33 protein-coding genes, 1 tRNA gene and 1 pseudogene (1 of these 35 running past the window's edge) are annotated in these 43,419 nt (G+C 64.0%); 11 read left to right on the forward strand and 24 right to left on the reverse strand.

All coding sequences use genetic code 11. From position 1 onward, the window contains the following. Positions 1–713, reverse strand: partial view of a lysophospholipid acyltransferase family protein gene (locus JS541_RS06870; protein ID WP_214373716.1) — the 5' portion only. It extends 181 nt beyond the left edge of the window; 713 of the gene's 894 nt are visible here — the first part of the coding sequence; the start codon lies at positions 711–713; the stop codon falls past the left edge of the window. Positions 714–887: 174 nt separating this feature from the next. Between JS541_RS06870 and JS541_RS06875 the strand changes: the two genes are divergently transcribed. Together JS541_RS06875 and JS541_RS06880 are read left to right on the forward strand one after the other, a co-directional pair. Further along, a complete protein-coding gene (locus JS541_RS06875) occupies positions 888–1,532 on the forward strand; it encodes a TetR/AcrR family transcriptional regulator (protein ID WP_214373717.1) in 645 nt (214 codons plus the stop codon). Positions 1,533–1,810: 278 nt separating this feature from the next. After that, positions 1,811–3,097 carry an MFS transporter gene (locus tag JS541_RS06880; protein WP_214373718.1) on the forward strand — a complete coding sequence of 429 codons (1,287 nt, stop codon included), beginning with the start codon at positions 1,811–1,813 and terminating at the stop codon, positions 3,095–3,097. 144 nt (positions 3,098–3,241) lie between these two features. On the opposite strand, the gene murA is transcribed toward JS541_RS06880, so the two are convergent. Then, on the reverse strand, positions 3,242–4,570 hold the full coding sequence (gene murA / locus JS541_RS06885; protein ID WP_214373719.1) for a UDP-N-acetylglucosamine 1-carboxyvinyltransferase: 1,329 nt from the start codon (positions 4,568–4,570) through the stop codon (positions 3,242–3,244). Positions 4,571–4,861: 291 nt separating this feature from the next. Between murA and JS541_RS06890 the strand changes: the two genes are divergently transcribed. After that, complete coding sequence (locus JS541_RS06890; RefSeq protein WP_236036887.1) at positions 4,862–5,422, forward strand: manganese efflux pump MntP family protein; 561 nt, start codon at positions 4,862–4,864, stop codon at positions 5,420–5,422. A gap of 293 nt (positions 5,423–5,715) precedes the next feature. On the opposite strand, the gene JS541_RS06895 is transcribed toward JS541_RS06890, so the two are convergent. Continuing rightward, positions 5,716–6,438, reverse strand: coding sequence for a hypothetical protein (locus JS541_RS06895; protein WP_214373721.1), 723 nt, complete (start codon positions 6,436–6,438; stop codon positions 5,716–5,718). A gap of 244 nt (positions 6,439–6,682) precedes the next feature. On the opposite strand from JS541_RS06895, the gene JS541_RS06900 reads away from it, so the two are divergent. The 5 genes from JS541_RS06900 to JS541_RS06920 all read left to right on the forward strand — a co-directional run bounded on the left by JS541_RS06900 (position 6,683) and on the right by JS541_RS06920 (position 13,191). Then, positions 6,683–7,441, forward strand: a complete 759-nt coding sequence (locus tag JS541_RS06900) for a response regulator transcription factor (protein ID WP_214373722.1) — start codon at positions 6,683–6,685, stop codon at positions 7,439–7,441. Between the two features lie 6 nt (positions 7,442–7,447). Then, complete coding sequence (nth, locus tag JS541_RS06905) at positions 7,448–8,104, forward strand: endonuclease III (RefSeq protein ID WP_214373723.1); 657 nt, start codon at positions 7,448–7,450, stop codon at positions 8,102–8,104. 41 nt (positions 8,105–8,145) lie between these two features. After that, entirely contained in the window at positions 8,146–9,687 is a 1,542-nt protein-coding gene (locus JS541_RS06910) for an ABC transporter substrate-binding protein (protein WP_214373724.1), read from the forward strand. 54 nt (positions 9,688–9,741) lie between these two features. Further along, positions 9,742–12,510: a valine--tRNA ligase gene (gene valS / locus JS541_RS06915; RefSeq protein ID WP_214373725.1), complete on the forward strand. Its 2,769-nt coding sequence runs from the start codon at positions 9,742–9,744 to the stop codon at positions 12,508–12,510. 213 nt (positions 12,511–12,723) lie between these two features. Then, positions 12,724–13,191 carry a hypothetical protein gene (locus JS541_RS06920; protein ID WP_214373726.1) on the forward strand — a complete coding sequence of 156 codons (468 nt, stop codon included), beginning with the start codon at positions 12,724–12,726 and terminating at the stop codon, positions 13,189–13,191. A gap of 166 nt (positions 13,192–13,357) precedes the next feature. Here JS541_RS06920 and JS541_RS06925 read toward each other — a convergent pair whose 3' ends face one another. From JS541_RS06925 to JS541_RS06985, 13 genes are all read right to left on the reverse strand, one after another. Beyond that, positions 13,358–15,496: a hypothetical protein gene (locus tag JS541_RS06925; protein ID WP_214373727.1), complete on the reverse strand. Its 2,139-nt coding sequence runs from the start codon at positions 15,494–15,496 to the stop codon at positions 13,358–13,360. A 103-nt stretch (positions 15,497–15,599) separates the two neighbouring features. After that, positions 15,600–16,040, reverse strand: a complete 441-nt coding sequence (locus JS541_RS06930; protein ID WP_214373728.1) for a chorismate mutase — start codon at positions 16,038–16,040, stop codon at positions 15,600–15,602. Positions 16,041–16,168: 128 nt separating this feature from the next. Beyond that, positions 16,169–18,310: a transcription termination factor Rho gene (gene rho, locus JS541_RS06935; RefSeq protein WP_214373729.1), complete on the reverse strand. Its 2,142-nt coding sequence runs from the start codon at positions 18,308–18,310 to the stop codon at positions 16,169–16,171. Positions 18,311–18,507: 197 nt separating this feature from the next. Continuing rightward, positions 18,508–20,097 (reverse strand): FAD-dependent oxidoreductase, encoded by a 1,590-nt coding sequence (locus JS541_RS06940; protein WP_214373730.1) that lies wholly within the window; start codon positions 20,095–20,097, stop codon positions 18,508–18,510. A 93-nt stretch (positions 20,098–20,190) separates the two neighbouring features. Beyond that, positions 20,191–20,505, reverse strand: a complete 315-nt coding sequence (locus JS541_RS06945) for a DUF2469 domain-containing protein (protein ID WP_033494454.1) — start codon at positions 20,503–20,505, stop codon at positions 20,191–20,193. Next, positions 20,502–21,584 carry a GNAT family N-acetyltransferase gene (locus JS541_RS06950; protein ID WP_214373731.1) on the reverse strand — a complete coding sequence of 361 codons (1,083 nt, stop codon included), beginning with the start codon at positions 21,582–21,584 and terminating at the stop codon, positions 20,502–20,504. Before JS541_RS06950 ends, JS541_RS06945 begins: the two co-directional genes overlap by 4 nt. 171 nt (positions 21,585–21,755) lie before the next feature. Further along, the gene (gatB, locus tag JS541_RS06955; RefSeq protein ID WP_214373732.1) at positions 21,756–23,252 is read right to left on the reverse strand and encodes an Asp-tRNA(Asn)/Glu-tRNA(Gln) amidotransferase subunit GatB; all 1,497 of its coding nucleotides are present in this window, start codon (positions 23,250–23,252) and stop codon (positions 21,756–21,758) included. Positions 23,253–23,279: 27 nt separating this feature from the next. Then, on the reverse strand, positions 23,280–24,815 hold the full coding sequence (gatA, locus tag JS541_RS06960; RefSeq protein WP_214373733.1) for an Asp-tRNA(Asn)/Glu-tRNA(Gln) amidotransferase subunit GatA: 1,536 nt from the start codon (positions 24,813–24,815) through the stop codon (positions 23,280–23,282). Between the two features lie 8 nt (positions 24,816–24,823). Next, entirely contained in the window at positions 24,824–25,123 is a 300-nt protein-coding gene (gatC, locus tag JS541_RS06965) for an Asp-tRNA(Asn)/Glu-tRNA(Gln) amidotransferase subunit GatC (RefSeq protein WP_152357771.1), read from the reverse strand. A gap of 178 nt (positions 25,124–25,301) precedes the next feature. Beyond that, a complete protein-coding gene (locus JS541_RS06970; protein ID WP_214373734.1) occupies positions 25,302–26,183 on the reverse strand; it encodes a TrmH family RNA methyltransferase in 882 nt (293 codons plus the stop codon). A gap of 1 nt (position 26,184) precedes the next feature. Continuing rightward, positions 26,185–26,841, reverse strand: a complete 657-nt coding sequence (locus JS541_RS06975; RefSeq protein WP_214373735.1) for an orotate phosphoribosyltransferase — start codon at positions 26,839–26,841, stop codon at positions 26,185–26,187. Between the two features lie 26 nt (positions 26,842–26,867). Continuing rightward, entirely contained in the window at positions 26,868–28,223 is a 1,356-nt protein-coding gene (gene rmuC, locus JS541_RS06980) for a DNA recombination protein RmuC (protein WP_214373736.1), read from the reverse strand. A 71-nt stretch (positions 28,224–28,294) separates the two neighbouring features. Next, positions 28,295–28,576: a metal-sensitive transcriptional regulator gene (locus JS541_RS06985; protein WP_214373737.1), complete on the reverse strand. Its 282-nt coding sequence runs from the start codon at positions 28,574–28,576 to the stop codon at positions 28,295–28,297. Positions 28,577–28,705: 129 nt separating this feature from the next. Here JS541_RS06985 and JS541_RS06990 point away from each other — a divergent pair, with 129 nt between their 5' ends. Continuing rightward, positions 28,706–31,522 carry an HAD-IC family P-type ATPase gene (locus tag JS541_RS06990; RefSeq protein ID WP_214373738.1) on the forward strand — a complete coding sequence of 939 codons (2,817 nt, stop codon included), beginning with the start codon at positions 28,706–28,708 and terminating at the stop codon, positions 31,520–31,522. A 94-nt stretch (positions 31,523–31,616) separates the two neighbouring features. Here the strand turns inward: JS541_RS06990 and clpB are convergent, their stop codons facing one another. Then, positions 31,617–34,271: an ATP-dependent chaperone ClpB gene (clpB, locus tag JS541_RS06995; protein ID WP_214373739.1), complete on the reverse strand. Its 2,655-nt coding sequence runs from the start codon at positions 34,269–34,271 to the stop codon at positions 31,617–31,619. 295 nt (positions 34,272–34,566) lie between these two features. On the opposite strand from clpB, the gene JS541_RS07000 reads away from it, so the two are divergent. Next, entirely contained in the window at positions 34,567–35,496 is a 930-nt protein-coding gene (locus JS541_RS07000; protein ID WP_214373740.1) for a transporter, read from the forward strand. Positions 35,497–35,888: 392 nt separating this feature from the next. Here JS541_RS07000 and JS541_RS07005 read toward each other — a convergent pair whose 3' ends face one another. The 7 genes from JS541_RS07005 to JS541_RS07035 all read right to left on the reverse strand — a co-directional run bounded on the left by JS541_RS07005 (position 35,889) and on the right by JS541_RS07035 (position 42,738). Next, positions 35,889–36,710: a fumarylacetoacetate hydrolase family protein gene (locus JS541_RS07005; protein ID WP_214373741.1), complete on the reverse strand. Its 822-nt coding sequence runs from the start codon at positions 36,708–36,710 to the stop codon at positions 35,889–35,891. Between the two features lie 116 nt (positions 36,711–36,826). Further along, entirely contained in the window at positions 36,827–37,771 is a 945-nt protein-coding gene (locus tag JS541_RS07010; protein WP_346428298.1) for a class C sortase, read from the reverse strand. 138 nt (positions 37,772–37,909) lie between these two features. Next, positions 37,910–38,800 (reverse strand): YggS family pyridoxal phosphate-dependent enzyme, encoded by an 891-nt coding sequence (locus JS541_RS07015; RefSeq protein ID WP_214373743.1) that lies wholly within the window; start codon positions 38,798–38,800, stop codon positions 37,910–37,912. Between the two features lie 287 nt (positions 38,801–39,087). Then, a complete protein-coding gene (locus JS541_RS07020; RefSeq protein ID WP_346428299.1) occupies positions 39,088–40,200 on the reverse strand; it encodes a glutamyl-Q tRNA(Asp) synthetase in 1,113 nt (370 codons plus the stop codon). Positions 40,201–40,253: 53 nt separating this feature from the next. After that, a complete protein-coding gene (locus tag JS541_RS07025) occupies positions 40,254–41,171 on the reverse strand; it encodes a DUF3152 domain-containing protein (RefSeq protein WP_214373745.1) in 918 nt (305 codons plus the stop codon). 253 nt (positions 41,172–41,424) lie between these two features. Then, positions 41,425–42,156 (reverse strand): MIP/aquaporin family protein, encoded by a 732-nt coding sequence (locus JS541_RS07030; RefSeq protein ID WP_214373746.1) that lies wholly within the window; start codon positions 42,154–42,156, stop codon positions 41,425–41,427. A gap of 508 nt (positions 42,157–42,664) precedes the next feature. Further along, positions 42,665–42,738: transfer RNA gene (locus JS541_RS07035), tRNA-Lys, on the reverse strand. 298 nt (positions 42,739–43,036) lie between these two features. Between JS541_RS07035 and JS541_RS07040 the strand changes: the two are divergent. Further along, a pseudogene (locus JS541_RS07040) lies at positions 43,037–43,419 on the forward strand (hypothetical protein); the annotation flags it as partial.

Genomic DNA, 43,419 nt, shown 5'->3' on the forward strand with positions numbered 1-43,419 from the left:
GTGTAATCGAGCCGCGTGTCGTAGCACATGACCACGTTCTTGCGTGGCCACGGCCACCAGTGGTTGATGCTCGCCGCACCCCACGTCACCGCGCAGAACAGCGGCACCTGGATTCCGAGCCGGCGCGACGTCTCGAGCGCGATCACGCCGACGCCATTCTTCATGCTCATCGGCCATTTCTTCGGGTCGCGCGTTACCGTGCCCTCCGGCCAGACGGTAAGCGGACGGCCGGAGGTGAGGATCTCGATCGACGTCTCCTCGATTGCCTTGGCCTTGCCGGAGCGGCGCTGGACGGGCTGCATGCCGACGATCTGGAACCATTTGCCGATCAGCGGCCAATGTGCCATCTCGGCCTTGGCCATGTAGCGAGGCCGGCGGCCCATGTGGAAGAGGCTCGCCATCGGCACGAACACGTCGAACATGGTCACGTGCGTGGCGGCGGTGATGAACGGGCCGGTTTCGGGGATGTTGTCGAGTCCCCATGCGAGCGTCTTGCAGCTGGCGTTGAAGACCACGTCGACGCCCTTGAGCAGGCGTTTGGTGCCTTTCGGATGCTGCGCGTCGATTTCCGGCTGGTTGATGCGCCGGTTCGGCCCGGTCGGCAGGTCACGCATCGGGTCGACCAGATGATGCCGCTTGGCGAGCCGGGCGACCTGCTCGTTGGAGAGCGGCTTGACCGCGGATCGCGGCGACGGTTTTCCTTTGGATGCCATGTGCCCTATTGTGCCGCAACCCACGAACGACGGCCCGTGCGGCAATCATCGTTCACGCCACGCCATATAAATGTTTGATTGATACATACCGACCGACGGTATGTATAATGATGGCGGCACGGCACACGACTGCTTCGTCGGCAGATCGGATCACCGGGCAGAAATGAGACGACCATGGCACGCAACGCACATCCCGAAGTGACTGAACAGCGCATCCTCGACGCCGCCCGCGAACTGTTCATGGAACAGGGCTACGAAAAGACCTCCGTCCAAGACATCGTCGACCGGCTCGGCGACCTGTCGAAGGGCGCGATCTACCACCATTTCAAGTCGAAGCAGACGATCCTCGACCGGCTCGGCGACGACGATGCGCGACGCATCGGCGAACAGAGCAAGGCCGTCTTCGAGCGCGAGGATCTCGACGGGCTGCATAAAATCCGTGAACTGTTCAAGCTGTCCGCATCCGACGAGAGCCATCGCGACATCAACCGCGTGGCGATGCCACTGCTGGACGATCCGACGTACTTCACCGACAACATGCGGTTCTGGTCGGCCGAACTGCCCAAGCATTTCCGCCCGCTCATCGACGAGGGTGTGCAGGACGGGTCGATTCCGACCGAATACCCGCAGGAGGCGGCGGAGATGCTCGCCTTGCTCACCAACTACTGGCTGCTGCCGCACTTCTACCCCGCCACCGCATCCCAGCTCGAGCACCGCATCCGATGTCTCGCCGCGATGCTCGACGCGATCGGCGTGCCGGTCTTCGACGACGAGCTCATCGCCATGACCGCACGGCTCTACACCGACTTCGGCGGATAAATCGCCCTCTTCCAAAGTCCATTTGTCACTAGAAGAAAGAGCCTTCTGGCGGCAACCGGCCTCTGGAACGCCCCTCGGAGACCGGTTGCCGATATCTTCGAGAGTTGCTGGCAGGAAACGGTCTCATCGACACGTGTAAGCGACCGGTTGCCGCCAACTTCACAGTCTTCTAGCGTAAAACACCCGCTACCGCGGCTTCCATCACCATCATGCCGTAATCGCCATCATTTTTCATACCGTCGGTCGGTATGAAAAACCGACCCAACCAAGGAGCCCTCATGACCATCAGCAACGATTCGGACATCGCACAGCCGAAACTGGACCATCCCCATTCCCCACTCGTCTCCCGCGACTTCATCCTGCTCGTCGCCGGCCAAGGCATCTCGCTGTTCGGCAACATGATGCTGCGCTTCGCCATGTCGATGTGGGTGCTCGACGAAACCGGCTCGGCCGCCATCTTCGCGTCCATCCTCGCCGTCTCCATCGTTCCGACGATCCTGCTCTCCCCGTTCGGCGGCGTGCTCGCCGACCGGATAAACCGCCGCACGATCATGGTCGCACTCGACGCCGCGTCCGCCATACTCGTACTCGCCAGTGCACTCGCGTTCGCCGCGATCGGATTCGACATCGCCGCGATCGCCGTCATGCAAGTGGCGCTCGCCGTGCTCGGCGCGTTCGAGACGCCGACCGTCCAGGCCGCGCTTCCCCAAATGTTCCGCACGCACGGATCGGCGACCTTGCGCCGCGCGATGGCCGTCATCAACCAAGTGCAGCAGTTGAGCTCCCTGTTGCCGAGCTTCCTCGGCGGCGTGCTGTACGCGATGGTCGGCATCCACGTGATGATGGCGATTACGATCGCGAGTTTCGCCGCGGCGGCCGTGCTCGAATGGTTCATCCGCCTCGCTGCCCCCGATCGCACGGCCGACGGCGACCGGCTGCCCACGCCGATCGAGGATCTCAAAGCCGGGCTGCGGTTCCTCACGCATGATCGGCCGGCCGTGTTCCATCTGGCACTGTATGCGGCGGCGATCAACTTCGTCACAATCGGCTATTCCGCGGTCGGATTCCCGTATACGATCCGTACCGTGCTCGGATTCGACGCGACCGTGTACGGCATATCTGACGGATTGGTCGGCGTGGCGGGCGTAGCCGGCGCGTTTCTTGCGGGTCTGTTCGCCGCGCGTCTCGCCGTGCGTCATCTGCCGGCCGCGACCGCCATGTTCGCGCTGACCACGCTGCCGCAGGGCGGCGTATTTCTGCTGCCGATCGGTCCGAAAACACAGCTCGCGGTGCTGGTGACCGGCATGTGCGCATCAGTGATCGCGGCCTGCTTCACGAATCTCATCGCCATACCGGCGATCCAGCTGAGCACGCCGGAGGCAATGACCGGCAAGGTGATGGCGATGTTCTCCGCATTATGCATGTGCGCCCAGCCACTCGGTCAGATGCTGTACGGCTGGGCCTACGATCGCTTCCCCGTCGCGGCGGTGCTGCTGGTCTCGGCCGCCGCACTGGCCATAGGAGCGTTGGCCGTCATCCCCATCGCCAAACGGCTCGATTCCTAAATCGAACACACTCCCCCGCGGGTAACCTCCGGATGCCGTCACCAAGCCGCCCCGCATCAGCCAAGCAGCGACAAACAAGCGGCCGGCACCCGGAACAGCAATCCGGTTGCCGGCCGCTACGATCTCACCGCGTGTCAGCCACGATCAGTCGAAGTCCGCGCCGAGCGCCTCGAGCTTGCCGCGGAAGTCCGCATAGCCGCGGTCGATCAGCGAGATGCCCTGCACGTTCGACGGGCCGGACGCCGCGAGTGCCGCGATCAGGTGCGAGAAGCCGCCGCGCAGATCCGGTACGTCGATGTCGCGGCCGGTCAGCGGGGTCGGCCCGAAGATCACGGCCGAATGCTTGTAGTTGCGCTGCTGGAAGCGGCACGGCAGCGATCCGAGGCATTCGCGGTACAGCTGGATCGTCGCGCCCATCTGCACGAGCGGCTTGGTGAAGCCGAACCGGTTCTCGTACACGGTCTCGTGCACGATCGACAGGCCGTTCGCCTGGGTGAGCGCCACGACCAGCGGCTGCTGCCAGTCGGTCATGAATCCGGGGTGCACGTCCGTTTCGATCGCGACCGGCTTGAGGTCGCCGCCCGGATGCCAGAAGCGGATGCCTTTGTCGGTCACGTCGAATTCGCCGCCGACCTTGCGGAACACGTTGAGGAAGGTCATCATCTCCGGCTGCGTGGCGCCCTTGACGAAGATGTCGCCTCGCGTGGCAAGCGCCGCCGACGCCCAGCTCGCGGCCTCGATGCGGTCGGTCAGCGCGGTGTGCGTGAAGCCCTTGAGCTCCTTGACACCTTCGATGCGGAACGTGCGGTCCACGTCCACGGAGATGATCGCGCCCATCTTCTGCAAGACGGCGACCAGGTCCATGATCTCCGGTTCGATGGCCGCGCCGGACAGTTCGGTCTTGCCTTCGGCGAGCACAGCCGCCAGCAGTGTCTGCTCGGTGGCGCCCACGGACGGGTACGGCAGGTGGATTTTCGCGCCGTGCAGACCGTCGGGAGCGGAGATGTGGATGCCGTCCTTATGCTCCTTGTCGACGGTCGCGCCGAGTTTGCGCAGCGTTTCCAGATGGAAGTCGATCGGACGTCCGCCGATCGCGCAGCCGCCGAGCGCCGGGATGAACGCCTCTCCGAGGCGGTGCACAAGCGGGCCGGAGAACAGGATCGGGATGCGCGAGGAGCCGGAAAGCGTGTCCACGTCGGCCACATCGGCCAGCTGGACATGCGTGGCGTCGATCGTGACGACGCCGTTCTTGCCGTCCACGTCCACGTCCACGCCGTGCAGACGCAGCAGGTCGGACACGACGTGCACGTCGCGGATCTCGGGCACGTTCTTCAAGACCGACTTGCCGGGCGCAAGCAGGGCCGCGACCATCGCCTTGCTGACGAAGTTCTTCGCGCCGCGCACCTTGATGGTGCCGTTGAGGGGCTTGCCGCCCTCGACATGCAGGATATCGTCCTTCGGATCCTTGACCACGCTGACCTCTTTCGACTCTCGCGCCACTAACGGCGGACGTGCGCCCGCCTGACTATCCAACAGTTTGCCACAAGGTATGTGCGCGCCCCGTGAAAGACGCTGGGAGCGAAGTTGGTGTATACTGGCTCCTCGTAATTGACGACATGCGAACAGCATTCGCTTCGGATTCAAAGCCCGGCTGGCTGCCCGGCAGTTCTCAGTGTCGGTACCCCTAGGCGTAGGCGGATACACGTATCCCGTCGAGGCCCATCCCGTGGGGAGACCGGCGGGATGAACCTTGGTAAACCAGCTATGTTGCAGACATTTCTCATTGCCTTGTCCGTATCGATGGACGCGTTCGCCGTGTCGATCGGCAAAAGTCTGACCGTGCGTAAGCTGCGCGGGTTCGACGCCCTCAAGACGGCGCTGTGGTTCGGCGGTTTCCAGGCCCTGTTCCCGCTGCTCGGATTCTTCTTCGCCAAGACGTTCGCGCACTATGTGACTGCGGTCGATCATTGGATCATCTTCGCGCTGCTCGCGTTCATCGGCGGCAACATGATCCACGAGGCGTTCGAGGAGGACGAGGAGAACGCGAAGGAGACCGCCGAGTTCGACTGGAAGCATATGCTGCCGTTGGCGGTGGCGTGCAGCATCGACGCGTTCGCGGTGGGCGTGAGCTTCGCGTTCATGAAGGTGGACGTGTGGTCGTCGGTGGTCACGATCGGAATCACGACCGGCGCGTTCTCCGCGGCCGGACTGTATATCGGCCGCATGTTCGGTTCACGCTGGCAGAAGCCGGCGCAGATCGCCGGTGGCGTGGTGCTGATCCTGATCGGACTGAAAGTGCTGCTCGAGCATCTTGGCGTGCTCTGACCCGGAGCCGTCCCTGCCGAGCCCCGTAGGCCCGTAAGAGGCCCGTAAGTGGGTGGATCCGGACCGGTACGCCGCCGTGTCACCCCATAAGTGGGTAAATCCGGATCGAATTGGCTCCCATATTCAGTAAGTGGGTGGATCGGTACCAGTAACGACCGAAATAACGGTCTAACTGGTACCGATCCACCCACTTACGATATCGACGGTCCGATTTCACCCACTTATCAGGGATGGAACCGGACCGTTCAGCGGCGGAAACCGGATCGTCGGCACGGACGATCAACGGATCATCGTCAGATCATGGATGCGATCATCGTGGCGGCCGGGATCAGTGCGCCGGACAGCAACGTCGGCAGCACGACGATGCCGAGCCACGGGGCACGCGCATGTTCGTCCGGATCGGCCTCGGCCATCCACCAGTTCGCAGCGACGGCAAGTCCGATAAACAGCAGGATCACGACGGCAGACAACACGATCACGGACGTACCGTCGGATCCCATATCGGGCGAAGCCATGAGATCGGGCAGGAACAGCCAACTCGGCGCCCCGATGAGCGCCACGCCCTCGATCACGGTGTGCGACAGCCCGCGAATCAGATGCGAACGTTCGGCGCGGGCCATCTGGCGCGCGAACGACACGACGATCAGCACGACCAGCAAACCGCCGACGCCGACGAACCACGTGATCTCGTTGCCCACCGAGGTCGGCACGTCATCGGCCAGTTCGTCGATCCAATCAAAGGTCAGCCAGCCCGTGAACGCCGCGACGAACGAGAGGATGCCGGCGACCGCCGCGATCACATGCCCGGCCACACCGTCGCGCAGCGGCGAGCAGACCATGAACGCGATCATCAGCACGGCCGTCCACACCGCCAGCCCGGTCGCGCCGGCACCGCCGAAAGTCAATACCAGCAACGGTGCCGCGGCCACCACCGCAAAACCGGCCGTATACACGCTCGGGAACGGGGCCCCCGCACCAACCGTCACGTTCGCCCCAGCGTCACGCCGCTCACTCATAGATACGCTCCTCGCCGCCCGTGCACCATCGCCCAGGCCCGTACGCAGGCCAGCCGCTGCCGCCGCGAGCTGATCTTACAAAACAACTCCTGCACCTTATCCTACGTCCCCGGCCGCCAAACCTCTCCCGGGCGTCAAACCGCGCCGCCGTGTCCACATCGTGCGCGTACAATGAGGCGAAATCGTGAAACCCATTACGATACGGGTTAACGTCATGTGAACGTTATCTATAAGGGGGCGAACAGTGACGGATCTTACGCTGATGACGTTCGCGGCCGATCCCGCGACCGTGCTGCCGTCCCTCGCCCTGCTGTCGCACCGCGTCCGCGTGCTGCCGATGGACGCCGCAAGCCTGGTCAAAATGCCGGAGAACACGATCCTGTTCCTCGACGCGCGCGACGATCTGGCCACGGCGAAAACCCTGTGCCGGCTCATCCACGCGTCCGGCCTGTCCACGCCGATCGTGCTCGTGCTCACCGAAGGCGGCTTCACGGTGGTCAACTCCACGTGGGGCATCGCCGACGTGGTCGTCTCCTCCGCGTCGCCGGCCGAAGTGGAAGGCCGCTTGAGGCTTGTCTCCGAGCGCGGCAACTCGCCGCTGGGCTCCGGCACGAACGGGTCCGCCGGCGCCAGCGAACCGGGCACGGTAAACGCGGACGGCCAGATCCGCTCGGGCGATCTCGTGGTCGACACGAACGGTTACACCGCCTCCCTGCACGGCCATCCGATCGACCTCGCGTACAAGGAATTCGAACTGCTCAAGTACCTCGTGCAGCATCCGGGCCGCGTGTTCACCCGCGCCCAGCTCCTGCAGGAGGTGTGGGGCTACGACTACTACGGCGGCACCCGTACCGTCGATGTGCACATCCGTCGTCTGCGTGCCAAGCTCGGCGGCGAATACGAGCATCTCATCGGCACCGTGCGCAACGTCGGCTACCGTTTCGATCCGCCCGAGGACGAGGCGGACGGCCTGGCTGCCGAGCCGGCGCCGGCCAAGAACTGATCCACGATGCGCGAATCGAAGCAGGCGCGGCTCAAACGCATGCACGCCGAATACGCATTGCTGTGCAAGGAGATTCCCGCTCCCAAGTGCGCCTTGAACTTCGCCAATCCCTTCGAACTGCTCGTGGCCACGGTCTTAAGCGCCCAGACCACCGACAAACGAGTCAATTCGGTCACACCCGCCCTGTTCGCCGCATACCCGGATGCGGCGTCGCTGGCCGCGGCGAATCCGGAAACCATAGAGGACATCATCCGCCCGCTCGGCTTCTTCCGTTCGAAAACCCAGCATCTGCTGGGACTGGCCAGCGCGCTCGACCGTGATTTCGGCGGTGTAGTGCCGCGCACGATGGACGAACTGACAAGTCTGCCCGGAGTCGGCCGCAAGACCGCGAACGTGGTGCTCGGCAACGCGTTCTCCATCCCCGGATTCCCGGTGGATACGCATGTGATGCGCGTGACCGGCCGGCTGCACTGGCGCAGCGACTGGCGGATCGCGAAATCCGACCCGGTCAAGGTCGAACGCGAGATCTGCGCATGTTTCCCGCCCGAGGAATGGACCGATCTGTCTCACCGGCTGATCCTGCACGGCCGCGCCGTCTGCCACGCGCGCAAACCCGACTGTGCCGCCTGCCCGCTCAACGCCACCTGCCCCTCCGCTCAGTAGCCGGCACCCCCTAGGGAGCGCCCCTCGCTAGACTGGGGCGCATGCACCATAAGAGAGTCGGCAGCACCGCGCTGCGTTCATGGCTGGTTTTCATCGCGATGACGGTCGCGCTGTCGCTGATCGCATGGCTGGTCTGGTCCCTCGCCACACACCGCGACATCCTGCCCCGCATGAACGCCGTGCAATCCTCCACCTCGATCACGGTCGGACTCACCGACGCCCCCGACTCGCTCGACATCCGCACCGACTCCAGCCCGTCCGTGGAACGCGCGCTGCTCGGCAACGTGTACGAGACGCTCGTCACACGCGACGACGACAACGCGCTGCAGCCGGGGCTCGCATCGGACTGGACGGTTTCGGACGACGCCCTGACCTACACGTTCCGGCTGCGCTCAGGACTGCGGTTCTCGAACGGCGACGCGTTGGACTCGTCCGACGTCGTTTGGTCGCTGCAGCAGATCGTGCAGCACAAATACCAAGGCGTCGACGATCTGGGCGCGCTCAAGTCGGTCGACAATCCGAACTCCGGCAAGGTCGTGATCACACTGAGCAAGCCAGATCCTACGCTGCTGCGCTCGCTGTCGGGCCGGGCCGGCATCGTCTACGACCAGCAGGCGGCCACGGACTACGCGACGGCCGCGCTCGGCTCCGGCCCATTCACCGTCGCCAAGTTCGACAAGGGCAGCTCGATCACACTGGCAAGCAACGGCGGCTACTGGGGCGACCCGTCGTCCGCGGGCACCGTCACGCTCAAGTACTACACCGACGAAAACACGATGGTCACCGATCTCAAGAACGGCACACTGAACATGGCGCTGCCGACCAGCACGTCAGAGACCGGCGCGCTCGCCGACGACAAGAACTTCACGGTGACGACCGGACTGTCGAGCGCGAAGGTGATGATCGCGTTCAATAACGACGGCAACTCGATCTTCTCGGACCAGCAGGCGCGTCAAATGGTGCGTTATGCGGTGGATGCGAAGTCGATCGCGGCATCGCAGGCCGATTCGGCGGGCGAACTGGGTGGCCCGATCAGCCAATTGGAGCCCGGTTACGAGGACTTGACCGGCCTGTTCCCGTTCGACCAATCCAAAGCCGCCGGCATGATCGCGTACTTCGCGGGCGGCACGGCGTATTTCGGCACGATCGATTTCGTGGTGCCGCAAACGTATGCCGATCTCGGCAACACGATCGCCGACCAGCTCCGCTCCCTCGGACTGGACGTGAACGTGGAGACCGTGGACGACGCGACCGCTACTGAACGCATCAACGACGGCCAGTACGAGATGGCGCTCGCCGTGGCGAACGGCGAGCATGACGCCGCCGCGTTCGGCACGGACAGCAACGTGTACCGGTACACGAACGGTTCGGCGCAGGACGCGTACGCCAACGCGATGGCCGCCACGAACGACAAGGACTATCAGGACCGGCTGCGCACGTTCGCGAACATCGTGAGCCAGGACGCGGCCGGCGACTGGCTGTACACGCGGAAGACCGTGGTTGCGGCCGCCTCATCGGTCAGCGGGTATCCGAAGAACCTCACCGACCGGTATCTGCCGCTCGCCGGGCTCTCGATGAAGTAAGCGGCCGCCGGCGGCGGGCACCCCTTGTCACCTAAGCCGCATAAAATCGCGCGTATGAGCGAAATCATCAACGCAAACCTGACCCCGCTGCCCGACAAGGTCGGCGTCGACGGTCTGGAAGACAAGTGGCGTGCCGTCTGGGACGAGCAGGGCACGTACAAGTTCAATAACACGCGCGACCGCAAGGCCGTCTACTCCATCGACACCCCGCCGCCCACGGTGTCCGGCCACCTGCACGTCGGCCACGTGTTCTCCTACACGCACACCGACGTGATCGCGCGCTACAAGCGCATGCGCGGCTATGACGTGTTCTACCCGATGGGCTGGGACGACAACGGCCTGCCGACCGAACGCCGCGTGCAGAACTACTACGGCGTGCGCGTGGACACCTCCATGCCGTACGATCCGGATTTCAAGCCGCCGTTCGAGGGCACCGACGGCAAGAAGATCGACGCGAAGGACCAGGTGCCGATCTCGCGCCGCAACTTCATCGAGCTGTGCGAGAAGCTGACCGCGCAGGACGAGAAGCAGTTCGAGGCGCTGTGGCGCTCGCTCGGCCTGTCGATCGACTGGTCGCAGACCTACCACACCATCGGCGAGCATCCGCAGCGCGTGGCGCAGAAGGCGTTCCTGCGCAACCTCGCCCGCGGCGAGGCGTACCAGAAGGACGCGCCGGGCCTGTGGGACGTGACGTTCCAGACCGCCGTGGCCCAGGCCGAGCTTGAGTCGCGCGAATACCCGGGCTTCTACCACAAGGTCGCGTTCCGTTTCGAGGACGGCACGCCGATCTACATCGAAACGACCCGTCCGGAGCTGCTCGCGGCCTGCACCTCGCTGATCGCGAACCCTGACGACGAGCGCTATAAGCAGTACTTCGGCCAGTACGTGTACTCGCCGCTGTTCAAGGTTCGCGTTCCGATTCTGGCCCACCCGGCCGCCGAGATGGACAAGGGCGCCGGCATCGCGATGTGCTGCACCTTCGGTGATGTGACCGACGTGCAGTGGTGGCGCGATCTGAACCTGCCGACCCGTTCGATCATCCAACGCAACGGCCGTATCGTCATGGACACGCCGGACTGGATCGAGGACGAGAACGGCCGCGCGATCTTCGCCGAAACCGCCGGCAAGACCACGTTCTCCGCCCGCAAGATCATCGTCGACCATCTGCGTGAGTCCGGCGATCTGGACGGCGAGCCGACGCCGACCAAGCGTATGACGAACTTCTACGAGAAGGGCGACAAGCCGCTCGAGATCGTCACCTCCCGCCAGTGGTACCTCAAGAACGGCGGCACCGACCCGAAGCTGAACGCCGAACTGATCGAACGCGGCAAGGAGCTCAACTTCCACCCGGACTTCATGCGCGTGCGCTACGAGAACTGGGTGCATGGCTTGAACGGCGACTGGCTGATCTCCCGCCAGCGCTTCTTCGGTGTGCCGTTCCCGCTGTGGTACCCGGTCAAGGCCGACGGATCCGCGGATTATGATCACCCGATCACGCCGAGCGAGGACATCCTGCCGATCGACCCGACCATCGACGTGCCGGCCGGTTACACGGCGGAACAGCGCGACGTGCCGGGCGGCTTCACCGCCGAGCAGGACATCATGGACACGTGGGCGACCTCGTCGCTCACCCCGCAGATCGTGACCCGCTGGGCCGAGCCGGGCGAGGAGAACGAGGCCATCTTCAAGGCCACGTTCCCGATGGATCTGCGCCCGCAGGGCCAGGACATCATCCGCACCTGGCTGTTCTCGACCGTCGACCGCGCGCACTTGGAGAACAAGTGCCTGCCGTGGGCGCATGCGACTCTCTCGGGCTGGATTCTCGACCCGGACCACAAGAAGATGTCGAAGTCCAAGGGCAACGTCGTCGTGCCGAACAAGCCGATCGAACAGTTTGGCGCGGACGCGGTGCGCTACTGGGCCGCTTCCGCCCGCCTCGGTCTTGACGCGACGTATGACGAGGGCCAGATGAAGATCGGCCGTCGTCTCGCGATCAAGCTGCTCAACGCGACCAAGTTCGCGCTGGCGATCGGCCGCGAGGACGAGAACCACCACGTGGGCGAGGCCGCGACCGCCGCGTGGAACCCGGCCGACGTGACCGAACCGCTCGACCGCGCCGCGATGGCGAAGATGGCGCTCGTGGTGCGTCAGGCCACCGAGGCGATGGAGGCGTACGAGCACTCCAAGGCGCTTGAGGTCATCGAAAGCTACTTCTGGCAGTTCTGCGACGACTACATCGAGCTGGTCAAGAACCGTGCGTACGGCACGGCCGACGCGACCGGCCACGTGCCGAGCGAGGCGGCAACCAAGTCGGCTCGCACGACGCTGGGCTTGGGCCTGGACGCGTTCGCGCGTCTGCTCGCGCCGTACCTGCCGTACGCGACCGAAGAGGTGTGGAGCTGGATGCATGCGGGCGCCGGTTCGGTGCACCGCGCCGCATGGCCGACCCCGGATGTGTACGAGGCCGCCGCGTTCAAGGTCGCGCCGGAGCTGCTCGCCCACGCCGGCGAGGCGCTGGCCGCGCTGCGTGGCATCAAGTCGAAGGCCAAGGTCTCGATGAAGACGCCGATCCTGTCCGTGAAGCTCGGTGTGGCCGATGACGTGCGCGAATCGCTGGAAAGCGCCGTGAACGACATCGCCGAGGCCGGCCGCGTGGTGGGCCGCATCTCCTTCGTGAGCGCCGCCGCCGCGATCAAGGCCGCGCACGAGACCGCCGAAGCGGCCGTCGACGCCGCCGCCAAGGCGAAGGCCGAAGCCGAGGCCGCCATCGACGTCATCGTCGAAGACAGCGAACTCGGCGAGCCGCCTGTTAAGAAGAAGTAAGGCTTCTTCTTAACAGGCGGCCTTCGCGGCTGCCTGTAGTGCAGCCGCTCACTGAGCCTACGGACAGTCCACAGGACTGTCCGCTTCACGGCTCAGCCTGTTAAGAAGAAGTAAGGCTTCTTCTGGTGATACTCCGCTCCCCCTTGTCTTAAGGGGGAGCTTTTTATTTCGTATGCCATAACTCTGCGATACAATCTCACATGGGTGATGACTATGAGCAATGCACAGGCTGCGGATATCAACAATCAGATCGACGATCTGCCCGAGGATGAGCTGATCAACGACAAACCGCTCAAACGCATCGTGCTGGCCGGACTGGCGTTGCTCGCCATCTCCGTGTTCCTGCCCGGATCTCGCTACACGCTGCATCTACCCGTACGCGAAGTCATCACCGCAATCGGCGCATGGATGATGATCCTGCCGTTGCTGTTCGTCGCATGGCATCAGTTCCGCACCAAACGACACTTCCCGATCGTCACGCATTTCGCGCTGCCGATCGTCGGACTCGTCATGGTGGCCGCACGCGTCGTGCTCGTGCCGATGGGCGCGTCCACGATCTTTCTGAACCTATGGTCGATCGGTGGCACGTTCCTGATCGTCCCGCTCGTCCAACAGCTTATCGAGCTGCTTTCCGGCAGCGTCGACATGGAGACCGGCGGCAACCAGATCCGCTATCAGTGACCCGTCCCGCCGTTATCCGACCCATAAGTGGGTAATATCGGATCCTCATATCCATAAGTGGGCAATACGGTATCATTACCAACCCATATCGGCCGCCAAACCATCCGGTTTTACCCACCTACGGCTTAGGAAGTCCGATATCACCCACTTATGGAGATCATACGGTTCACGACAGTGTCTCTACGACGAGGAGGAACCTCGTTCCGGAGGACTGGTCGGAGGTGTGGTCGGCCAGATCGTTCAGCGAACCGGCATCGGCAAGCGCCGATACGGCGGACGGCAGGATACCGGCCGCATCTCCGATGGCAACCGTCTCGTCGATGGTCGGGGAATTGTTCGGCGTGAGCAGACTACCCGGGTTCATGCCGCGGATGCCGAACGCCACCGAAGGTGCCTCGTTCAGTCCTAGCGACTCCTGTTCTTTGGATGAAGTTGTGGCCGAAGCGTCAGTCGTTCCGTTGCCCGACGACGCATCGTCCGCGGTCCCGGAGCCAGCGTCCTTCGTTCCTCCGCCAAGAGAGGTCACCGACCCGGCGAAGCTCATCACATCGCTCTTGCTCATTGATACCTGATCATCGACCAGACTTGCCGCCTGACCGTCGGTCTGCTGCGATTGCGCCTGTGCGGCCGCGGCCGCCCGCTCCCGCTCGGCGTGCAGTCGCTTCAGCCGCGCGGCCTCGACCACCGCGGCGATGCCGTTGCCGCCCACGCCAAGTTTCGGCGAATCGGTTGCGGACAAGGATTCGAGGCTCTGTTCACCGCTCTTCGTTGCGGTCGCGGCGGCAGCGGAATCAGACGATCCAGCCTCGCCATCTCCCGACTCGAACCGATCCTCGAACCGTAGCAGCAGTTGACGGATCGCCTGTGCCCGGCCCGTATGTTCGCTGGCCGTGGCAAGTGCGGCCATTGCCGCGTCGACCTTCGCCTGGTCGGCCTTGAGATCAGTTTCAGTCTTGAACGATTCGTTCGTTTCCGTGATCGCCTGCTGCTGGTATGCCGCGGCTCCACTGGACGTGCCGCCGGTCAGTTCGCTCAGATGCTCGGTGTAGGTGTCGGTATACGCCATCGAATACGGGATCATCGCCTGCGACAGTTGCGATTGCCCGGCACTGTAGCCGGACGAGCCGAGCTGTGATTCGCGACCGGCGTTTTGTGTCAGTTCATCGGCCAGCCCGCTGACCCCTTGCTGACGGATACGGCGGATGATCGCGTCGACCTCGTCCGCGGCACCCGTATGCCGATGCGCGGCGCTCACGGCGTTCACCGCGTTGGCCAGATCGACCACGGCCTGTGCCAGCGGCGTATCCCCGCTTAGTTCGCCGGCGGTGCCGATCAGCGCAGCCATCTGCGTCTTGTTGCTGATCGAACCGCTCAGATGCGTGGTGTACGAACCCACGTAGGAGGCCATGTATGCGTCGAACGCCTGCCGGTGCGCGGCGGTGCGCTCGGCGATCGTGGACGAGGCGAGCGCTCGTTCCTGATCACGCAATGCGGTCAGTTGGGCAATCAGATCGTCGTTGCTTTGGCTGGCCGCACCGGTCAGCGTGTCCGCGAGCGAAGTCGCGGATTGCGCAAGGTCCGCGGCCTGTGCGGTGATATCGTTCGCATCGGATGCTGGTAGCGCGGCCAGTACGATCGGACTCATGGAGAACTGCTTGGCGTTCAGATAGACGCTGAGATCGAGTATGGTGTCCCCGCTAGAACCAGCCGGCTGAGCGGCATGCAGCATGTCGTCGAGCCAATCGGAATCATCCGGTCCGAGCAGCGACACATCGTCGCCGATCGCGGTGATTACGTTGTCGGAACCTTGCTGTGTGATGACCGCACCGTCACTGGATGACAGATCGTCCCCGACTTCGGTCGGTATCGTGAATGCCACGACCGGTACCAGTCCGGTTGCGGCCTGCACGATGTCATGCGAGGCGAGTTCGTTGCGGGTGACGGTGACGCGTACACCAACCAGCCCGCTGGCCCCGTTGACGCCGTCGGCATCCGTCTGTGGCCCGTCCAGTGAGTATGTGACGCGGATAGTCCACGGCAAGGCTTCCGATGCGGCGCTCACGCGGCGCACGTCGGTCGAAGCCGCAGAACTGTCACCGTTCGACAGGTACACACCGCCATCGTTCGCACGCATTCCATCAAGCGCGGCATACACATCGTGACCGAGATATCGGCTGACGGCCAGCGTCGTTGTGCCCGCTGGGGCCGTCGCACCGGAGCCGCCCGCACACAGCATCGCCAGACTGACCGCGAACGCAACGAAGGCCGCACCGACCCGTGTCAGAAACCGACCGACACGTTCCATGCAGCCTCCCGTATTCGTGGATCTACGCAAACGACAGTGATCTTACCCGCACCCGCTCCGTTTTCATGCGGCAGGCCGCGTCGTTCAGTCGTTATTGGACAGATCAGGCGAACACGTCGAGCACGCCCGGGTCACCACCCGCGGCCGCGATGCGCGCATGCCGTTTCTTCGCCTCGGTCACCACGAATTCGCGATACATCTCGGCGATGTCCGGGTCAAGCCCGGCCGCCACGGCAATGCGATGCAGACGCTCGATCTGATAATCCTCGCGCTTGTAGTCGGCCGGCGCGAACCCTGCGCGAGCCTTGAGCACACCGACCTGCGACGTATATTTGAACCGTTCGGCGAGCAGGGAGACGATGGCCGTGTCCACATTGTCGATGGACTGGCGCAGGGCCTTGATTTTCGCCACGGTTTCGGCGACCTCGGGATGTTCGGCCGCAGCGGCGGAGTCGATCACCGTTTCGGATTCGGGCGCATGCGTGGCGTCTGCGGACGGCAGCCAATCGCCGCCTTCGGACTGGGATTCTTGCGTTTCGCTCATGGTTGTCAGATTATCACCGCCGTTCCCCGCCCGCCAGACGCCCATATATGCCGTGTGGCGGTTTTCTCTCGCCGGCACGGTCGCCGGCGAGAGAAAACCGCCACGTATCAGTCGGTCCGTCGTTGATTTCAGTTGCCGTTGACGGCGCTGGAGTTGGCCTGCTGGCTGATCGCGGCGAGGAAGTCGCGGTTGGTCGGGGCCTTCTTGAGACGCGGCACGAGCGTCTGATACGCCTGTTCCGGCTCGAGGCCGCCGAGCAGACGACGCAGACGGTAGATGATCGGCAGCTCGTTCGGCGCGGTGAGTAGCTCTTCGCGGCGCGTGCCGGACGCGTTGATGTCGATGGCGGGGAACAGGCGCTTGTCGGCCAGTTCGCGGCTCAGGCGCAGTTCCATGTTGCCGGTGCCCTTGAATTCCTCGAAGATCACCTCGTCCATCTTCGAACCGGTTTCGACCAGCGCGGACGAGATGATGGTGAGCGATCCGCCGTTTTCGATGTTGCGGGCCGCGCCGAAGAACTTCTTCGGCGGGTACAGGGCCTGCGCGTCCACACCACCGGAGAGAATGCGGCCGGACGCCGGCGCGGCGATGTTGTACGCGCGGGCGAGACGGGTCATCGAATCGAGCAGCACGACCACGTCCTGACCGAGCTCCACGAGTCGCTTCGCGCGCTCGATGGCGAGCTCGGCGACGGTGGTGTGGTCGGAGGCCGGGCGGTCGAACGTGGAGGCGATGACCTCGCCGGCCACGGTGCGCTCCATGTCGGTGACTTCCTCCGGGCGTTCGTCCACGAGCACAACCATCAGGTGGACTTCCGGATTGTTCGTGGCGATCGCGTTGGCGATGTTCTGCAGCGTGATCGTCTTGCCGGCCTTCGGCGGGGAGACGATCAAGCCACGCTGGCCCTTGCCGATCGGCGCGACGATGTCCATGATGCGGCCGGTGAGCTTGTTCGGCGTGGTCTCCTGCTTCAAACGCTCCTGCGGGTAGAGCGGGGTGAGCTTGGAGAACTGCGGGCGGTTGGCCGCATCCTCGACGCTCATGCCGTTGATCGAGTCGATGGACTGCAGCGGCACGAACTTCTGACGCTGGTTGCGGCGGTCGTTGTCGCGCGGCGCGCGGATCGAACCGTGCACGGCGTCACCCTTGCGCAGGCCGTACTTCTTGACTTGGCCCATCGAGACGTACACGTCGTTCGGACCGGGCAGATAGCCGGAGGTGCGCACGAACGCATACGATTCGAGCACGTCTACGATGCCGGCGACCGGGACGAGATCGTCCTGCGGCTCGTCGCGGCGAGTGTCACGCTCGACGTTGCGGTCGGCGCGCTGATCATGGTCGGCGTTGTCGAAGTCACGGTCGCGGCCGCGCAGACGGCGCTGGTGACGGTCCATGCCACGATCCGCTCGATCGGCACGATCCGCGCCACGATCCGCACGGTTGCGGCTGCGACGGACGAATTCACGGTCGACGGGCTCGTCGCCGGACTGGTCGTCGCGTTCCGTCGTAGCGGTCGTGGTCGGCAGAGTCGCCAGGATGTCGTCAAGATCACGCACGTTGTCATCGGACGCGACGGCAGGCTCTTCGACGCGACGACGACGCGGACGGTCATCGTCTGCATTGAAATCGCGACGACGACGATTCTGCGCACGATCGTCGTCGAACTTGCGGCGACGGTCGGTGCGATCGGCGCGCTCACCGGTCGGTTCGAGTCCGAGATCGTCGAGCAGCAGCGCGGAGGCTTCCTCCTCGTGACGACGGCGACGAACCGTCGAGTCGGCGTCCTTCTTCGCGGCGACGGGCAGATTGATCACCGGCGCGGCATCGGTGGCCGCGGGCTGCTGCGCGGCGTCGTCGGACTGGGCGTCGCTGTTCTTGCGGATACGGGTACGGGTTTTGCGCATCGGCTCGCCCGCGGCTCGCACCACGCGACCGGAACGGGTGGCGCGAGCAGGACGCTCGGGCTTGTTCGCCGGCTCGTTCTGCTGCGGTTCCGCCTCCTTCGGCTCGGCGGCCGGTTTGACGGCAGGTTCGGTGGCGACAGGCTGTTCGGCGGCCGCAGGTTCGGCAGAGGCGTCCTGTTCCGCCTTGGCGGCGCGAGGGGCACGCACGGTGACTCCGGCAGGGGCTTCGCCTCCGGAGCGGGCGGCCTGCAACGTGGCCAGTAGTTCGGGCTTGCGCATCGTCGACGTGCCACGAAGTCCCATCTGCTTGGCGAGCTCCTTGAGCTCAGGCAGCTTCATATCCTCAAGATTCTGGCTAGTTGCCACTCGTATTACCTTTCCTTGAGCAACGCCGGCACACTGCCGAGCTCTGCACTAAGAATGATGTGCGGCCAATGCCGCTATCGAACGTCCGTCGCACTCCATGCGTCACGAACTGGCACTAACCATACAACTTCTCCCCGACCAACGCAAAACGGCCCGCCGCATAGCGCGACGAGCCGTTTCATCAGGTGGAAGAGGAACTACTTTTCCTCGTGGTAGGACTTTTCGGTGTTGACAGACCACACGTTCTTCTTGGAGGTCTTGCCGGTCTTGATGTTGCCGACGGCCTCGATGGCGGTGGCCATCGAATGGTCCATGTTGTTGTAGTGGTGCTGGCCGTTGCGGCCGACGCAGTAGAGGTTGCCGAAGTGGTCGAGGTATTCGACCAGCTCGTCCATCTGGGCGTAGGTGTCGAAGTAGGCGGGATACGCCTTCTTGACCTTCTCGCGGTGGGTGTCGAGTACGTCAGCCGGGCTGGCGATGACCTTCATGCGCACCATCTCGTTGATGGCGAACTTGACGCAGTCCTCCTCGCTCATGTTCCAGAACGAGTCGCCTTCGTCGCAGAAGTATTCGAGGCCGATCCAGACGGTGTCGTCCACGTCCTTGACGAGGTACGGGCTCCAGTTGTTGAAGATCTGGATGCGGCCGACGGTGTAGCCCGGGTCCTGCACGTAGATCCAGCAGTCCGGCACGATCGGCGGGTTGCCGAGCGTGGGGATGTCGGTCGTGTTCTTCAGGCGCAGCCGCTTGACGAGCAGGCCGACGGTGACGAAATCGCGGTACGGCAGGCCGTTGGCGATGGCCGTGATGTCCTTCGGCGCGGGCTTGTCGGAAGCGTCCACGGCGTTGACGAGGTCCTTGATCGGCATCGACGAGATGAACTGGTCGGCGGCAAGTTCCGTACGGTTGCCTTCCGAATCCTCGTAGATGACCGAGCTGATGTGACCGCCATCCTGACGGATCTCGACCACGTTCGCATCGGTGATGACTTTCGCGCCGTGCGCCTCGCAACGCTTCTCGACGGTCTCCCACAGCTGGCCCGGGCCGTACTTCGGGTACCAGAATTCCTCGATGAGGGAGGTCTCGACCTCGGCGTTGGACCGCTTCTTCGGGCTGAGCTTGGCGAACGCGTTCTTGAGCACGCCGAGCACGCTCAGACCCTTGACGCGCTGCGCGCCCCAATCGGCGGAGATCTGCGAGGGGTGGCGTCCCCACAGCTTCTCGGTGTAGCCTTCGAAGAACATCGAATACAGCTTGCGGCCGAAGCGGTTGATGTAGAAGTTCTCCAGATTGGTCTCGGGCAACTTGTGGAACATGGAGGCGAGGTAGCTGAAGCCGGCCTGCATGGTCATGGCGAAGCCCATCGCCTTGAACGTGGCGGGCTTGAGCGAGATCGGATAGTCGAAGAAGCGGCCGCCGTAGAAGATGCGCGAGACGCGGTGGCGCTTGAGCATCACCTCGTCGCTCACTTCCGGATCCGGCCCGCCCGGCTCCATCTCGTGCTCGCGGCCGAGCTTCTTGTCGTCATAGCTGGGAGCGCCCTGCAGCGGCAGCACGTCCTTCCACCAGTCCATGATGCGGTTGTCTTTGGAGAAGAAGCGGTGGCCGCCGATATCCATGCGGTTCCCGTTGTGCTTGACGGTGCGTGAGATACCGCCGAATTCACGGCTGGCCTCGAGCACGGTCACGTCGTACTTGTCGGCGCCGCCGTCCTTGACGAATTCCCAGGCTGCGGTAAGGCCCGCGGGGCCGCCGCCGATAATCACCACGGATTGTTTCTGCGTCACGTGAGTCTCCTTATAATAAAATCAGCGATAGTCTACCCCACACCCAAGAAACGCAAATGGCCTCTGTGCGTTTCCACACAAAGGCCACAGAAATCAGTGGATGTCGTCGGGTATGTCGATGTCTGTTTTCTGCACTTCCTCGACGTTCACATCCTTGAACGTGACGATGCGCACGTTCTTGACGAAACGGCTCGGCCGGTACACGTCCCAGACCCAGGCGTCGGTCAGCTGCACGTCGAAATACACGTCCTGCCCGGCCGAACGCACGTTGAAGTCGACCTTGTTGGCCAGATAGAAGCGGCGTTCGGTCTCCACCACGTAGGTGAACAGTTTGATGACGTCGCGGTATTCCTTGTACAGGGCGAGTTCCGCGTCGGTTTCGTAATTATCGAGATCCTCTGCGCTCATCGTTCCTCCTCCGTCTCGCGCTTGCGGCTCAATCCGAGATTGCGCCACCAGGCGTTCTTCGAAGTCTTGCGCTCGGACTGGCCGTACGGCCATGTGGAATCGCCATCGACGGTATCGGACGGCGCGGACTCGGCCTGTCTGACCGCCGCACCCGCATCCTCGTCGTCACCGTTCAGTTCGACGCCGATACGGGCGTATGCGGCCTTGCGCAGTTCGTCGTTATCGTCGTCGCCGTTCGGGGAGGCATCGGCGCGGGTTTCGTTCGCACCGGCCGGGTCACGCCTTTTGCGCTGGATCGTAACGGAATGCTCGCGCATGGCCAGCGCCTCGCGCATGCCGGGATTGTCTTCGATCACATGCATGCCGAACGCATCGAGTGAACGGATTGGATCGTATTCGTCGAACAGCGTGTCCAACACGATCAGATCCTGATAACGGCCGTTTTCCGCGTCCCACAACGCGTCGCGCGACGTACCGGACTGCACGAACCCGAGCGACTTGTAGACGGACAGTGAACGCGTGTTCTTTTCGGGCACGGCGACCCAGATGCGGTGCATGCCGAGGCCGGCCGGTTCGGGCGCGAAGCCGTAGGTCATGACGCGCGGCATCATATCGCGCGAGTAGCCGCGGCCGCGGTAGTCCTTGCCGAGCACGACCTGGATGCGCGCTGAGCGGGCCCAGCCGTCGATGTCGATGAGGAAGACCATGCCGATCACGTTGTCAGTGGCCTGCGCGTCGATCTGGCCGTCGTCGTCATGGTCGGAGTCGGTGAGCACGGCCCAGGCCATTGTGCGGCGGGATTCGGGATCACCCACGCCGGATTCGGATGCGGCCAAGCCGTTCGTCCAAGCGACGGAACGGCGCACCCAGGCGTGGACGACGGCGCGTTCGGCCTGCGGATCCTTGCCGGTGATGCGCGATGCGTTGTAGTAGGCGTCCAGTTCGTCCAGACGCGGCAGGTCCTCGATGGTCGCCGGGCGCAGGTGCACCATTTCGCCCTTGATCTCAGGAATGACGATCTTCGGCGGCAATTCGCGCGAGATTTCCTGCAACGTCGGCGTTTCGGCGGTTTCAGACATTCGTGTATTCCCTCAACATACGCTGGTAGAAGTCGGTACAGAAGATATCCTACCCGCCTGACCGTTTGCTGGGAAGATTTACGGCATGCGTTCACCAAGTATGCAATACACGGATACGAAAAGGCTCCCTTCGGAAGAACCGGAGGGAGCCTGACGCGTGATGCGGATGCGTTACTTGATCTTGCCCATCACGATCTTGGTGACGGCCTTCGCGTCGGCCTGGCCGCGCGTCGCCTTCATCACCGCGCCGATGATGACGCCCATCGGCTTCATGTTGCCGCTCTTGAGCTTCTCGACCACGTCGGGGTTGGCCGCGAACGCCGCTTCGACGGCGGATTCGATCGCGCCGGAGTCCTCGACGATCTTGTAGCCGTGCTTGGTGACGACCTCGTCCGGAGTGCCCTCACCGGCGAGCACGCCGGCGATGGTCTGCTTGGCGAGCTTGTCGTTGAGCTTGCCGTCCGCGATGAGTTGCTCGACCTCGGCCACGTCGGCCGGGGTGACCGGCAGCTCCTCGAGCGAGACGCCCTTGGCGTTGGCCTCGCGGCTCAGCTCGCCCAGCCACCACTTGCGGGCGCCCGCGGCGGTCGCGCCGGCCTTGACCGTGTCTTCGATCAGGTCGAGCGCGTCGGCGTTGAGGATGTCGCGCAGCTGCAGGTCGGTGAGGTTCCACTCGGCCTTGAGACGGTTGCGGCGCTCGCGCGGCATCTCCGGCATCTGGGCCTCGATCTCGGCGATGTGCTCCTTGGTGATGTGCAGCATCACGAGATCCGGGTCCGGGAAGTAGCGGTAGTCGTCCGCATCGGACTTGACGCGGCCGCCGGCGGTGGTCTGCGTGGCCTCATCCCAGTGGCGGGTCTCCTGCAGGATCTCCTTGCCTTCGTCGAGGCGGGCGGCCTGACGACGGATCTCGTACTGGATGGTCTTTTCGATGCCACGGAACGAGTTCACGTTCTTGGTTTCGGAACGGGTGCCGTACGGGGCGTCGGCGGACGGGCGCAGCGAGACGTTCACGTCGGCGCGCATGTTGCCCTGCTCCATGCGGGCGTGGGAGATGCCGAGGGCGCGCACGATGTCGCGGATGGCGCGCATGTAGGCGCCGGCGATCTCCGGGGCGCGGTCGCCCGCGCCCTCGATCGGCTTGGTGACGATCTCGATCAGCGGCACGCCGGCACGATTGTAGTCGACCAGCGAGTGGTCCGCGCCTTCGATGCGGCCGTCGGCGCCGCCGACGTGCGTGTTCTTGCCGGCGTCGTCCTCGATGTGCGCGCGCTCGATCGGCACGCGGAACACGGTGCCGTCCTCAAGCTCGACGTCGAGGTAGCCGTTGCCGTTGGTCGGCTTGTCGTACTGCGAGATCTGGTAGTCGCGCGGCATGTCCGGGTAGAAGTAGTTCTTGCGGGCGAACTGGCTCCACTCGGCGATTTCGCAGTGCAGCGCGAGGCCCAGCTTGATCGCGTAGTCGACGGCGGTCTTGTTGACGACCGGCAGGCTGCCCGGCAGGCCGAGGCTCACCGGGGTCAGCTGCGTGTTCGGTTCGCCGCCGAACTCGATGTGCGCCGGGCAGAACAGCTTGGTGTTCGTGCACAGCTCGACGTGCGTTTCGAGGCCGAAGACCACATCGTACTTCTTGGTGGCATCGGCGTACTTCATCAGTTTTTCAGCCATAGTGCTTGTTCTCTTTCTTCCGATGCCTTACTCGGCGACGTTCAGCCACGGGGTCTTCATGGACTGCCAGATCGGGCCGCCCCAATCCTCTTCGAGCGCGGCTTCGAGTGCGGCGGCCGGCTTGTACATGACCTCGTCGCGCTGCTGCGGCGCGATGAACTGGAAGCCGACCGGCAGGCCGTCGTCCGACAAGCCGGCCGGGATGGACATGGCAGGCACGCCGGCGAGGTTGGCCGGGATAGTGGCGATGTCGTTCATGTACATGGCCAGCGGGTCGTCCATCTTCTCGCCGAACTTGAACGCGGTGGACGGGCTGGTCGGGGAGACGAGCACGTCGGCCTGTTCGAAGGCGTTGTGGAAGTCCTGGATGATGAGCGTGCGCACTTTCTGCGCGGAGCCGTACCAGGCGTCGTAGTAGCCGGCGGACAGGGCGTAGGTGCCGAGGATGATACGGCGCTTGACCTCGTCGCCGAAGCCGGCCTCACGGGTGTAGGCCATCATGTTGGCAGCGGTCTGCGGCACGCCGGCCGGCGGCATGACGCGCAGGCCGTAGCGCATGCCGTCGTAACGGGCCAGGTTGGAGCTGACCTCGGACGGCATGATGATGTAGTACGCGCCGAGCGAGTACTCGAAGTGCGGGCAGGAGACCTCGACGATCTCGGCGCCCATTTCCTCGAGCTTCTTGACGGCTTCGTCGAAGCGGGCCTGGACGCCCGGCTGGAAGCCTTCGCCGCCCAGTTCCTTGACGAGGCCGACCTTCATGCCCTTGAGGTCGCGCTTGGCGCCTTCGCGAGCGGCGGCGACCATCGGGCGCGGGCCTTCGGGGATGGACGTGGAGTCGCGGCGGTCGTGGCCGCCGATGATCTCCTGCAGCAGCGCGGAGTCGAGCACGGTGCGGGTGACCGGGCCGATCTGGTCGAGCGAGGAGGCCATGGCGATCGCGCCGAAGCGAGAGACGCCGCCGTAGGTCGGCTTGACGCCGACCGTGCCGGTCAGTGCGCCCGGCTGGCGGATGGAGCCGCCGGTATCGGTGCCGAGAGCGAGCGGCGCCTCGAACGCGGCGACCGCGGAGGCCGAACCGCCGCCGGAACCGCCGGGGACGCGCTCGGTATCCCACGGGTTGTGGGTGGTCTGGTAGGCGGAGTGCTCGGTGGAGGAGCCCTGCGCGAATTCGTCGAGGTTGGTCTTGCCGAGGATCGGCATGCCGGCCGCCTTAAGCTTTTCGATGACGGTGGCGTCGTACGGCGGCACCCAGCCTTCGAGGATCTTGGAGGCGGCGGTGGTTTCGATGCCCTTGGTGACGATCATGTCCTTGATGGCGATCGGCACGCCGGCCAGCTCGGGCAGGGAGGCCTTCTCTTCGGCGCTCTTGGCATCGAAGGCGTCGGCCTGTTCGCGAGCCACGTCGCCGGAGACCTTGAGGAAGGCCTTGATGGACGGTTCGGCGGCCTCGATCACGTCGAGATGCGCGTCGACCAGTTCACGGCTGGAGACTTCGCCGGCCTTGACCTTGGCGGCCATCTCGGCGGCGGTCAGTTGCACGAGTTCGTTGGTTGCGGTCATAACGGTTCTCACTCCTCGCTTCCCAGAATGCGCGGCGCGACGAACATGCCGGCCTCGGTCTTCGGAGCGCCCGACAGGGCTTCGGCCTGCGTGAGCGGCGTCTCGGCCACGTCCGGACGCAGGTAGGCTTCCAGCGGGATCGGGTTGGCGGTCGGCGGCACGTCGTCGGAGGCGACTTCCTGCACCTTGTTGATGGAGTCGGCGATGACGTTCAGCTCGCCCTGCAGACGGGTGATTTCCTCATCGGTGAGCGCGATTCGGGCGAGATCGCCCAAGTGCTCGATTTCTTCGCGTGTGAATGTAGGCATGCGCCCTACTATACGAGTCATTTGTGACACGCCTCGCGCGCCGTCTCACCTCGTTGTGATGCCGGCGGAGCCTCGACTCCTCGGTTGAGGAAGCCCTCAGTCGCAGACCGACTGAGGGAGCATGGCGGCCGTGAGGTCACCCGACAACACTTCGCGCATGATCCGCAGTGTCTTATTCTCACAGATGCTGGGCGATGTAGCTGTGCATGGCGACTGCGGCGGCAGCTCCGGCGTTGATCGAACGGACAGAACCGAACTGAGAGATGTAGACAACGTCATCGGCCAGTTCCAAAGCCTTCTCGCTCAGGCCGGGGCCTTCCGCGCCGAACAGCATGAGGCAGCGGTGCGGGAACTGGTAGGTTTCGATCGGCACCGCGCCGGGAATGATGTCAAGCGCGATGATCTTGGCCTCTTCGAGTTCGCGGATGCGCGCATCGGCACGGGCGATGTCGGCCGTCGCCTCAGATACCGCAGCTACCGCGGCGGACGCGGAGGCATGATCGTTGATCGAGGACGCTGCAGAACCTGACTGCACCGCGATCGCATGCGCCTTGATCGCCGCAGCCTTGGCGCGGGATCGCTCGTATGCGATTTCACCGGCAATACGATGACGCCAGCATTCGACCAGTTCGGTGATGGACGGGTGGTTCTCGACGTGCTGGTACAGCTCGGTCATCAGCGCACCCTTGCGGTTCCACTTGTGCGGGCCGACGATGTGGACGCGGTTCGCGGTGAACGCGTTGGCGGTGCGCACCATCGATCCGATGTTGAAATCGTGCGTCCAGTTCTCGACGGCGACCTCGAAGTCATGGCGACCACGCGCATCCAGATCTGCCTTGATGGCGTCGACTGTCCAGTAGCGGTAGCGGTCGAGCACGTTGCGGCGGTCGCCCTCGTCCAGCAGCAGCGTGTCGAAGCGCCGGTCGAAGTCCGGCGACGCCGGGTCGTCGGGACGCGGCTCGCCGGGATGGGTCTGCGCCCACGAGCCGACGCCGACCTCGCGGAATTCCGGTTCGCCGGACAGTTTGGCGGCCAAGGAGACGGGATTAGGCGTATGCATGTCAGCGCAGTTCGGACTCGTGGTAGACCTCGACGAACGGCAGTTCGCGCTCTTCGTCGTCGACCGGATTGATGACTTTGATGGTCGGCTTGTCCATGTCCACGCCGCCGATGAGCGATGCGATAGCGACCACCTCGGCGCCCTCGTGCTCCACGATGCCGAAGTCGAGGCTCAGCTCGTTGCCGTTACGCAGGGTGACCAGCGAGGAGGTCTGCACGTAGGACTTCTCCGACAGCCACGAGTCGAGCAGCACCACGCGCTTGCCCTTGATCGACGGACCCTTGATCGATGGGTAGACGAAGTCCATCACGAAGCCGTTCAGATCCTCGCCGCGCGAAGCGGCCGCGAGGATCATCGCCGACACGAGCGGCACGGCGGCTGCGGTCAGTGCTCCGACCGCATCGAAGTCATCGACCGAATAGCCTTGTTCCTCCAACGTGTCGAGCAGGATATGCCCGACGATGGCGGCCCCACGATGGTCGAAGGTCACGTTCGACAGTTCGCAGAACGGCTTGCCATCCAGTTCCTTCACGAGCAGCTGTTTGAGCTGGTCGCGCGGGTCGAGCAGCGCGAACGGCGTCTCGGCGGGCGCTGCGGCGGCATCGGGGTTCACGGCCGGCGCGGAGCCGGTCTTGCGGAAGGATTTCTCTTCGGTCATGGTTGTTAGCCTATCTTCTCGTACCGTCAATCGGCGTTGCCGTCGGGCTGGGTTTCCGGCGCGGTCAGTTCGCGGATGTCGGCCTTGCCGGGGTCGATCATGTCCACCGGCTCGATGATCTTGCCGGCGTCGATCTTCTGCAGCTTGCGCGCGGTGACGAGCACGCGCGATTCGAGCGACGTGGCGAACTGGTTGTATGCGCCGACCGTCTTGGTGATGGCCGCGCCCAGTTTGGTGGCGCGGTCGCCCAGCACGGCGAACCGCTCGTACAGTTCGCGCGACAGGTCGAACAGCTTTTTTGCGTCGTCGGTCAGGCTCTGCTGCTGCCACGCGTAGGCGACCGACTTCAACACCGCCCACAGCGTCACCGGCGAGGTCAGCGCCACCTTGCGGGCGAAGGCGTCGTCCATCAGCGTCGGGTCGGCTTCGAGCGCCGCCTGCAGCAGCGCCTCGTTCGGGATGAAGGCGACCACGAAATCTGGGGCGACGTCAAACGCGTTCCAGTATGCCTTGTCTCCCAAGGTTTTTACATGGTCGCGCAACGCCTTGGCATGCGCCCTCAGCAGATCGGCGCGACGGTCCAGCTCCTCCGGCGACGCCGTTTCAGGAATCTCGCACGCCCGCTGGTAATCCGCATACGGCACCTTCGCGTCGATCGGGATCGTCTTGCCGCCCGGCAGATGCACGATCATGTCCGGACGCTGGATGCGGCCATCCTCGCCGGTGACCACCACCTGCGTATCGAAATCAACGTGTTCCAGCAAACCGGCCGATTCCACAATGTTGCGCAGCTGGGCCTCACCCCATGCGCCGCGCACCTTGTTATTGCGCAACGCTGCCGACAGCGAGCTCGTCTCTCGATCCAGCCGGGCCTGCTGCTCGCCCAGCCCCTTGAGCTGTTCACCGAGCGCGCCCATTTCGCGTTTGCGCCCTTCCTCGATCTGTGAGACCTTGGCCTGCAACGCATCAAGGTTCTTCTGCACCGGGGCCAGAGCGGAGAGCACCTTGCTCTGCTCCTCCAGCGAGCGCGCCTGTTTCACACGTTCGCGTTCCGCGTCGGCCGCCGCTTTGTCACGCTCGTGCTGGATGCGTACCTGCTCGGCCTGCTGGGCCTGTGCCAGCTGCGATTTGGCAAATGACAACTGCTGGCTCAGTCCGTCGATCTGGCCGCGCAATTCGGCCGCCTGCGCAGTCAGCTGCACGACCTGCGCGTGCGCCGCGTCGCCATCGGCCTTCGCGGCCTCCAATTCGCCGGTTCGAGCGTCTCGGGCCATCTCCTGGCCGCGCGACTTGCCCAGCAGGAATCCCGCGACCAGCCCCAGCGCCGCCGCCACAATCATCACCGCGATCATCGCGGTCACCGTCATCACATTGTCGAACATATGTTCTAGTGAAACGTACGGCATGGACGACGTCGGCAACGCGTGTCGCACGTCGACAACAGCCCACGAACCTACGATTTCACCAGTCGCGCGATCGCGGCCGAGGCCTCGCGCAGCTTCTCGTCGGCCACTTCACCACCTTCGGCCGACGCCTCGCGCACGCAATGGTTCAGATGATCGTCCAGCAGCAGCAACGCCACCGACTTGAGTGCCGAATTGGCTGCGGAGATCTGCGTGAGCACATCGATGCAGTACTTGTCATCCTCCACCATCTGCGTCACGGCGCGGATCTGCCCCTCGACCCGCCGCAGCCGCGCGATCACCTTCGCCTTGTCTTCGCCATACCCATGCATCGCAACCTCCAATCGCCGGCCGATTCGCCCAGCGGCATAATCGCAACGCCCATTATACCCCATAGGGGTATTGGGTATATTCTGGTGAGCAGCGATACGATAGCCACAGGAAGACAGAAGGAGCGAATCATGGAACCGAACATCTTTCTTGTCGCGGCCGCCGCCTTAGTGGCCGCCGCACTCACATGGCTGATCATCCGATTCTTCTTCGCACCGCAGCACGGCACCGCGGGCACGTTGGGAAACGGCATGCAGACCGCGACGATCACCGTCAAGGGCGGCTACTCCCCCGCCGTGATCGAGATGCGGGCCGGCACGCCGATCACGCTCACATTCGACCGGCAGGAGACCGGAGAATGCACGTCGCATGTCGTGTTCGGAGACCTTGCGCTCGACGCGATGCTGCCGGGCGACACACGCACCAACGTGCACCTGCCCGCACTGCCGGCAGGAGAGTACCCGTTCGCGTGCGGTATGAATATGGTGCACGGACTGCTGCGCGTGACCGGCGACGCCGGCAGTGAAAGCGCAAACGTTGGCACCGAACGAGTCGACGGAAGCGGAAGGAAAGATTTCTCCGCTCCGCCGCGCTCCAGTCGAAATGACACAGCGGAATCCCATACCGACTCCGGCCAACACAACACGGTCGCATCACCGACCGACGCGCTGGCTGCGGAACGCCGCGAATCCGAGGAACGCTCCAAGGAGATCCGCCAACTCACCAAACTGGTCGCGATCGGCACCGTGCTCACGTTGCCGGTGTTCGTGCCGATGATGCTCATGCTGCTGCCCGGCGACCACGCCATCGTGCCGATGTGGCTGATGAACCCGTGGCTGCAGGCGCTGCTCATCACCCCGGTCATGTTCTACTGCGGCGCTCCGATCCACCGCGTCGGCTGGCCGGCGCTCATCCATCGCGCACCCGACATGAACTCGTTGGTCACGCTCGGCACGACCGCCGCCTACGTGTACAGTCTCGCATTGTGCGTGATGTCGTCGCTGTTCCCGGAAGGCTCGCGCGAACCGTATTTCGAATCGGTAGGCGTGGTGATCACGCTGGTATTGGTCGGCCGGCTCTTGGAAACGAAGGCCCGCGAAGGCACCGGCAAGGCCGTGCAGTCGCTGATCAAACTGCGCCCGCGTACCGCGCATGTCCTGACGTCCGACGATGCCGCCGCACATACGAACTGGAGAAACGACGCAAACGTTCGCGATATCACTATCGACGATGTGAAGACCGGCGACCTGCTGGTTGTCCATGCCGGCGAGCGCATTCCGGTCGACGGCGAGATCGTCGACGGCGAGGCCACGATCGACGAGTCGATGATTACCGGCGAATCGAAGCCGGTCGTCAAGATCGCGGACACGCACGCAGACAGCCACGGCGGCAGCGCAAACGACAGTACCGCCGCGCGAGCTCTGACCGGCGCGACAGTGCTGCTCAAAGGCGATCTGCTCATGCGAGCCACGCAGGTGGGCGGCGCGACGGTGCTGGCGCAGATCATCGCGATGGTCTCGCGCGCACAGGCCACGAAGGCGCCGGTACAGAAACTGGCCGATAAAATCGCCCGTATTTTCGTGCCGGCGGTGATGATCGTGGCTGTGTGGACGTTCGCGATCTGGTTCGCGGTCGGCCCCGAACCGCGTCTGGCGCATGCGCTGGTAACGGCGGTGAGCGTGCTGATCATCGCCTGCCCGTGCGCGCTGGGCCTGGCGACGCCGCTATCGGTGACGGCCGCGATGGGCTTGGGAGCAACGAACGGTGTGCTGGTCACGTCGGCAAAGGCGTTGGAACAGGCGCGAGACATCCGCACGGTCGTGTTCGACAAGACCGGTACGATCACGCGCGGCGTGGTGGACACGCCCACGGACGGCGACGGGAACGCCAATGAAAAACCGAGCTATGAGCACGATCCGGTCAAAGACGGTTCACGAGAGGCGGTGGCCGCGTTGCGCTCAGCCGGAATCCGTACGGTGATGCTGTCGGGCGACCGCGCCGAGGTCGCCGCACGCATCGCCCGCGAGGTCGGCATCGACACGGTGATCGCGCAGGTCAAGCCGGACGGCAAGGCGTACTGGATCCGCCAGCTGCAGACCGCACGCGATCGTGCGCACGGCACGAACGCCGATCCTGCCGGCGCGACCGCAGCCGCATCGGCCGCAACGACACCATCTCCGACAGTCGGCGACGTGCCGGACGGCCTGATCGCGATGGTCGGCGACGGCATCAACGACGCGCCGGCGCTCGCCCAAGCTGATCTCGGCATCGCGATCGGCACTGGCACGGACGTGGCGATGCAGTCGGCCGACGTGACGCTGATGAACGGCGATCTGCGCGGCGTGCTGAAGACGATCAACCTGTCGAACGCGACGATGCGCAACATCCGCGAGAATCTCGCATGGGCGTTCGGTTACAACGTGATCGGCATTCCGGTTGCGGCCGGCGTGCTGTACCCGTTCACTGGCTGGCTGCTCAGCCCGATGATCGCGGGACTCGCGATGGCGTTGAGCTCGGTATGCCTGGTGCTGAACGCGAACCGGCTGCACGGTGTGAAGATCAGCGATATCGCGGTGCCGTCCGACGGCGATACGACACGCGTCGGCTCGGCCGGCGCAACCGCGTCCGCCGCCGCCCACGAACCGCAGGTCATCATCGACGAGAGCACCGAACTCACACACTTGGAACCGAACGACGAACCCCACGGTTCCGACAGTACAATGTCCACCGATTCCAACGATAAGGAGCATCCCATGGATATGCATCACATGCACATGAACGCCGCGCCGACCGACGGCGAGACCGCCACCGATCCGGTGTGCGGCATGACCGTCGCCGTGACCGCGGACGCGATCACCCGCGAATACGAGGGCAAGACGTACTACTTCTGCGGCGAGCACTGCGCGAACAACTTCGCCAAGGCCCCGCAGATCTTCCTCGAGAAGTAGCCGGCCGCAAACGCACAAAGGCCCGGAAGGAGAGCGTCCTTCCGGGCCTTTGTCATGCCGGCGGCGTCATCGCGCGCCGCCAGCCAAGTTTCGGTCAGTCGGCCTTCACGTCGTCGACGTGCACCGAGCCGTCGTCGTCCGGGTCGGTCGGCATGGCGTTGAGCTCGAGGTGGTCGCCGCCGGTCTGATCGACGAACACCGTGTCGCCGTCGTGCACCTTGCCGGCCAGCAGCATACGCGCCAGCTGGTCGCCGACCTCGGTCTGCACCAGACGACGCAGCGGACGCGCGCCGTACGCCGGATCGTAGCCGGTGTCGGCGAGCCATTCGCGCGCGGCGTCGGTGACGTCGAGGCGGATGCGGCGATCGGTGAGGCGAGACGCGACCTGCGCGACCTGGATGTCGACGATGCCGCCCAGCTCCTCGCGGGTGAGCGGATGGAACATGACGATCTCGTCGAGGCGGTTGAGAAACTCCGGCTTGAAGTTCATGTGCACCGCGTCCATCACGGCCTTCTTCTTGGCGTCCGCGTCCATGTCCTGATTGACGAGGAACTGCGAGCCCAGGTTGGAGGTCATGATGAGGATCGTGTTCTTGAAGTCCACGGTCCGGCCCTGACCATCGGTCAGACGGCCGTCGTCGAGCACCTGCAGCAGCACGTCGAAAACCTCAGGATTGGCCTTCTCGACCTCGTCGAACAGCACCACCGAATACGGGCGACGCCGCACGGCCTCGGTCAGCTGGCCGCCCTCCTCGTAACCGACGTAGCCCGGCGCGGCGCCGATCAGACGCGACACGGAGGCCTTCTCCATGTACTCGCTCATATCGATACGCACCATGGCCTTCTCGTCGTCGAACAGGAAGTCGGCGAGCGCCTTGGCGAGTTCGGTCTTGCCCACGCCGGTGGGGCCGAGGAACAGGAACGAGCCGGTCGGACGGTTCGGATCGGAGATGCCGGCACGCGAGCGGCGCACCGCGTCGGAGACGGCCGCGATGGCTTCCTTCTGACCGATCACGCGCTTGCCGAGGTATTCCTCCATGTGCAGGAGCTTCTCGTTCTCGCCTTGCATGAGGCGACCGACGGGGATGCCGGTCCATTCGGAGACGATGCCGGCCACCGAATCGGCGTCAACATGGTCCGGCACCATCGGCTCGGGCTTGTTCGCGCCGTTCGAAGTGTCTTCGGCATCGGCCTTTTCGGCCGCGTCGAGCTGCTTCTGGATCGCCGGGATCTCGCCGTACAGGATACGGCTCGCTTCGGCCAGGTTGCCTTCGCGGGTGAACTTGTCGGCCTTCACGCGCAGCGCATCCATCTGGGCGCGCAGGTCGCCGACCTTGTTGTGGCCGGCCTTCTCCGCATCCCAGCGGGCCTTGAGCCCCGCGAGCTTCTCGCGCGCGTCGGCCATCTCAGCCTGCAGCTTCTCGAGACGCTCCTTGCTTGCCGGATCCTCGGCCTTCTTGAGCTGCATCTCCTCCATCTCATAGCGCGTCACCTTGCGCTGGAGCTCATCGATCTCCTCCGGGGAGGAGTCGAGCTCCATCCTCAGGTGCGCGGCCGCCTCATCGACCAGATCGATGGCCTTGTCAGGCAGCTGACGGCCGGAAATGTACCGGTTGGACAGCGTCGCGGCCGCGACCAGCGCATCGTCGCCGATCGTCACCTTGTGGTGCGCCTCGTACCGCTGCTTCAGGCCGCGCAGAATCGCGATCGTGTCCTCCACGCTCGGCTCGCCGACGTACACCTGCTGGAAACGACGCTCCAGCGCCGGGTCCTTCTCGATGTTCTCGCGGTATTCGTCCAGAGTGGTCGCGCCGATCAGACGCAGCTCGCCGCGCGCCAGCATAGGCTTCAGCATATTGCCGGCGTCCATCGAGCCTTCAGCCGCGCCCGCGCCGACGATCGTGTGGATCTCATCGATGAACGTGATGATCTCGCCGTTCGCGCTCTTGATCTCATTCAAGACGGCCTTGAGGCGTTCCTCGAACTCGCCACGGTACTTGGAACCGGCCACCATCGACCCGAGGTCGAGGGAGATCAGCTTCTTGTTCTGCAGCGTGGTCGGCACGTCGCCGGCGACGATGCGCTGAGCGAGTCCTTCGACGACGGCGGTCTTGCCGACGCCCGGTTCGCCGATCAGCACCGGGTTGTTCTTGGTGCGGCGGCTCAGGATCTGGATGACGCGGCGGATCTCCTGATCACGGCCGATCACCGGGTCGAGCTTGCCTTCCTTCGCAGCGGCGGTCAGGTCGGTCGAGTACTTCTCGAGCGCCTTGTACGAGCCTTCCGCGTCCGGACTGGTGACCTTCGCGCCGCCACGGATGCCGGGGACGGCCTTGCGCAGCGCCTCCGGGGTCACGCCGTTCTGGCGCAGGATGTCGGCCGACTGGTTCGGCGCGCTGGCCGCGATGCCAATGAGCAGATGCTCGGTGGAGACGTATTCGTCGCCCATCTGCTGCATTTCCTTCTCGGCCTGCGCGAGCGCGGCGGTCAGCTGACGGCTGGCCTGCGGCTGCGACGTGGTGGAGCCGGACGCGCTCGGCAGCGCGACGAGCGCGTTTCTCACGGCCGCGCCGATGGCCTGCGGGTTGCCGCCCGCGGCCTGAATAAGTCCTTGGATGACGCCGTTCTCCTGACGCAGGAGCGCGTCCATGACGTGCAGGGTCTCGACCTGCGCGTTGCCCGCGGCGGACGCGCTCTGGATCGCGTCGCCGATCACTTGCTGGGCCATCGTGGTGAACTTCTGTTCCATACCAACCTCCCAAAAGTCTTGTACTGCGCCCCGGACCGCATCGGTCAAGCCCAGCCGCACGGCATCGTCCGCGCGTCGCAGCCCGACCGTCCGCCGGATCGCAGGTTTTCGTTCGTTTCTGACTTACTCAACCGGACTGCCACCCATTCTATTCCCAAAACTTGAGTCCAACACGCTCAAGTTTGTAAAACCATCATCCATCCACACCGCAACACAGCGATGCCGGTCGCAACACATCCGCGCCTAGACTATGCACCGGAACCACCCACAAGAGAGACTTCGAGAAACGACCATCATGATCTTCCAATCCGGCGCGCTGCTCATCGCCATCCTCGGCACGTACGCGCTCAAGCACCTGCACGTTTTCGGCGAACGCGACTACAAGGTGGCGCAAGGCATCGTGTTCAACATGACGCTGCCGTGCGCGATCATTCTGTCGTTCGCGACGAACAAGCACGACATGAGGATGCTGTGGATCGTATTGTTCGGCTTCTTCGCCTGCGCAATCCCGCTGTTCGTCGTGTTTCTCGGCTCACGCGGCGACGAGCGCAACTACCGCGCGTTCCAGATGCTCAACGCATCCGGCCTGAACCTCGGCGCATTCTGCCTGCCGGTGGTGCAGACGTTCATGGGCGCGTCGGCCGGCCTGCCGATCATCATGCTGGATATCGGCAACGCGACGGTCGCGACGGCGGGATCGTTGACGATCACGAGAACGTTGCTGCACATGGATGATAATTTCCGATCGTTGCCGATCAGTCTGCGACTGCGCAACATCGCGCATGATTTTTTGGGATCGATTTCGTTCGATATTTACATGTTGATGCTGGTGTTCATGTTTCTTCACATCACCATCCCGCAACCGATCATCACGCTGATCACGCCGTTCGCCAATGCGAATGCGTTCTGCGCGATGGCGATGATCGGCCTGATGATGGAGATTCCCGACAATCGCAAGGATCGGATCGAACTGGGCAAAGTGATCGCGTGGCGGGCCGTGTTCGGCGTGATCATCGCGGTCGCGGCGTGGTTCATCCTGCCGTTCGACATGCGCATCCGCGAGATCATCGTGCTCGGATCGTTCGCCCCGATCACGATCTTCTCGACCAAGTTCACCGATTCGCTCACCGGCAACGCGAAACTCGCCGGTTTTTCGCTGACCGTCACCGCGATTCTCAGCCTCATCGTCATGACGATCCTGCACGCGCTGCTGCCAGGGGCGTAACGCCTTGCGAGTGGCGGGCCTCGGCTCCCTCGGCTGAGGGAGCTGGCAGCGAAGCTGACTGAGGGAGCGTACACGCTACCACGTTCATAGCTGCTGAACGCTGTAACGCCTACACTCCCTCAGTCTCACCCACGTTCGACGGCTCCCTCAGCCAAGGGAGCCGGGACTCGCTGACGCTCGCAAAAATCAGCCCGCGATCATCCTGCAATTTCGGACGGCCTACGGCCGACTCAATTCTGGCCTCGCTCACGCTCGGCTCGTGCAGGACGAAAGCCCACCGGGCTTTCGTTTAACCCTGCACGGCCCTGCAATTTCGGACGGCCTACGGCCGACTCAATTCTGGCCTCGCTCACGCTCGGCTCGTGCAGGACGAAAGCCCACCGGGCTTTCGTTTAACCCTGCACGACCACGTTGCGCAGGTCGCCGATGCCTTCGACGTGGACGATCGGCTCGTCGCCCGGGTCGAGGTGGCCGGAGGCGTTCGGCGTGCCGGTCATGATCACGTCGCCCGGCAACAGCGTGGAGAAGCTTGAGATCGCGGCGATCTGCTCGGGGATGCCGTGGATGAGGTTCGCGGTGGTGCCGCTCGCCATCGGCACGTCCTCGCCGTTCAAGGTGAACGAGATCTTCGCATCGCGCCAGTTGAGGTCGTCGCGCGCCACGATCCATGGGCCGAGCGGGCAGGACGTGTCGAATCCCTTCGCGCGCGTCCACGTCGGGTCGAGTCCCTGCAGATCGCGCAGCGTCACGTCATTGACGCACGTGAAACCAAGCACATAGTCCATCGCCTTCTCGGCCGGCACGTTCTTGGCGATGCGGCCCATCACCACGGCGACCTCCGGCTCGAAGTTCATGTCGTGACTGTACGGCGGGATAACAATCGGATCATCAGGTCCGATCACCGAAGTTGAAGGCTTGGTGAAGATCACCATGTTCTCCGGCGCATGGGCAATCTCGGAGTGGCCGGCCTCGTGCATGAACTGGGCGTGTGCCTCGTAGTTCTTGGCCAGGCCGTACACCTTCGACGGCAGCACCGGGGCGAGCAGACGCACACCTTCGGCGTCGATGGCGTAGCGCTCTCCAGTGGGCTGCATGGTGCCGGCGCCGAACGGGTAGCCGTCCAGTTCGATCAGATAGTCCTTGTGATCGGTCGGGTCGTTCTGGACGAATGCGTACCGCGGGGTACCATTGAGGGAAAATCGTGCAATTCTCATGACGCCCAGTGTAGTAGTCAGCCTAACCGTACGATTTCCCGTCATTCCAGCCCAAACGATCGCAACCGAATCCACATCACGATCCGACAGCCCGGCGTGGCCGCCACGGCCGCTTCTCAGTCCCGCGGCCGCCACGCCGCGTGACGCATCACCATCCACGGCGTGCGCCGCTCCACGATCGCCACCAGCAGCCATCCGCCGATCAGCGTGCCGCCGACCGCGAGTATCGCGTCGGTGCGGCCGTCATGCACATCCCCCGGCTCGGGTGCGGGCACCGGGATCTTCACGCGGTGCCCGCTCACCAGCAGTCGGTGCGTGTTCACGCCGTATGGCGTGCAGGTCATGAGCGTGAGCCGGTCCTCGCCTTGTACGATCTTCAGCTGGCTCGTGTCGTCCGGCAGGATCACGCTGATGCGGTCGACCTGATAGCCGATCGTCTCGCCCATCACCTCGACGTACATGAAGTCACCCTTCTTCACCTCGTCGAGGCGGGTGAACATGAGCGCTTCGACCAGTCCGCGGTGACCGGTGATGACCGAATGTGTAGATTTTCCGCCGACCGGCAGGCTCGTGCCGTACAGATGCCCCGCGCCCGACGCGAGTGCCTCCTCGGACGTGCCATGGTAAATCGGCAGCTCGATCGATACGGTCGGCACCTTGATCGTACCCATCACGCCGTTGCCCGAATCGAGCAGCGACTGGTACGCCTGATCCTTGCTGGCCGCGGAGTCCTCGCCCTTGGCGTGGGAGCCGCCGCCCTGCGAGGAGAACGGGTCAACCGCTTCACCAAGAATCGGCTGACCGGACGCGGCGAGCGTGCGGTTATAGGCGCGCGCTGCCTTGAGCGCGTCCTCGGCCTGCGGGTACGGCCATCCGGCGACGTGCTTGGCGGACTGCTGCGAGGTCTGCGCGAGCTGCAGCGAGCTGCGGTATTGCAGAGCGATCGGGAATCCCGCGACACCAATCGCCGAGATCAGCAGCAATACGGTGAACACGCGCATGATCACAAGTGATCGTTGCAGTCGACGGCGTTCAGCGGCGACGTCGGCGACGTTCACGATTTGGCCAAAAGTCTGATCACCGTATGATCGCTTATGAACATTCGCGTCCGCGTCTGATGGCGCGCGACGGCGTTTTACGGTTTTATGCCGAGGCGCGGTCTGTGCCAAGGATGAACGGTGCGTCACGATGGGTTCCGATCAGATGAACGCGCGTTCGCCGAAGATGGCGGTGCCGACGCGCACGATCGTGGAGCCTTCCGCGATGGCGAGCGCCATGTCGTGCGTCATGCCCATCGACAGTTCGGTGCAGTGTTCGGTGCCGGGCGCGCCGGCGGCGAGGATCTGGTCGCGGGTCTTGCGCAGGTGCGCGAAGCCGCGGCGGATGGTGCGTTCGTCGTCCACGTGAGCGCCGATGGTCATCAGTCCTTGCAGTTCCAGGCCGTCGAGTGTGCCGATGCGCTGGGCGAGCATGATCGCGCGCGCCGGATCACAGCCGGACTTGGAGGCTTCGCCGGATTCGTTGACTTCGAGCAGCACGCCGACAGTGATGCCGTGCATGGCCGCGCGACGGGCGATCTTTTCGGCCAATTCGATCGAGTCGACCGATTCGATGGTGTTGACGACCGGCAGCACCTTACCGATCTTGTTTGATTGCAATTGACCGATGAGATGGAACGGAATGTGCGTTCCGGCGGGCGATGTGTTCATTTCGTGATGGTCGGAGACGGTTGTGACGGTATGGCGAGGATCCTCAGCGGTTGCGGAGGTATCGTCGCCGGTTCCGCTCACACCGAGCGAGAACCCGCGTTCCGCGCACTGGCGCGTCAGTCCGGCGGCCTTGACTGCCACTTCCTGAGGGCGGTTCTCGCCGATCATGCGCACGCCGGCATCGATCGCGGCCATAATCTCGCCCACGTCGCGCGTCTTCGTGGCGGCCAGCAGCTTCACCGATCCCGCGGCTCGTCCGGCGTCCGACTCCGCCTGAGCCACCGCATCGAGCACGCGATGCACGCCGTCCGCGATCTCCTTCGCGCGCGTGGCGTCGATCACTTCATTGGCGAGATCCTTGTGGTCCATATACGCTGTCATGCCATTACTCCCCTGCTACCGTCCATTCCCATTGCAGCCTAGTCAGTTAGTCTAATCACCATGACGACGCCCGTACCGGCATTTGCCCAACGTTGTCGCCATACCCACGTAAGCACCAGTACCGTGTCAGTGTAAACCGACACGTTCTTGGTCTCGGCTCCTTCAGCCAAGGATGCTGTTCCTCGGGAACAGGCGACTGCCCCGCCGAACCGGCCCCGGCTCCCTCGGCTGGGGGGGAGCCGTCAGCCGCGGGCTGACTGAGGGAACGTCACACCCATTCGTCCCACTCACGCCGCAAACGGATTGTCGGGCACGCGCCGGTCCTGCGCACGGGCCGCGATCTTGCGCCAATCGAATATGCCCAGTAGATCGCGGGCCTCGCACGGCTGCGGCTCATCCAGCAGCCCGAGCAGCCATCCGCAGTAGCCGATCACCTGCCGCGCCGTGACGCCTTGCGAGCGCAGCACGCCCATGTCAAGCGACCGCTGTCGTTTGGACAGACGTTTGCCGGCCGCATTGTCGATCAGCGGCAGATGCGCGAATGCTGGCGCGCACGATCCGTTTGCGGCCCCGTTTCCGCCGCCCCATCCGCCGGCGATCAGCCGTTCGCGGATGTACAGCTGCAGTGCGGTCGAACGCAACAGGTCGCGGCCACGCACGATATCGGTCACGCCCATGTCGAGATCGTCCACGGTGACGGCCAGCTGGTAGGCGAACAGTCCATCCGCCCGTTTCATCACCGTATCTCCAAGATCGTGAGCGAGGTTGAACGTTTGTGATCCGAACACGCGATCGGTGAAGGTCATGTCGCGATCGGGCGAGTACAGCCGTAGCGAATGCTGCCGGCCGGCGTCCAGCCGACGGCGTATCTCAGCCGGATCGTCACGCAACAGCATGCGGCAGGTACCGGGGTATACCACGAATCCGTCACCTTCCTGCGGCGCGGATGCCGCGCGGATATCGGCACGCGAGCAGAAGCACGGATACACCGTGTCCGGTTCGAACATCATGTCTTTGCCGTCACCACGTTCGTCGTCTCGCGACGCCACGGTTTCGGAGCCGGACACCGTATCCTCACACAGATGATCACGCACGCACGGCATCTTCACCATGTCACCCTGACAGTCACCATTCGCACACAATATGCGAATGGCTTCACCATATCTGTCCAAACGATCGGACTGGTATACGGGATCTCCATCCCAACCCAACCCGAGCCAAGCCAGATCGTCCATGATCCACCGGTCGGCGTCCGGCAGCACGCGCGGCCGGTCGATGTCCTCAATGCGCAGGATCATCCGTCCACCGGCGGCCCGCGCGGACAGCCATGCGGCCAGCATCGCGTAGACGTTGCCGATATGCATGCGCCCTGACGGCGTCGGCGCGAACCGTCCCGTCACCGGCCGGGCAGCCAACCGATCAGCCATCTGGCCGTTCACCGATCGCCCGTTCATCAGCCGACCCACAGCTCATGGTCGAGCGGCCATTCGTTGGGCACGCAGCCGTCGAGATGCATGGACTGTTCCTGCATGAGCGGCGCGCGTTGGCCGGTGCCGGCGCAGGTCGTCTCGTTGTCGATATGGCCGAGCCGGTGGCCGACCTCGTGGTTGACGACCATCTCGCGATAGCGCGCAAGCGTGCCGCCGGCGTCGAGCCACGAGTCGACGGAACCGTTCCAACGGTCGAGGTTGACGATGACCTGCTGATCGACGCGACAGCTGTATTCGACGGAGCATGACGGCGAGAAATCGGTCATGTACTTCGCCTGGGACGGGATGATGTCCATGTCGGCGATGTCGCAGTCCGCTTCGGAGGTCTGTTCGAAGGTGACGCCGGCCCTTGGCCAGCCCTTCACGTTGTTGAGGGTGGAGAACACGGTGTTGGCGAACGCCGTGGTGTTGCCGACGTCACCGCGGGTCTTCAGACAGTAGGTGTAGACGTACGGCCCAGCCCCCGTCTCGTCGGCCGAGGTCTGCGCCGTCGATCGTGCCTGATCAAGGATGCGCGTTTTCTCGGTTTCGCTCAACGGTTGTGCAGATTTGTCGGAGGCCAGCGTGCTGGCGATGTCCTCGGCCTTCGAATCGGCGGCCGTCTTCTGGGATGGCGACGACTCGGCACCCGCACCGGACGCATCATCAGTGCCAGCCCTTTCGCCTCCCGATTTTCCCTGTGCAGCCGTCGAATCACTAGAATCACGCCCGGAACCGTTCCCGGACGCGCCGGCCGAACCATCCCCTTCCACGGATCCGACTGTCTTTCCCGAAGCCGCCAGCCGGTAGGATTCCAGCGCGCGGCCGGACGAAGTCACGGATGCAACGACCACAACCAGCAGCACGACCGCCAGCACGGCGGCGCCCACACGGCGCAACACGAATATGCGATCCTTGCCAAACCGCAGACGCGGGAACCGGAGCCGAGGCAATGTCGGTCGTCCCATAATCATCCCTCAACCCTTCCGATGAACATTCACCATTCCAACACCATCATGAATTTCCGTGCACAGTATACGCATCACCCGCATAACACAACGGCTCTCCCCCTGCCGGAGGAGAGCCGCACAATCATGCCGAAACATCAGCGATCACAGACGATCAGCCGCGATCACATCATCGGCACGGCACAGGTCACGCGAAGAACGCGTTGAACAGCCATGCGCCAATGATCGCGCCCACGATCGGGGCGACGACCGGAATCCACGCCTCGTTCCAACGCGAGGTTCCCTTCGACGGGATCGGCAGGATGGCGTGCAGGAGTCGCGGCATGAGGTCGCGGGCCGGGTTCAGGCCAGGGCCGGTCGGGCCGCCCATCGAGGTGACAAGGCCCCACACGATGAAGCCGACGACGATCGCGGCCGCGGCCGGATCCTTCTCGCCCCACGGGTCCATCAGGCAGCACAGCGCGCCGAAGACAAGCACGAGCGTGCCGAACATCTCGTTGACGAAGTAGTTGAGCTTCTTGTTGTCGGCGTCGGTGGTGCAGAAGGTGGCGAGGATCGCCTCGGCGTCCTCAGTCTCCTTGTAGTGCGGGTAGTAGGTCAGGTAGACGATGAACTGGCCGAGCGCCGCGCCGAGCAGCTGCGCGATGATGTACGGCAGCACCTCGTTCCACGGGAACATGCCGTTGATGGCCTGCGCGATGGTCATGGCCGGGTTGATGTGCGCGCCGGAGACGGCGCCGAACATGAGGACCGGGAACATGACGCCGAAGCCGTAGCCCATGGCGATGTTCAGCCAGCCGGCGTGATGGCCCTTGGTGTTTTTGAGCTCGACGTTGGCGACGGAGCCGTTGCCGAAGATCATGAGGATGGCGGTGCCGAAGAACTCGGCCGCCAGCTTGGTGAAGAGGGAGTATTCCACTGCTGCTTCTTTTCTTCTCGTTCCGATTGATGCGACTGCGGCGCGAGCGCGCCAAGCAAACTCCACGATTCTACGCCGAGGGCTAAACCGCGCCCGCCCGACATCCCACCCGGCGAGGCCGCGCATCGGTCGCCATCCCGGGCATACGGCCGTTTCAGAGGCACACACCGGCAGTATGCCCGGGAGGATGAGCGGTCCTTGAGCATGGCGCCCGGGCTTACGGCCGTTTCCGCACCCCGAACAGGCCGTATGCCCGGGAACAGCACCGGATTCCGGCTTCGTCCCGGGCTTACGGCCGGTTTGAGGGGTCAAACAGGCCGTAAGCCCGGAAGACTAGGGACCGGGAGACTAGGGACCGGGAGATACACCTGAGGATATGGCGCACATGCTTGGAGATGCGCGGATACACCTGAGGGTGCGGCGTACATGCCTGGGGCCCGGCGGACACACCGGGATGCGGAGCGCGGAAAACAAAAAGGTCGGAATCTTTCGATTCCGACCTTGTCTGTGCCCCCGCAGGGATTCGAACCCTGGACACGCTGATTAAGAGTCAGCTGCTCTAACCAACTGAGCTACAGGGGCGTTGGCTAGCTGTTGAAGTGTTCCTTGCAACGAGTGATAAATATACTCGGATTCTCGCCGCATGCAACTCTCGGCGTGTCGCGATTGCCCAACCTTGCAAAAACGTTGAAATTCCAATGGTTTTCAACACTCCGCGATCAACACCGAATATCGCCCTCCACAGCCCTCCAACGCGACCGATCCACGAAAATTTCGCCGCGCAATGCCCCGAATAGGGTGAATGCACGGTAAATAAGTCCTGAACCCACCATTACAATATGCACGTCATGTAGCAATAGAAACAGATGGGTTGGGTGCGATGTCGCGATACAAGATTCGACGCAACAAGGAAAAGCGGGATAAGGAGACCGCCGCCGCGGCACTCGCCCGCAAAAAGCGTCGGAAGCTCTCCGTCAGCCCCTCCCCGACCTCCAGTCACGCCGTATCAGCCGATCGCGTCAAGAACATCGCAACTGACGTTGCCATCAGCGGCACCATCGCCGCGACGGCCGAGCATACCCCGGCAGCACAGCGTCAGACAGACGCCCATCCCGTAAACACGACCGAACACACCCCGGCCAGCAGCGCCGCAGCCGACAAGACCGCAACAACCCCCGGCAGCCCAGAGGCAACGCCAGAGACAACCCCTACCGCATCATCCGCATCCCCCACCAAACCCACCCCGTCGGCCCGCCTGCGCAC

The sequence above is a fragment of the Bifidobacterium sp. SO1 genome, assembly GCF_018555335.1.
GTDB lineage: Bacteria > Actinomycetota > Actinomycetes > Actinomycetales > Bifidobacteriaceae > Bifidobacterium > Bifidobacterium simiiventris.

Coding starts and splice junctions, on each gene's coding strand:
- JS541_RS06890 (WP_236036887.1), top strand. CDS start 4,862: ATGTTGCAGACATTTCTCATTGCCTTGTCCGTATCGATGGACGCGTTC.
- JS541_RS06930 (WP_214373728.1), bottom strand. CDS start 16,040: ATGAGCGAAACGCAAGAATCCCAGTCCGAAGGCGGCGATTGGCTGCCG.
- JS541_RS06875 (WP_214373717.1), top strand. CDS start 888: ATGGCACGCAACGCACATCCCGAAGTGACTGAACAGCGCATCCTCGAC.
- rmuC (WP_214373736.1), bottom strand. CDS start 28,223: ATGTTCGACAATGTGATGACGGTGACCGCGATGATCGCGGTGATGATT.
- JS541_RS06895 (WP_214373721.1), bottom strand. CDS start 6,438: ATGAGTGAGCGGCGTGACGCTGGGGCGAACGTGACGGTTGGTGCGGGG.
- valS (WP_214373725.1), top strand. CDS start 9,742: ATGAGCGAAATCATCAACGCAAACCTGACCCCGCTGCCCGACAAGGTC.
- clpB (WP_214373739.1), bottom strand. CDS start 34,271: ATGGAACAGAAGTTCACCACGATGGCCCAGCAAGTGATCGGCGACGCG.
- JS541_RS06925 (WP_214373727.1), bottom strand. CDS start 15,496: ATGGAACGTGTCGGTCGGTTTCTGACACGGGTCGGTGCGGCCTTCGTT.
- gatA (WP_214373733.1), bottom strand. CDS start 24,815: ATGACCGCAACCAACGAACTCGTGCAACTGACCGCCGCCGAGATGGCC.
- JS541_RS06970 (WP_214373734.1), bottom strand. CDS start 26,183: ATGCATACGCCTAATCCCGTCTCCTTGGCCGCCAAACTGTCCGGCGAA.
- JS541_RS06880 (WP_214373718.1), top strand. CDS start 1,811: ATGACCATCAGCAACGATTCGGACATCGCACAGCCGAAACTGGACCAT.
- JS541_RS06985 (WP_214373737.1), bottom strand. CDS start 28,576: ATGCATGGGTATGGCGAAGACAAGGCGAAGGTGATCGCGCGGCTGCGG.
- JS541_RS07005 (WP_214373741.1), bottom strand. CDS start 36,710: ATGAGAATTGCACGATTTTCCCTCAATGGTACCCCGCGGTACGCATTC.
- JS541_RS06975 (WP_214373735.1), bottom strand. CDS start 26,841: ATGACCGAAGAGAAATCCTTCCGCAAGACCGGCTCCGCGCCGGCCGTG.
- JS541_RS06950 (WP_214373731.1), bottom strand. CDS start 21,584: ATGTCTGAAACCGCCGAAACGCCGACGTTGCAGGAAATCTCGCGCGAA.
- gatB (WP_214373732.1), bottom strand. CDS start 23,252: ATGGCTGAAAAACTGATGAAGTACGCCGATGCCACCAAGAAGTACGAT.
- JS541_RS07000 (WP_214373740.1), top strand. CDS start 34,567: ATGATCTTCCAATCCGGCGCGCTGCTCATCGCCATCCTCGGCACGTAC.
- JS541_RS06990 (WP_214373738.1), top strand. CDS start 28,706: ATGGAACCGAACATCTTTCTTGTCGCGGCCGCCGCCTTAGTGGCCGCC.
- nth (WP_214373723.1), top strand. CDS start 7,448: ATGCGCGAATCGAAGCAGGCGCGGCTCAAACGCATGCACGCCGAATAC.
- JS541_RS06910 (WP_214373724.1), top strand. CDS start 8,146: ATGCACCATAAGAGAGTCGGCAGCACCGCGCTGCGTTCATGGCTGGTT.
- gatC (WP_152357771.1), bottom strand. CDS start 25,123: ATGCCTACATTCACACGCGAAGAAATCGAGCACTTGGGCGATCTCGCC.
- JS541_RS06920 (WP_214373726.1), top strand. CDS start 12,724: ATGAGCAATGCACAGGCTGCGGATATCAACAATCAGATCGACGATCTG.
- JS541_RS06945 (WP_033494454.1), bottom strand. CDS start 20,505: ATGAGCGCAGAGGATCTCGATAATTACGAAACCGACGCGGAACTCGCC.
- JS541_RS07015 (WP_214373743.1), bottom strand. CDS start 38,800: ATGACAGCGTATATGGACCACAAGGATCTCGCCAATGAAGTGATCGAC.